Source organism: Pantoea sp. sgz302252 (genome assembly GCF_042610525.1).
Taxonomy (GTDB): domain Bacteria; phylum Pseudomonadota; class Gammaproteobacteria; order Enterobacterales; family Enterobacteriaceae; genus Erwinia.
Genome location: NZ_JBHDVM010000003.1, coordinates 114,530 through 172,200, shown reverse-complemented (window position 1 = coordinate 172,200; position 57,671 = coordinate 114,530). Strand labels below are relative to the sequence as shown.

Annotated in this window: 46 protein-coding genes, 1 tRNA gene and 1 pseudogene (2 of these 48 running past the window's edge); 23 read left to right on the top strand and 25 right to left on the bottom strand. The window is 51.0% G+C overall.

The features are described 5' to 3' along the window. From ACETPC_RS07035 to ACETPC_RS07025, 3 genes are all read right to left on the bottom strand, one after another. Window positions 1-948, bottom strand: the 5' portion of a protein-coding gene (locus ACETPC_RS07035; RefSeq protein WP_380179985.1) for a DUF4153 domain-containing protein. It extends 774 nt beyond the left edge of the window; the window shows 948 of its 1,722 coding nt (coding positions 1-948); it begins with the start codon at window positions 946-948; its stop codon lies beyond the left edge, outside the window. A gap of 80 nt (window positions 949-1,028) precedes the next feature. Continuing rightward, window positions 1,029-1,469 carry a hypothetical protein gene (locus tag ACETPC_RS07030; RefSeq protein ID WP_380179983.1) on the bottom strand — a complete coding sequence of 147 codons (441 nt, stop codon included), beginning with the start codon at window positions 1,467-1,469 and terminating at the stop codon, window positions 1,029-1,031. Between the two features lie 91 nt (window positions 1,470-1,560). Beyond that, window positions 1,561-1,791, bottom strand: a complete 231-nt coding sequence (locus ACETPC_RS07025; RefSeq protein ID WP_380179981.1) for a hypothetical protein — start codon at window positions 1,789-1,791, stop codon at window positions 1,561-1,563. Window positions 1,792-1,915: 124 nt separating this feature from the next. Here ACETPC_RS07025 and ACETPC_RS07020 point away from each other — a divergent pair, with 124 nt between their 5' ends. From ACETPC_RS07020 to symE (ACETPC_RS07010), 3 genes are all read left to right on the top strand, one after another. Further along, on the top strand, window positions 1,916-2,929 hold the full coding sequence (locus tag ACETPC_RS07020; protein ID WP_380179979.1) for an HNH endonuclease: 1,014 nt from the start codon (window positions 1,916-1,918) through the stop codon (window positions 2,927-2,929). Beyond that, on the top strand, window positions 2,929-3,570 hold the full coding sequence (locus ACETPC_RS07015; protein ID WP_380179977.1) for a class I SAM-dependent methyltransferase: 642 nt from the start codon (window positions 2,929-2,931) through the stop codon (window positions 3,568-3,570). The genes ACETPC_RS07020 and ACETPC_RS07015 overlap by 1 nt, the downstream gene beginning before the upstream one ends. A gap of 231 nt (window positions 3,571-3,801) precedes the next feature. Then, window positions 3,802-4,140 carry an endoribonuclease SymE gene (symE, locus tag ACETPC_RS07010; RefSeq protein WP_380179975.1) on the top strand — a complete coding sequence of 113 codons (339 nt, stop codon included), beginning with the start codon at window positions 3,802-3,804 and terminating at the stop codon, window positions 4,138-4,140. A gap of 484 nt (window positions 4,141-4,624) precedes the next feature. Here the strand turns inward: symE (ACETPC_RS07010) and ACETPC_RS07005 are convergent. Continuing rightward, window positions 4,625-5,098: pseudogene (locus ACETPC_RS07005) on the bottom strand (restriction endonuclease); the annotation flags it as partial. 751 nt (window positions 5,099-5,849) lie between these two features. Here ACETPC_RS07005 and ACETPC_RS07000 point away from each other — a divergent pair. Both ACETPC_RS07000 and ACETPC_RS06995 read left to right on the top strand, forming a co-directional pair. Continuing rightward, the gene (locus ACETPC_RS07000) at window positions 5,850-9,137 is read left to right on the top strand and encodes an STY4851/ECs_5259 family protein (RefSeq protein ID WP_380179973.1); all 3,288 of its coding nucleotides are present in this window, start codon (window positions 5,850-5,852) and stop codon (window positions 9,135-9,137) included. Window positions 9,138-9,148: 11 nt separating this feature from the next. Then, on the top strand, window positions 9,149-15,469 hold the full coding sequence (locus ACETPC_RS06995) for a DEAD/DEAH box helicase (protein WP_380179971.1): 6,321 nt from the start codon (window positions 9,149-9,151) through the stop codon (window positions 15,467-15,469). A gap of 72 nt (window positions 15,470-15,541) precedes the next feature. On the opposite strand, the gene symE (ACETPC_RS06990) is transcribed toward ACETPC_RS06995, so the two are convergent. The 8 genes from symE (ACETPC_RS06990) to ACETPC_RS06955 form a co-directional block, all read right to left on the bottom strand. Further along, window positions 15,542-15,841, bottom strand: a complete 300-nt coding sequence (gene symE, locus ACETPC_RS06990; RefSeq protein ID WP_380180395.1) for an endoribonuclease SymE — start codon at window positions 15,839-15,841, stop codon at window positions 15,542-15,544. A 225-nt stretch (window positions 15,842-16,066) separates the two neighbouring features. Continuing rightward, window positions 16,067-17,440, bottom strand: coding sequence for a restriction endonuclease subunit S (locus tag ACETPC_RS06985; RefSeq protein WP_380179969.1), 1,374 nt, complete (start codon window positions 17,438-17,440; stop codon window positions 16,067-16,069). Next, entirely contained in the window at window positions 17,437-19,023 is a 1,587-nt protein-coding gene (locus tag ACETPC_RS06980) for an N-6 DNA methylase (RefSeq protein WP_380179967.1), read from the bottom strand. The genes ACETPC_RS06985 and ACETPC_RS06980 overlap by 4 nt, the downstream gene beginning before the upstream one ends. Before the next feature lie 72 nt (window positions 19,024-19,095). Then, on the bottom strand, window positions 19,096-22,608 hold the full coding sequence (hsdR, locus tag ACETPC_RS06975) for a type I restriction-modification system endonuclease (protein ID WP_380179965.1): 3,513 nt from the start codon (window positions 22,606-22,608) through the stop codon (window positions 19,096-19,098). Between the two features lie 1,213 nt (window positions 22,609-23,821). After that, window positions 23,822-24,742 carry a COG2958 family protein gene (locus tag ACETPC_RS06970; protein ID WP_380179963.1) on the bottom strand — a complete coding sequence of 307 codons (921 nt, stop codon included), beginning with the start codon at window positions 24,740-24,742 and terminating at the stop codon, window positions 23,822-23,824. A 111-nt stretch (window positions 24,743-24,853) separates the two neighbouring features. After that, window positions 24,854-25,177, bottom strand: a complete 324-nt coding sequence (locus ACETPC_RS06965; protein ID WP_380179962.1) for a helix-turn-helix domain-containing protein — start codon at window positions 25,175-25,177, stop codon at window positions 24,854-24,856. Then, window positions 25,161-25,520 carry a type II toxin-antitoxin system RelE/ParE family toxin gene (locus tag ACETPC_RS06960; protein WP_380179961.1) on the bottom strand — a complete coding sequence of 120 codons (360 nt, stop codon included), beginning with the start codon at window positions 25,518-25,520 and terminating at the stop codon, window positions 25,161-25,163. Before ACETPC_RS06960 ends, ACETPC_RS06965 begins: the two co-directional genes overlap by 17 nt. A 626-nt stretch (window positions 25,521-26,146) precedes the next feature. Next, window positions 26,147-26,231: transfer RNA gene (locus ACETPC_RS06955), tRNA-Leu, on the bottom strand. 195 nt (window positions 26,232-26,426) lie between these two features. On the opposite strand from ACETPC_RS06955, the gene ACETPC_RS06950 reads away from it, so the two are divergent. Together ACETPC_RS06950 and ACETPC_RS06945 are read left to right on the top strand one after the other, a co-directional pair. Then, window positions 26,427-26,834 (top strand): hypothetical protein, encoded by a 408-nt coding sequence (locus ACETPC_RS06950; RefSeq protein ID WP_380179960.1) that lies wholly within the window; start codon window positions 26,427-26,429, stop codon window positions 26,832-26,834. Window positions 26,835-27,030: 196 nt separating this feature from the next. Then, the gene (locus tag ACETPC_RS06945; RefSeq protein ID WP_380179958.1) at window positions 27,031-27,537 is read left to right on the top strand and encodes a DUF2501 domain-containing protein; all 507 of its coding nucleotides are present in this window, start codon (window positions 27,031-27,033) and stop codon (window positions 27,535-27,537) included. An 89-nt stretch (window positions 27,538-27,626) separates the two neighbouring features. Here the strand turns inward: ACETPC_RS06945 and ACETPC_RS06940 are convergent, their stop codons facing one another. Next, complete coding sequence (locus ACETPC_RS06940) at window positions 27,627-28,250, bottom strand: LysE family translocator (protein ID WP_380179956.1); 624 nt, start codon at window positions 28,248-28,250, stop codon at window positions 27,627-27,629. 158 nt (window positions 28,251-28,408) lie between these two features. Here ACETPC_RS06940 and ACETPC_RS06935 point away from each other — a divergent pair, with 158 nt between their 5' ends. The 4 genes from ACETPC_RS06935 (at window position 28,409) to ACETPC_RS06920 (ending at window position 32,805) form a co-directional block, all read left to right on the top strand. After that, a complete protein-coding gene (locus ACETPC_RS06935; RefSeq protein WP_380179954.1) occupies window positions 28,409-29,941 on the top strand; it encodes a hypothetical protein in 1,533 nt (510 codons plus the stop codon). 63 nt (window positions 29,942-30,004) lie between these two features. Next, window positions 30,005-31,282 carry a DUF445 domain-containing protein gene (locus ACETPC_RS06930; RefSeq protein ID WP_380179952.1) on the top strand — a complete coding sequence of 426 codons (1,278 nt, stop codon included), beginning with the start codon at window positions 30,005-30,007 and terminating at the stop codon, window positions 31,280-31,282. 220 nt (window positions 31,283-31,502) lie between these two features. Beyond that, window positions 31,503-32,348 (top strand): YPO3983 family protein, encoded by an 846-nt coding sequence (locus ACETPC_RS06925; protein ID WP_380179950.1) that lies wholly within the window; start codon window positions 31,503-31,505, stop codon window positions 32,346-32,348. Beyond that, a complete protein-coding gene (locus ACETPC_RS06920) occupies window positions 32,338-32,805 on the top strand; it encodes a DUF943 family protein (protein ID WP_380179948.1) in 468 nt (155 codons plus the stop codon). The genes ACETPC_RS06925 and ACETPC_RS06920 overlap by 11 nt, the downstream gene beginning before the upstream one ends. 201 nt (window positions 32,806-33,006) lie before the next feature. Here the strand turns inward: ACETPC_RS06920 and ACETPC_RS06915 are convergent, their stop codons facing one another. The 4 genes from ACETPC_RS06915 to lptF all read right to left on the bottom strand — a co-directional run bounded on the left by ACETPC_RS06915 (window position 33,007) and on the right by lptF (window position 37,158). Beyond that, entirely contained in the window at window positions 33,007-34,077 is a 1,071-nt protein-coding gene (locus ACETPC_RS06915; RefSeq protein ID WP_380179946.1) for a YsnF/AvaK domain-containing protein, read from the bottom strand. A gap of 22 nt (window positions 34,078-34,099) precedes the next feature. Beyond that, window positions 34,100-34,507 carry a YsnF/AvaK domain-containing protein gene (locus ACETPC_RS06910; protein WP_380179944.1) on the bottom strand — a complete coding sequence of 136 codons (408 nt, stop codon included), beginning with the start codon at window positions 34,505-34,507 and terminating at the stop codon, window positions 34,100-34,102. Between the two features lie 474 nt (window positions 34,508-34,981). Continuing rightward, window positions 34,982-36,058: an LPS export ABC transporter permease LptG gene (gene lptG, locus ACETPC_RS06905; protein WP_380179942.1), complete on the bottom strand. Its 1,077-nt coding sequence runs from the start codon at window positions 36,056-36,058 to the stop codon at window positions 34,982-34,984. Continuing rightward, window positions 36,058-37,158 carry an LPS export ABC transporter permease LptF gene (gene lptF / locus ACETPC_RS06900; protein WP_380179940.1) on the bottom strand — a complete coding sequence of 367 codons (1,101 nt, stop codon included), beginning with the start codon at window positions 37,156-37,158 and terminating at the stop codon, window positions 36,058-36,060. Before lptF ends, lptG begins: the two co-directional genes overlap by 1 nt. Window positions 37,159-37,448: 290 nt before the next feature. On the opposite strand from lptF, the gene pepA reads away from it, so the two are divergent. Genes pepA through ACETPC_RS06885 form a run of 3 tightly spaced genes read left to right on the top strand, consistent with a single transcriptional unit; the run spans window position 37,449 to window position 42,283 of the window. Next, window positions 37,449-38,960 (top strand): leucyl aminopeptidase, encoded by a 1,512-nt coding sequence (gene pepA / locus ACETPC_RS06895; RefSeq protein ID WP_380179938.1) that lies wholly within the window; start codon window positions 37,449-37,451, stop codon window positions 38,958-38,960. A 3-nt stretch (window positions 38,961-38,963) separates the two neighbouring features. Beyond that, window positions 38,964-39,422: a DNA polymerase III subunit chi gene (locus ACETPC_RS06890; RefSeq protein ID WP_380179936.1), complete on the top strand. Its 459-nt coding sequence runs from the start codon at window positions 38,964-38,966 to the stop codon at window positions 39,420-39,422. 5 nt (window positions 39,423-39,427) lie between these two features. Beyond that, the gene (locus tag ACETPC_RS06885) at window positions 39,428-42,283 is read left to right on the top strand and encodes a valine--tRNA ligase (protein WP_380179934.1); all 2,856 of its coding nucleotides are present in this window, start codon (window positions 39,428-39,430) and stop codon (window positions 42,281-42,283) included. Window positions 42,284-42,394: 111 nt separating this feature from the next. Here ACETPC_RS06885 and ACETPC_RS06880 read toward each other — a convergent pair whose 3' ends face one another. Continuing rightward, the gene (locus ACETPC_RS06880) at window positions 42,395-43,057 is read right to left on the bottom strand and encodes a hypothetical protein (protein WP_380179932.1); all 663 of its coding nucleotides are present in this window, start codon (window positions 43,055-43,057) and stop codon (window positions 42,395-42,397) included. Window positions 43,058-43,691: 634 nt separating this feature from the next. On the opposite strand from ACETPC_RS06880, the gene cybB reads away from it, so the two are divergent. After that, complete coding sequence (gene cybB, locus ACETPC_RS06875) at window positions 43,692-44,231, top strand: cytochrome b561 (RefSeq protein ID WP_380179930.1); 540 nt, start codon at window positions 43,692-43,694, stop codon at window positions 44,229-44,231. Window positions 44,232-44,499: 268 nt separating this feature from the next. Here the strand turns inward: cybB and ACETPC_RS06870 are convergent, their stop codons facing one another. Further along, a complete protein-coding gene (locus ACETPC_RS06870) occupies window positions 44,500-45,666 on the bottom strand; it encodes a YjgN family protein (protein WP_380179928.1) in 1,167 nt (388 codons plus the stop codon). Between the two features lie 200 nt (window positions 45,667-45,866). Here ACETPC_RS06870 and ACETPC_RS06865 point away from each other — a divergent pair, with 200 nt between their 5' ends. Continuing rightward, window positions 45,867-46,370, top strand: coding sequence for a GNAT family N-acetyltransferase (locus ACETPC_RS06865; RefSeq protein WP_380179926.1), 504 nt, complete (start codon window positions 45,867-45,869; stop codon window positions 46,368-46,370). Here the strand turns inward: ACETPC_RS06865 and ACETPC_RS06860 are convergent. The 4 genes from ACETPC_RS06860 to rraB form a co-directional block, all read right to left on the bottom strand. Then, the gene (locus ACETPC_RS06860) at window positions 46,365-47,111 is read right to left on the bottom strand and encodes a histidine phosphatase family protein (protein ID WP_380179924.1); all 747 of its coding nucleotides are present in this window, start codon (window positions 47,109-47,111) and stop codon (window positions 46,365-46,367) included. The two genes, ACETPC_RS06865 and ACETPC_RS06860, sit on opposite strands and share 6 nt — an antisense overlap. Before the next feature lie 12 nt (window positions 47,112-47,123). Beyond that, window positions 47,124-48,431, bottom strand: a complete 1,308-nt coding sequence (locus ACETPC_RS06855) for a hypothetical protein (protein WP_380179922.1) — start codon at window positions 48,429-48,431, stop codon at window positions 47,124-47,126. A gap of 365 nt (window positions 48,432-48,796) precedes the next feature. Then, a complete protein-coding gene (gene miaE, locus ACETPC_RS06850) occupies window positions 48,797-49,561 on the bottom strand; it encodes a tRNA isopentenyl-2-thiomethyl-A-37 hydroxylase MiaE (protein WP_380179920.1) in 765 nt (254 codons plus the stop codon). A gap of 67 nt (window positions 49,562-49,628) precedes the next feature. Beyond that, window positions 49,629-50,051, bottom strand: a complete 423-nt coding sequence (rraB, locus tag ACETPC_RS06845) for a ribonuclease E inhibitor RraB (RefSeq protein WP_380179918.1) — start codon at window positions 50,049-50,051, stop codon at window positions 49,629-49,631. A gap of 157 nt (window positions 50,052-50,208) precedes the next feature. Between rraB and argF the strand changes: the two genes are divergently transcribed. The 7 genes from argF (at window position 50,209) to ACETPC_RS06810 (ending at window position 56,482) form a co-directional block, all read left to right on the top strand. Further along, window positions 50,209-51,219: an ornithine carbamoyltransferase gene (gene argF / locus ACETPC_RS06840; RefSeq protein WP_380179916.1), complete on the top strand. Its 1,011-nt coding sequence runs from the start codon at window positions 50,209-50,211 to the stop codon at window positions 51,217-51,219. 81 nt (window positions 51,220-51,300) lie between these two features. After that, on the top strand, window positions 51,301-51,456 hold the full coding sequence (locus ACETPC_RS06835; RefSeq protein WP_380179914.1) for a hypothetical protein: 156 nt from the start codon (window positions 51,301-51,303) through the stop codon (window positions 51,454-51,456). Between the two features lie 2 nt (window positions 51,457-51,458). Then, window positions 51,459-52,394 carry an aspartate carbamoyltransferase gene (pyrB, locus tag ACETPC_RS06830; protein ID WP_380179912.1) on the top strand — a complete coding sequence of 312 codons (936 nt, stop codon included), beginning with the start codon at window positions 51,459-51,461 and terminating at the stop codon, window positions 52,392-52,394. Between the two features lie 12 nt (window positions 52,395-52,406). After that, window positions 52,407-52,871 (top strand): aspartate carbamoyltransferase regulatory subunit, encoded by a 465-nt coding sequence (gene pyrI / locus ACETPC_RS06825; RefSeq protein WP_380179910.1) that lies wholly within the window; start codon window positions 52,407-52,409, stop codon window positions 52,869-52,871. Window positions 52,872-52,939: 68 nt separating this feature from the next. Beyond that, a complete protein-coding gene (gene ridA / locus ACETPC_RS06820) occupies window positions 52,940-53,326 on the top strand; it encodes a 2-iminobutanoate/2-iminopropanoate deaminase (RefSeq protein ID WP_380179909.1) in 387 nt (128 codons plus the stop codon). A 215-nt stretch (window positions 53,327-53,541) separates the two neighbouring features. After that, window positions 53,542-55,236 carry an alpha,alpha-phosphotrehalase gene (gene treC, locus ACETPC_RS06815; protein WP_380179907.1) on the top strand — a complete coding sequence of 565 codons (1,695 nt, stop codon included), beginning with the start codon at window positions 53,542-53,544 and terminating at the stop codon, window positions 55,234-55,236. A gap of 160 nt (window positions 55,237-55,396) precedes the next feature. Beyond that, the gene (locus ACETPC_RS06810) at window positions 55,397-56,482 is read left to right on the top strand and encodes an alpha/beta hydrolase family protein (RefSeq protein ID WP_380179905.1); all 1,086 of its coding nucleotides are present in this window, start codon (window positions 55,397-55,399) and stop codon (window positions 56,480-56,482) included. On the opposite strand, the gene ACETPC_RS06805 is transcribed toward ACETPC_RS06810, so the two are convergent. Together ACETPC_RS06805 and ACETPC_RS06800 are read right to left on the bottom strand one after the other, a co-directional pair. Further along, window positions 56,388-57,419, bottom strand: a complete 1,032-nt coding sequence (locus tag ACETPC_RS06805; RefSeq protein ID WP_380179903.1) for a helix-turn-helix domain-containing protein — start codon at window positions 57,417-57,419, stop codon at window positions 56,388-56,390. The two genes, ACETPC_RS06810 and ACETPC_RS06805, sit on opposite strands and share 95 nt — an antisense overlap. Before the next feature lie 11 nt (window positions 57,420-57,430). Then, on the bottom strand, window positions 57,431-57,671 hold the final stretch of the coding sequence (locus tag ACETPC_RS06800; protein ID WP_380179901.1) for a DEAD/DEAH box helicase. It continues 2,327 nt past the right edge of the window; 241 of the gene's 2,568 nt are visible here — the last part of the coding sequence; its start codon lies off the right edge, out of view — the gene reads right to left on this strand; it ends in the stop codon at window positions 57,431-57,433.

The following is a 57,671-nucleotide window of genomic DNA, read 5'->3' as shown; positions in this document are numbered from 1 at the left end:
CCGCTCTACCGTCCAGCCATATTCAGCAATACGCAGCCAGAGCGCCCAGCCAGCCAGCGCGGCCAGCAGCGGCGTAAATGCCTGGGCCACCAGCACCAGCCGGGCCGTGCCTCGCGGCCAGGGCGATTCGCCTGGCGCTTTTTCCCCGATGATGGCGCTAAATATCAGCATCAGCCAGGTCATGGTCAGCAGCAGCGTCGCGGCAGAGAGCGATTTCGGGATAATAGCCAGCCCGGTAAAAGGCAAACAGGCCAGAAAAAGCAGCGAAGCGACGGCGTGCAGCGGCAACAGTACGCCAACGGCCAGCGTAATCAGATGGCGATACAGCCCAACAGCGCCTGGCAGACGTCGGCAAAACACAATACCTGCGGCGATAACTGCGCCGGTCGCCATAGCCGGGAAGTAGGCGTTATCGAAAAAGAGCTGCTCAAACAGCAAAATGCCGATGGTGCTGAAGAGTTTGCTCCACAGCAGCAGCACCAGCCAGAACAGTACGGTCATTACGCCGGTAACGGCCAGGGTAAAAGTATTGCGCCACAGCGTTTCGGCGACCTGCCTGCTCCATGAAGTTTCGCCCTGCCGCCGCGATGCCTGGCAGAAAGCGATCAAAAACGGCAGGCTCAGGCTGAGCATAAATATCACGGCGCAGCTATTTTTAAAGTGAAACTCGCCGGGCGGCTGCGAAGGAAAATTCCAGCGCTGCCAGCCGGTCATTAGCGCGATAAAAGGCAGAGCCAGCAAAGCGCAAAGCCAGGGCCTGATGCCGTTAAGAAGATAAAGCGTGAAGGCTAATATACTGGCAGCGCCCAGCGAAAGCGGCGGCAGATAAAGCGAATAGCGATCGTGCAGATTGAGAGCATTCGGTAAAGCCCAGAACAGCCCGGCCAGCAGGCCGATCGCGATAATGGCCCATTTGGTACTGCGGGGGAAAATCTCTTTTTGCAACATAGCGGTTCCTTGCTATTTGAGTAAGTAGAAGCGGTAAAATCTTTAGCTTTCTTTGCCGATATCCTGAGGGCAAACGGCCATTATTTGCCGCGTTTGCGCTTTTTCTCCGCCTTGATTTTGGCCTTTTCCTCACGGGCGCGCACTTTAATAATTTTTCTCATGCGAAAGGCCAGCTTCATCAGGCGCAGCTCCGTGCTCACCGGCAGGTTGCGCTGTTTCGCGTGCCCCCACAGCGAGCCAGCAAAGGCCACTATGATAATAACCAGAGAAATCAAAACGCTAACCGGGTCGCTGCTACAAAGCATAAAGAGCAGCATGACTACGACAAGGATAACAAAGCCTTTCAGGCTGGTGCTGTCCTCCGCCATTTGCGTAACGGCCTCTGGCAGATCGACACCAGCGGTCAGATCGGGATGGTAACGCTTTTTGACAATCTGCATATTGGTTTTAAAGGCGCTGTAATCCCTGCGCGTAAAGTTATTGCTAAGGATAAAGGCGCGAATTTGGTTTTTGGTGGTCATAAATCATATTCCAGGTAACGAATGGCCCAAGGATACCCTGCTGGAATTATTTTTGCGGAAAATTAAGTCCATGTGTTGCTGTATAAGCCATTCAGCCACGCGCCAATATCCGGCACTCTCTCCGTATGCCGTTGAATATCGTTTTCGCCAGCTCTGCCGGTAATGATTCTGGCAGTAAGGTTATTACCTGCTCTGTTACTTTTGGGTTTTTGGAAAAGATATCGTCCAATATATATTCAACCTGCTGCTGTCTCAATCCGGCTAATCTTCCATGATATAACTGCTCCAGGGCGGCAGGCTTAGTGTTGTACTGGTTCGGCATAAACTCTCATTTTTCATTGCTGCTCTGACTGCCCGCAATCTTTTCCGGTTTACAACCCGCCGCTTTTGTTATGTGATCCTGTTACGTTAAGTTTTACGAGCAGCCTCACAAAACAGGATCCTGCATGCGTTTTTATCAGGCCGATCCCAGGCCAGAGCAGTACTGGCGTGGGATCATCCTTTTCGGCAATAACTCTGCTTCTTACAAGTTCGCGTTAGCTCAGGCGCTGTACGAGCTGCGGCAGCCGGATAACGACCTCGTTACGCTTGAAGCGCTGGCCGTTCCCTTTGTGCGCCATCTCTGCGCGCATCTGAAGCTGGCACTGCGCCAGGGAACCAGCCCGAGCAGCAAATTCCTGACGGCGTGCAAAGCGTTCAACGATGGCGAAATTACCGAGACGCAGCTGGTTGCGATAACGGTAAAACTGGGCTTTTCAGCGGTGATTGATGCTTTTCACAAGGTAAATCGGGCTGAGCTGGATACGCGATTTTTTATTGATGAGCGTAAAATCAACGGCGGCATACGGCTTACTGAAACCTTCTATCGACTCACCGAAAACGCCCAGTTTGCGAACCTGATCCAGGAAACCGATGCCCGCTGGCGTCTGGTAGAAGAAGCCTGGGGGCTGAACCTGCCGGCAAAGCTGCTGAACGTGGAATATGATGACGATAACCAGCTACTGTTTACCCGCCAGCGCGACCGCCGTATCAATATTACCAGCTGCCGCAATAGCCTGAACGGCTATCAGAAAGGCTTCTGCTTCTACTGTTTTCGTCCGGTGAGCGTAATCAGCGGCACAGAGGATCTGGCCGATGTCGATCACTTCCTGCCGCTGCGCCTGCATCAGCAGATTAATGACCTGAACGGCGTCTGGAATCTGGTACTGGCCTGCCAGCACTGCAATCGCGGCGTGCTGGGCAAATCTTCGCATATCCCCTCCGCCGATTTGCTGCTGCGTCTGTATAACCGCAACGAGTATTTTATTAAAAGCCATCTGCCACTGTGCGAGACGCTGATCCGCCAGACGGGCAATACGCCTGCGCAGCGCCACAACTTTTTAAAAACCAATTGGGAAACAGCGAGGAATAATCTGTTTCATTTATGGCAGCCAGTGGCGCAGGGAGACAGCCTTTTCTGATGAACGAAGCCTATTACCGCCAGCACGCACAGCGTTTCTATGACGATACGGTAAACGTGGACATGGCCGCGCTGTATCAGCCCTTTATTGGCTGTTTGCCGCCGGGCGCGCGCATTCTGGATGCAGGCTGTGGTTCAGGGCGTGACGTTAAAGCTTTCAGTAAAATGGGGTTTGCGGTAGATGCTTTTGATGCTTCGCCAGAGCTGGTTGCCCTCGCCCGGCGGCTAACAGGGAAGCCCGTGGAGCAGATGCGCTTTGACGAAATAAATGCCGCAGCAAGGTATGACGGCATCTGGTGCTGCGCTTCGCTGCTGCACGTTCCTGAAGCCGGGCTGCCGGACGTAATGGCAAAGCTGGCGAAAGCGTTGAAGCCGGGCGGCGTATGGTATCTGTCGTTTAAATACGGCAGCGGCGAGCGGGAAAAAGAGGGGCGCAGATTTACCGATATGGATGAAGCCGGGCTGCGGCGAATTGTGGATAAGCTTAACGGGTCTTTTAAACAGAACTCTGTTACAGGAGAATCTGGCAACAGGCTGGCAGCGAATATTGAAATAAAAAAAACATGGCAGACCGGCGATTTACGTAGCGGAAGAAGTGATGAGCGTTGGTTAAATGCGATTATTAGCAATAACCCGAACTGATATTAGCTGATAATAAAAATGTGACTGTATCGGTTTAATATAGCGCTAATGAAAACGCGTAACAGGTTACATTATTTATTTGAACCGGGTTCCATTTTTAAATTTAAAAGTAAATCAGAGAAAGACAGAGATCGGTTAAAGGATATAATAGCAGGGTAATTTATAGCGCAGGCTGAATGTGCGGGAACACATCCAGCCTGCTGACCAAAACAACTAACAGGACTAGTTATTATGGCTGGAAAAGATTGTAATGCAGTTGCTGCTGCAAAAGAAGTGACGGAAGCCACGCTGCGCCACTATACGGTAAGTTATGCGAGCACCTTCCCGGATTATGAACGGATCCCGCTGGTAGCCTTTAAAGGTAAATGGCTGGAAGCAGCAGGTTTTGCGACCGGCACGCCGGTAGATGTGCGCGTAATGCCGGGCTGCCTGGTAGTCACGGCCCGCGAACCAGAACCGCAGGAATCACCGCTGATGCAGTCGCTGCGCAAGGTCTGCAAATTCTCTGCGAGTAAGCAGAGGCTGGTGATCGATTTTATTGCGGCGATTTCGGGGAAGCGGGGGCTGTAACGACAGAAGAGCTGCCCTGGCCTTGGTTTGGGCTGGGGCGGGTTTTTGGATGATTAAACACAGTACCTGACGTGTTAATACTATGCGGGGCATTCTTCAGTTTGGTTGATAGCCAAGCCTGGATGCGATGTACAAGCAGAGTGCTGGCGTTGGTCAGAAAAAATGTGGTTATGCTGATTGGGTATATGTCACCGGATAGCGTGGGGGGTTCAGGTTTATTGTAGGGCTTATGGGAAATGAGGAGCTTAAGCGAATTTAAAAAATTATCGGCAGAAATAATAATGGGTGCAGTAAACCTGAAGTAGTGCAGATACCGGATTCTAATTTTACGCTGAATAGAATAACGTTGATATTTTCCTATTACCTCATACAGATAATTACATCCGCATTTTTAACCACAAGTTAGAAGCCACATAAAAATAGACGCTATGCATGGATATAAAACCATATCAATACAACACTAATATGGCCGTCAAAACAAGATTCAAGCAGGCAGGAAAGTTTTCTTCAGGGGGACCAAAAGCTTGGTTTCGATATCGATCTGCTCATAATTTTCGATAAGCGCCCTGACAAGGTCATCCAAAGTCCAGAGCGTCAGAGGTATCGTCGAGCGATCGGCTTCATATCGAGCGTCTTTGGAAAAGCCACCAGTACTGACATAAAGCCCACGGTCATCTTTATGGCGACCGCCAATAAAGCTACAGATACGTTGGCTTCCCATCTGTTCTCTGCGATGTTTAACCTCAACAATAATCCGTGGATTTTCATAACCAAAGCCATCATTCGAAGCAATGATATCTTTACCACGATCGGCCTCCGCAGGTGAGACCAGAGTCTTATACCCCATGCTGCGTAAGACTCCGGCAACGAGATTTTGCATCTCATCCCAATCAAGAGAATTGATTCGATCTTTGATACCTTCAAACGCCAACATTTCCATATCGCGAAGCGCTGCAGACCGCCCAAAATTAGTATGGGTAGCTGAAGAAGCTGCTCGCCGAGGAAATGCCAGCTAAAGAAATACTTCAAGTGGCTCGGAATTGAATGTCCTGGAGGGCAGATTATAAGCGGGAAACTGTAGTATGTATGGGTCATGTGTAAGAGTATTAGTAATTCAACGGCTTCCGCTGTTTCGTCCAGCAGCTTCTGAACTAAAATGGTCAATAAATTTTGACATGGATGCACTTTATTCAGTTCTTAGGGTTAAGTATTTGATCAGGCAGGAACTATCGCATACGGGTATAGAGTGTCTGGCGTATTAAATGTAATGTTTAGAGTGTATGAAAAGAAGACATGCGCATATATCAAGTCTTGAGCCGCGAACAACGCTAATGCACTATTCTGAAAATATCAGGATCGCAAAGAGACTCGTGAAGATTATAAGCTTCTAATTTATCGAAGATTTCCGAGGACGGGCAGTGGGACGATAGTAATCAACCTGTTATCGCTCTCAGTCATTATAATGAGGATTATCCGAACAGTGCGCTGAGCTCCCAGTATCACGGCAGTACTTGTACAGGCAGATAGCTCAAACGTGAGCAACAAAAAGATCTGGATTTATACGTTCAGATCCAAGTAGATTACTTACAGATCTTACCTACTAAAATTAGTGATTGTAGTGAAATTCGTGTAAGGGTTAGGCTGTCCTGCTGTATTTTTCGTATCGAATAACTCTGACATTTTGTTTCGCTGCCTGTAAGGAGTTTGCCTTGAGTCAATCAGAATACATTCCCTGGTTAAAATGTACTTCCTGGCTAAGTAACTTTCTTAATCGTAGAGGATTGAGGCAACCGGATGGCCGGCCGCTATATGAATATCATGCTACCAACGATGAATATGCTAACCTAACGCAACTACTTTGTGCGATCAGTAAATCACAAGATTATGCCGATGATAAAGGTTATGCTGCTTGTTTTGTCCTTTTTTGCTCTGAATGGTATCGCAGAGATTATGAGCGCCATTTTGGGTGGACATGGGACCCTATTTATAAAAAGTTAGGATTATCATTAACAGCAACTGAATTAAGAAATTTTATTCCTAAAGGAATGGAGGCCTACTGGATACGGCCTATACGCTTTTATGAATCGGAGCGACGTAATTTTCTCGGAACATTGTTTAGTGAGGGGGGACTACCCTTTCGCTTGTTGAAGGAATCAGATAGCCATTTTCAGAACGTATTCTCCCGGATTCTAAATCAATATGAACAGGCACAACTGGCGGGATTTTCCACACATTCACTGGTAAGAACAGTTGTAGAAAAGTCAGCCCTGCCTATTGTCTTTAGCGAAGATACCTCTGTCGAGCTCATCAGTCATATAGCAGAAAAACTCAGTTCGCTGGTTCTGATGTACAACCTGAGTAATCATACAGAACCAGTGAAGCAGCTTGATAAGGTTCATCCTAAATGGCGGGATGAATTTCCCATTCCTCTGGATGATGAAACTGGTAACCGCTTTCTTAATGGGTTGCTATGTACTGCCTCTGTAGAGGCTAAATCCCGTTTACAAAAAAATAAAGGTTCCGGTTGCCAATTCTACTGGTCGGAAAATCATCCTGATCAAATACGAGCGATAATTTCCTTACCTGATGAACTCTCTTTTCCGATCCTCAGCGAACCTTCAACAACGCGATTTGAACTTGCTATTTATGAAGATGGTGTGGAAGTTGCCAGTCTCGGTACTGCCTATGCTTCTCTGGAGAACGCCCATGCTAAAGTTCGCCTGCGTAAAAGCGAATCAAAGTTTGTCCGACGCCAACCAGCAGCGAGTTTATCCATTGTTGCGCGTACTGGAGGGATGATTGTTGGTGCCATAAAACTGGAAGATAGTGAAATCGACATTGGCGAGGTACCACTTACTTTTGTTGACGACAAGGATCGCTGGTTATTGCAAGGGCAAGCTTCTTGTAGCCTACGCAACAGCAATGTGCTTATTGCCTTACCTCAAAAAAAAATTACTATTTCAGGATACGAAGGCCCTCCACGTGCGGTTTTGATATTAGGGCTTGAAACACTGTCCGTAAAAGGCCGTCAGGAGGTAACCATTTCCGGAGAGGAAACATACAGGATTCATACCGGGAGAGAACAATCTAATCAGAGCGGATTTGATTTGTATGGCAAACGTGTTACCTGGAATTGCCAACCGAATGAAACATTCCTTGGTGTGCCTAAAGTTTCGGCAAAAGGCCTGGAGATTGAAGAACTAAAATTAAAACGTTACTTGAATGGCATATCGTTAGATGAATGTCAGGTACAGGAGATGATGGGAACACAATATGTTTCTGTCAGAAACTATCAAAATGAAACACTATTTCGACGAAAAATCGGGGTTTTACCGGCAGATTTTAACATTGAAATAAAAGGTGGTGATCAAGCTAATGAAGGATCCCTTGTCATCTCAACGCAGCATGCCTGCATGGCTGTCTTAAAGGATAAAACACTGGAGGTTGCTCGCAAACGCTCAGTAGGACAAACAGAAATTTCATTTAAGGCAGAAGGAATGCCTCCTGCTTTTGTCTCTGTGCAAATTTACGCAAATTTGGGAGCAGATCCTATAGAGATGTTCCTACCTTTCCCAGCAAAAGGTTGTTTGGCCTTTGATGCAAATGGTATTCCTCTGGATAAAAATATTACTCTGCATGACCTACTTGGTTCCAGAGCCTTTTTATTTAGCAAAAACGGCGATCCGACACGTTTTTCTCTGGAATTGCATCTACGCTCAATCAGTGGGCTTCAGGCATGGCATGAATGGCGTTATACAGCGGGTGAGCATCCAGTTGAACTAAATTTATATAGTCTGACAGAGCACATTGAAAACTTACTATCTCTTGAGACAGGTATTGACCAGGTTGTAGAGATGCAAATAAAAGGCGCTGGCATTGTAATGAGCTGGCAGATTCGCCGCTATAAATACAGTTTGCGCTATGATTACGAAAAAGAAATTCTCATCAGCCAGACCGGCAGTTATCGCTCCGAGAAATTACCTTCTCCTGTTATCATGTTACTGAGTGAACCAGAGAGGAAATCGACCCTTTTAACATCAAGAATGAGCGAAGGTGTACCAATTGGTGAATATGAATTGGGTTCTATCGTAAGCAAAAACGGTCCTTGGCTAATTGTTCCCAAACCGAATGAAGAAATGGCGTTTCGGCCGTTCTTCATTCGGGGCGAGCCTTCTTTATTTGTTGAAGAGAGTAGCATCCGTTCATTGCAGAAAGCTACCCAGCTTTTTAATCCCCAAGCGGAAGTTAACACCATCACCCTGGTACTAGATCAGATGGCTATCGATCCAGCTCATTCTGGCTGGCAATTTATGCGTAGCTTATACGATCAGTTTGGCTATCTACCGCTGGCGACTTTTGAAGTATGGCGTGCCCTGGTACAGCATCCGCAAGCACTGGCAATGTCTCTTTTTAAATTTGAAATGTCTCCTGATTATTTAAATCGTATTGAAAATGAGTTCCCTGTTTTGTGGGAGTTTTTCCCTATTTATGAAATCAGAAACGCAGCTGAGAGATTTAAACTTTTCCTGCGCCAAAAAGGCGCGCCGGAAGAAACCCTGGCTGTGCTGGTAAAGAATATGTATCAGCGGTTGGGGCTCGTATTTCCGACGTATGCCGACGAAATTGAGAAATGGCTGAACTATGGAATACTACCCCCACACATTCCAGATTTTTTCGTCCGTGAATGGTATCAAGAGCTTTTACGTGAACATAGTGAGGCTCGCTGGCCAGAATACGGCTGTAAACGCCTACATAACTGGATGATGTCACAAAGGGATTCTGTAATCAGCATTCATCCTGACGCGAATTATCGTTTTTCTGTAGCCTGCTTGCCCATCTTTGCTGCAGCAGTCGCAGCCGGTAAAACCTCTTTTGCTGCTGTATTTGACCATAAACCCGGCGCTGTATTTTTCCTGAGACAAGTCAGAGATTTCGATTCACGCTGGTTTAAAGCTATCTTCCAGTACACTCTACTACGCTACGCCGCTGAAAAATAAAAGGAATGACAATGCCTACACGCTATTTTTCTTCACTTATTGAACAATCTTTATCTCGTTCAACTGAAGCAACGCTAAGTATCATGGGAGTTACAAACCCTAAGCTGCGTGAGCATCTTGCGGAGCAAATGGGTGCCGATTGTGGGAAATCGGGCTCATTCCTGGCTTCACCAGTATTTCAGCAAATGTTTGGTTGGAAAGAATCAAATTACACGATGCGCAGCTTGACGGAAGGCAAAGCATTACTGAGTAAAGCAGTGGTTGATTCACTGGATGATGAGAACAATGGGCGATACCGTTTTGGTGCTGACTGGAAACCCTTTACTCATCAGTTAGCCAGCTGGAGGGCTTTACTGGAGAAAAAACACTCAGTCGTAGTAACCAGCGGTACGGGTTCAGGTAAAACCGAATGTTTTATGGTTCCTGTGCTGGAAGATCTCTACCAGGAACTGCATAAAAACGGCAACAACCCTCTGGTGGGTGTGAGGGCTCTTTTTCTCTACCCCCTCAATGCCTTAATTAATTCCCAACGTGAGCGCCTCGATGCCTGGACACGTAGTTTTGGTAGTGGGATCCGGTACTGCCTCTACAACGGCAATACTGAAAATTTACATGCTGCAGTTAAAACCGAGCAGGCAAAGAGACCGAATGAAGTGCTCTCGCGTGAAAAAATGCGTGCAGAGCCAGCACCTATTCTGGTGACCAATGGCACGATGCTGGAATATATGATGGTTCGCCAGATAGACGCTCCGATTATCCAGCAATCCAAAATACAAAAATCGCTACGCTGGATAGTATTAGATGAAGCGCATACCTATGTCGGTTCACAGGCAGCAGAACTGGCACTCCAGTTACGCCGCGTAATGACAGCTTTTGGTGTAACGCCTGATGATGTGCGTTTTGTAGCAACCTCTGCGACCATTGCCGGAAGCGACGCTGAAAAACAACTGAAAAAATTCCTTTCTGAGTTATCCGGTATACCGCAAGAACGTATTGACGTACTGGACGGAAGCCGGGTAATCCCAGAACTGGAACCGTGTAAAAGCGCTTATCTTCCATTAGAAGAGATTGAGCAATTCCCTGATACGGAAATGAAAGGCGTAAGCCCAAAGCGTTTTGATGCACTCACACATTCACCTGAGGCACGCCACTTGCGTGACATGTTAGTTACTCAGCCGAATCCAATGAAGTTGGAGGAGATGACGCAGCGGCTAAACTCGCTGACTAAACAGAATTACAACCAGCAGGAAGTATTGCGTTGGGTTGACGTCTGCTCAGGTACACAACCAAACGAAAAAGAACCGGCATTTCTTAAGGTCAGGGCTCATATCTTCCAACGCAGTACACAGGGTATCTGGGCTTGCGTAGATAAAGAATGCAGTCATAAGAATGGTACACCATTGGAAATGGATTGGCCTTTTGGCTATGTCTATGTAAATCAAAAGCAAAGCTGCGATTGCGGCAGCCCGGTTTACGAGTTGGCATTCTGTAATGATTGTAACGAGCCACATCTTCTGGCGCGGGACAAAAATAGTAAACTTGTCCAGTGGGAAAATAAAGGCGGCGACGAATTCTCTTTACAGGATGAAGCTTCTGCTGAATACGACGCCAGTGAAGAAAAAGTTGAAAAAGAGAGTCACTTTCAGCCCCCGATCATTATTGCAGCTGAAAAAACTAGCGCAGCGGGTTATATCCTTCAACGCCTTGACCGACAGTCTCGTCATATAGGCGTTGTAAACAATAACAGTATTCAACTGATTATTAACGATATTGAACAGGTATGTAGCGCCAAAGGCTGTGGCTACAGAGGCACGAGCGGTAAACAACCGTTCCGGCGCGCTTTATTAGGTGGGCCATTCTATGTCACTAACATTGTGCCAACCGTTCTTGAATATTGTCAGGACTTTATCAGTGAAGAAGGAAAAGAAGGCGTTGGGCCTGATTCATTGCCCGGAAGGGGCCGCCGTCTCATTACCTTTACCGACAGCCGCCAGGGAACAGCGAGAATGGCTGTTCGCATGCAGCAAGAAGCAGAGCGAAGCCGGTTACGCGGTAGCGTGGTGGAAATTCTAAGCTGGCATCAACGAACGCAAACTTCAACAACACCAAATGCTAATGCAGATTTGGAAAAGTTAGCGGCGAGAGTAAAGCAGGCTCGCGAGCAAGCTGATGAATATCGAAGCTGGGGATTACCTGAACAAGCAAAACTATCAGAGGCACAGGCCGAACAGCTTGAACAGGTCTTTCAGGCCGCGACCGGAGGCAAAGCGGCTACTATTCTGGTTGCACGAACCTGGATAGAGATGGTTAATGAGCTCAAAGAGAAAGCCGACATCCGTGGTCCTGTTCTGCAATATAACCACTACCTTAAGCCTGAAGTATTCAACGAAAACGGCGGCCCCCTGAAACTTTCGGAAATGTTGCTATTCCGGGAATTCATGCGTCGACCTAAACGAACTAACAGCCTGGAAACGCAAGGGCTGGTTCAGGTTGGTTATCAAGGACTGGAGAAAACCCATAAGGTCCCCGTACATTGGCAAGAGCAAGGTCTGACGCTGGATGACTGGCACGACTTTCTTAAAGTTACATTGGATCTATATGTTCGCGAAAGTAACTTCACACAACTGGACGATGAGCTGAAAAACTGGATTGGTAGCCGTTTTTCATCGAAATTCGTCCGCAACCCGGAAACGAAGGACCCCGAAGATAATCAGAACAAACGCTGGCCGCAGATTCGTAATGGCAATATATCTCATCGTCTAGTGAAGTTGTTAATGCTTGGCGCAGGATTCAAAACCGTAAATACGGCAACGATGGATATAATTAATGCATGGCTAAAAGAAGCATGGATACAGCTTACAGGGCCACTTGCGGTACTCAAGCCCGACGGTAACCGTTTCTATTTACCAAAAGAGCATTTAACCTTTTCATTAATCGCAGATGCCTGGATTTGCCCGGTTACCAATAAAATTTTGGATACAACTTTCAAAGGATTAACACCTTATCTGCCCACCCACATTTCTTTTGATCATCTTACTCAAGCGCAATATGACGCTTTTATAGCGCAGAAGGTCACCATGCCGGAAATCTGGCACATGGATCGTTCGCAAGAGGATTACGCTGCAGGTCTGACGAAAGTGCGTGACTGGGTCAGTAAAGAACCGCAGATTGCGCAATTACGTTCGGAAAACGTCTGGACGGATATAAACGATCGTGTTGTTGAAGGTGGCTTTTATTACCGCACTGCTGAGCACTCTGCCCAACAATCTTCAGAGCGCCTGCAAAGCTATGAAAAAATGTTTAAAAACGGACAGCTTAATGTCCTCAATTGCTCTACCACCATGGAAATGGGGGTCGATATCGGCGGCATTAGCGCCGTAGTGATGAACAACGTACCACCTCATCCGGCCAACTATTTACAGCGTGCCGGGCGCGCCGGGCGTAGTAAGGAGTCGCGAGCAATTTCTTACACGCTTTGTAAAGGAAACCCACATGACCAGCAAGTTTTCGCCAACCCACTCTGGCCATTTGAGACGCTGATCCCTGCACCGATGGTAGCGATGAACTCCATCCGCGTGGTTCAACGTCACGTTAACGCTTTATTGCTCTCTGATTTTTTGTGTAACGTCATTGGCGAAACGGATAAAGAGAAAACCAGCCTCGACAGCCTATGGTTTTTCGGTGAAGACAGTGAGCAGTCAAAATGTGAGCGTTTTAAAGTCTGGCTGGAAAGACCGGTACTTGAAATTGATGCAGCACTGGAAAGACTCGTGAAAGGGACGGCGCTGCATGGTGCCAGATCCAACCAGCTTCGGGATAGAACGATCTATGCGATTACTTTCCTGCAAGAGCGATGGCTCTCTGTTTATCGTGACCTTGTAGCCAAAGAGCATGAATCGCAGCCGCAAACGCCATATCGAAAACGCATTGAACTGGAAAAAAAACGTCACTGTGGCGAGTATCTACTACGCGATCTGGCGGCCAGAACCTTCTTGCCGGGATACGGATTCCCAACGGATGTGGTGACATTTGATAACTTCACTATGGAAGACTATATCCGCGAAAAATCGCAGAAAAGTCGTAATAAAAAAGATCGTGAAGATAACGTGTCTCGCTATAAAGGACTTCCCTCGCGTAACTTGGGTGTCGCCATCCGTGAATATGCACCTGGTGCAGAAATTATTCTTGATGGCCGAGTCTTCCGCTCAGCCGGTGTTTCACTGCACTGGCACAATATTAATGCCGATACCAATGAAGCCCAGCGTCTGGATTGTGCCTGGCGCTGTCATAAATGTGGGACTATCGGCTATGAAGAAGGGATGAGCAATGCCGGGACGCTCTGTTGCACCAACAGCGCCTGTGGTGAAAAAATAATCATGAATAATCGCCGTCAGGTGCTGCAACCTACCGGATTTGTGACGGATGCGCATGCGCCGGTGACGAACAATATCGAAACCATGAAATTTATCCCGGTTGTTCCTGCCTGGGTGTTTGTTAAAGCTGAACCCGTGCCGCTGCCTAACCCAATAATGGGATATATGGCCTCTGGTCCAGATGGGCATGTTTTCCAGCAAAGCCTTGGAACTGGAGGACATGGATACGCATTGTGTTTAAGTTGTGGCCGTGCAGAGTCGATGCTGAATGAAACCGATGCGCCGAAAAGTATGGAAGCCCACTACCCGCCTCGCCCGGGAAAAGCGGATCGTGATAGTCAGAATCAACGTCTGGTTTGCTCAGGATCGACGGCACTCATGAAGAACGTTACGCTGGGAGCATTGGCTCGTACGGATGTGTTCGAAATAGTCCTGCGCAAGCCGCAAAACGGTGAATATATCCCGGATAATACCGATGAAGGACGCGTCATCGGCATGACCCTGGCGGTTGCATTACGGCAGGCGCTGGCAGGCAGGTTAGGTATTTCCGCTGCAGAACTGGGCTACGCCGTGCGTCCGGTCAGACTGGAAGACGGACAATCGGTATTAGCCATTCAGCTTTACGATGTGGTCAGCGGTGGTGCTGGTTTTGCTTCCGGTGCACCACTGCACATTGAGACCATTCTGCAGGAAATGGTCAAACAGCTGGGCTGCCGCCATTGTAGTACTGCATGCAGTGAATGCCTGCTCGACTCCCAGACTCGCCACGATCACGACTTACTGGATCGTAAAGCAGCGCTAACCTGGCTTGGAGATGACTTCACGTATTACATCGGTTTGCCGGCTGAAGAGACATTCTCATTACCGGATGCCCGCTACTGTCCTGGAACCATTGGCGATACGATTCGTCGGGCGATCAACGAAGGGGCTGAAAAGCTCACGCTGTGGATGAACGGTGCGCTCAATGAATGGGATTTATATGCCCGCCAGTTTCGTGCGGCTATCCAGAGCTATCGGGTAAAAGACAACATCGCGGTTGATCTGGTCATTCCCAATGGCGTGGATGATAAAGAGCTGCTGCATGAACTTACACAGTTTACTGCGCTGGGTGTGCGGCTGTGTCATATTGAACAGAAACCAGAATTTCCGATTGTTGCTCAAGTCACCTTTGCCGAGCGGGTAATGACGCTGGCCTCACGCAGTCAACAGGCAACCATTCCAGGGCCCGGCTGGCACCTGAATAATGAGCTGGTCGTTCGTAGCCTCGGTTATAAAAAAGTAGAACTGACCGAGTGTTTTCTACCGGGGAAAGCAGCGAACTTTATTGAGCGGGTTAAAGACATACAGATCCATAAAGAGTTGAATGGCCCGCTTTCGCAGTTCGGGCAACGTTTCTGGGACACGCTATCTAACGGCCATGACGAAGTGCAGTTGCTGATGAAAAACACGCGAATTAGCCGTGTTCACTATACGGACCGCTATCTGCAAAACCCGGTTGCGCTGGCGCTACTAGCGGCCATACTGAAACCGTTACAATCGAAGTTGTCCGCTGAGGCCGAACTGACTCTGGATACGTTATTTAAACCCAAAGATCGTCCCGGTAATCGTCCTTACCATGACTGGATGAGCGAAGCGGATTTTCAGGATTTTGCTGACCAGTGGTTTGCAGCAGCAATGGGCAGAGCATTAGATCTAACGGTGTTCGATTCGCCGCGCGATATCCCCCATCATCGTAAACTGACATTGACTTTTGAAAATGGTCAGGTATTGAAGATCCGTTTTGATCAGGGAATGGGTTACTGGCGCGTTAACTTTGCATCGAAGTGGTATCACTTTGACTTCAACGATAACGTTTCTTTCCAGTTGGCCAATATGGCGCTGGCCTGTAAGGAAGGAAATGTGGCCAACAGTGAAGAGAGCTGGGCAACGGATGTGCTGGTGGAAGTAATCGTTTCCTGATATTTAAACGCTCCCGATGCTGTGTCGGGAGCGGTTTTTCATTCAGGCGGCTTTCTGTTTACCAGCAATAACCTAAATAAACTCCTGCACTTGCTTTTGTTTCCGCGCCGACAGCTTGCATACCTGGCGCAGCGACTGCATCAGCTCGCTCTCCTGTCGGGCGGTGAGCAAAATACAGCCTTCTATTACCTTTACGTCTACTGCTGTGCCCGTAGCAAAACCGGCTGCTTCCAGCCATTGTCCTTTCATGGTAATGGCGGGAGTTCGGCGATAATCCGGATAGCGACTCGCATAGCTAACAGTTAATTGCAGATTATTCGCTGGCGGAACTTCTGGTTCAGACAGTTGTGCAATAGAATGGGCGCCAGTTATGATTACTATTCCTTTTAAATAGTAGTTGTGATTAGCGGCGCGGGTGTGTTGCAGCACATCCGCACCGCGCCAAATACCTGTATATATCATCAGAAAAGGGAGCTAAATTCCAGCTTAAAAAACCTTGGGATAAGCTACCTATAAAATAATTTCAATATAAATATTAAGGTTTATCTGGCAGGAAATAATAAGAAGCGCACCAGCAAGGTGCGCAATAAATAAGAATCAGGATTTTTTACGCGACGCTTTTTTACCTGTGCTGGCTGCACGTTCGGCTTTGATTTTTTCCAGTAATGCGGCAGCGCTGTTTTCTCCGCTGATCAATTCAGGGTTTTCTGCCCGCCACTGCGCAGTAAGTTCACCCCGGAATGCTTTCGCCAGGATCGATTGCGTCAGGTTATTGACGCGTGAAAGCGCGTTGTTGACCTGTTTTTCTATGGTGTCGGCATAGGCGAAGAGTTGTTCGACACGGCGGGCGATTTCCACTTGTTCTTCAATAGATGGCTTAGGTATAGGAATTTCAAGCAATGCTTTCTGCCCTATATTTCTCATTGATAGCTGATTTCCCGTGGAACGAAACTCAATTTCCTTCCTACCATAACAAGAGCGTAGAAAAATATTTATCCACGGCTTATCGCTATCTATCATGACTAAACGCAAAACTTTGTCACTTAGCATAAGGTTCTTGGTTACCTGCTTTACAATTACAGGGTTCCCTAAGAGTTCGAGAGTATTCGCCCTGGATATCAGAAAATCACCAACAGCTATTCTTCTTGACTCAATAAATAAAGAGTCATCAGGGAGAGTTTTACTTTCTTCCTCATTATATTCTCCCCAAGTGACTGCACTAATCTTTACAATCCCATATTGTTGCTCATGAGGTGGCGTTTCAATACATTTAAGGCTTTTCCCGGCCTCAATTTTTTTTACTATATGGCTTAAAGCTACCCTCTCCCATTTATCATGAGAAAATTTGTTTTTACTGCGCCATGATTCTGTCAAACTTCCATTAACTGCTGCCCCGAGAACCGCCTGACGAAAACGTTTCAGGATTTTTGGGATTTGCTCAAGACGTGCTTTGGTGCTGTCTACCTGCGCCAGTAGCGTATCGAGTTTTTCAGCGATAATTTTTTGTTCGGCGAGTGGGGCTAAACGCAGCGGTGCTTTAAGGCCATCAGATGTTCCCAGACGGGGCATATTTACGCCATAACTAACGTCACTCACATATCCTAGAAATGTTGAACTTTTTAACCAAAAAAATAGATATTTGTTGCAGCAAGCTGGTTCTGCATTCATTGGAATAATTTCAGTGGTACATACGCCATCATCGCTTGCAATGATAATTTTATTAAGATAGGGACGAAGCTTACCGTAAAGAACATCGCCTTTCTTAAAGCTATTTTTAGTACTTTTGAAAGGTCGATTGCTGGCGACTACTTTATTAAGTAATTTTGATGAGTCCTTTTCGATATCTTCTAGTTCCAGCACCCATGTTTCGCCATTAACATCAGATAAGTCTTTTTTAGAGGTTTTACCATACTCGATGACATTACCTAATTGAGTGTCAACCCACCCCTCTGGCAAATTCCCCGTACTCATCCCTTCACCTCACCAAATGCTTCTTCCAGCAATTGACGCTGCGCATCGGCTTCATCGCTAGCACCCAGCTCACGCATCAGCGCATCCAGTTCGCCCATCGCCTGTACCAGTTCGCCCATCGCTTCTGCCGCTAAAATATCCGGCTCCGGCAGGTTGTCGGCAACAATACTGTCTTTATCTTTCAGCCAGGAGATATCCAGCGAATCGGACTTCGCCGTGCGGATCCACTCGCGGCTGAACTTGCGCCAGCGGCTGGTAGCCAGATGTTGATCGGTGTTTTTGTTCTCTTCACTGTCGGCAATTTCAGTCTCTTCAGCGTGAAAACTCCACTCACCTTCACTACGCTGGCTTAAGCCGTGCGGGTCTTCGCCATATACGCGCTCAAACGGCTGTAAATGGTCGTCGGTAAACGGCGTGCGCTTGCCGAAGCTCGGCATATTGGTACGCAGGTCGTACACCCACACGTCATCGGTGCAGTTTTTATCCTGAGTTGGCTTCGCCACAGTGCCTTTGGTAAAGAACAGTACGTTGGTCTTCACGCCCTGAGCGTAAAAAATACCGGTTGGCAGGCGCAGAATGGTATGCAGATGGCACTTATCCATTAAGTCTCGCCTGATTTCTAAACCCACCCGATCAAACAACACGTTATCCGGCACCACTACCGCTGCACGCCCGCCGGGGAGCAGGGTTTCAACGATATGCTGCATAAAGCAGAGCTGTTTGTTGCTGGTCGGGTGAACGAAGGTGCGGGTAATATTGGTGCCCGCCGCGCTGCCAAACGGTGGGTTGGTAGCGACCACATGCGCCATCGGCAACGTTTCACCATCGCTACCCAGCGTGTTACCCAGACGGATCGCGCCACCGTGGTCGAGGTTCCCTTCAATATCGTGCAGCAGGCAGTTCATCAGCGCCAGTCGGCGAGTGCCGGGCACCAGTTCCAGGCCAACAAAGGCACGGTGAATCTGGAAATCCTGCGTATCGTTATCAAGGTCATCGAGATCGTTAGTCTGCGATTTAACGTAGCGGTCGGCTTCAATCAGAAAACCCGCCGTGCCCGCTGCCGGATCCTGTACTACCTCACGCGGCTGCGGTTTCAGCAGGTGGATGATGGTTTTGATCAGCGGACGCGGGGTGAAGTACTGGCCGGCACCAGACTTGGTTTCGTTCGCGTTCCTCTGCAACAACCCTTCGTACATATCACCGAAGTCATCGCGGGATTTGCCGTGCGTGCCGTTGTACCAGTCCAGTGCGTCCATATAGCTGACCAGTTCAGTCAGCTGTTTGGGGTGCTCAATGGTGGTGCTGACATTATGGAATACCGCCTGCACCAGTTTTTGACTGTCTGCCCCCAGATGCACCAGCAGGTTACGGTAAAACTGCATCTGCTCTTGGCCGATACGGGATTTCAGATCATCCCAGCGATAGCCTTCCGGCAGGTAGTCCGCTTCCTGGCCGGTCTCTTTACACATTTTCAGAAACAGCAGCGAGGCGAGTTCGTTAACGTAGTTTTGATAGGAAACGCCGCCATCGCGCAGGTTATCGCACAGCTTCCACAGCTTCGCGACCAGATCGTTATTATTCATTGAGAGTTCCGTAAATAAACAGCGGCCCTTATTGGGGCCGCAGAAGAAGACATTGTCGGGAATGATAACGCGTTAAGCTGGCTCGTCCCAGATGTAATCGCTGAACTTATCGAGCAGGTTGTCGAGATTATCATCGAACGTTTTTTGCAGCATCGCCTTGCCGCCACGCCGATGAAAATTGCCCGTTTTAAAGACATCGTCGTCAAGCACCACCTTCTCTTTCAGCGCGGTGGCTAAACGATCGAGCCAGGTCAGTTGTTCACTGCTCCAGTCGTTTTCGCCTTTGATGCGCTCCAGCGCATAATCGACACGCTCATCAAACGGCTTCAGCGCATCACCCACCGCTGCACGACGGATATGGCCAATTAGGCGGGCAGCGATATCCTGATTGCGCGTCTCTTTCCAGGCTTTGCGCAGGGAAGATTCCTCAAAGTGCTGCCGATCAAACCACTCCTGCAGTTCGACAAGCCCTTTGCGAGTAAGGTCACGCGGGCGATTGATTACTGCCTGCAAGGCTGGCTGCGCATTTGGGGAACGTTGCACCAGCGAATCAAAAGCTTCAAGGAAATCCTGCGGCGTGTCGTAATCACCATAGAGCGATTTAACGCTTACCACTTCATCGTCAATATCGAGGAAGATTGGCGCATCATTTAAATTATTGATGTCGATTTTCAGCTTCTCAAGACGGGCAATAAAGCCGGGCAGTTTGTTGAAGACTTCGGCACTCCAGTGCGCTCCTTTTTTCCGCAGACACGAGGCGAAACCGTTAAAATTAACGCCCGCAGCGTCCTGGCATAGCTCATCCAAACGACGCACCTGCTTATCTACTGTTTCGCTGCGGTCACGGTTAAACGTGGCCAGGCCGATAATACGCTGGAGCTTGGCGACCAGCTGTTCATGGCTGTGCTCAGCAAAGCTGCGACCATCCGCCTCGATGGTTTTGTAGGTCTCGGAATCGGTGATTTCATTGACCAGCGTTTGCAGTTCAACCTGAGGACGGACAACCACCGGGCGCATGGTATCGACACTTTCCAGCGAGCTATAGATATCGACACAGTCGAAAATCTTAAAGCTGGTTTTCGCCACTGCCGGACACAGACGCGTCGCTCGGCCTTTCATTTGCTCGTACAGAATGCGGCTGCGTACCTTACGCAGGAAAACAATATTACAGATTGATGGAATATCAACGCCGGTGGTCAGCAGATCGACAGTGACGACGATATTGGGCAGCCGCTCTTTGTTAAAGCGGGTGATCATAGTCTGCACTTTACGCGAGTCTTTATCGGCATCACCGGTAATCTTGATAATCGCGTCGTGTTCCAGCTGCGGATACTTTTTCTTAAATGCGGCACGTAGCTCTTCCACCACCATATCGGCATGGGCATTGGTGACACAGAATACCAGTGTTTTTTGCAGTCCGGTCGGATCAAGATAGTCAGTCAGTTCGTTACAGACGGCGCGGTTAAACGCGGGAATAATCAGCTTACGGTTAAAGTCGGCGACCTCAAAATCCTGCTCGTCTTCCAGGGTGTCGTTAATCACTTCACCCTGCGAGCTGATGCGTTCTACCTGCTCACCCTGAGCAAGATAAACGCCATCCTGTGCATTACGGGTCGTGATCTGAATTGGCGGATCCTGGTCGATCAGATAACCGTCGATGACCGCAGTACGATAGGTATAGCGATAAACCGGATCGCCGAAGATCTGCACCGTATGCAGAGCTGGCGTTGCGGTCAGCGCGACCTTTACGGCATCAAAATGATCGAGGATACGACGATAGGCAGAAACGTAATCAAGCTGGCTACGGAATTGCAGTTCACCCTCAGTCTGCTCTTTATCAAGAATGTAGCCGCGATGTGCTTCGTCCACGACGATACAGTCGTAGCGGCCAACCGGCATTGGTTCGTCCGATTGCAGGGTGCGTTTGACGAGCGACTGAACCGTGGCAACGTGAATCTTAGTGCTGTCTTCCGGAAATTTATCCGTTAGCCCTTTGATATCAAAGATGCTGTTAAAGGTATCGCCGTTAATACGCGTATCTTCAAACGCGCTAAGCGCCTGCTCACCGAGTGAACGTCGATCCACCAGGAAAAGAATACGTTTAAAACGCTGGGACTGGATCAAGCGGAACATCAGGGCGATCGCGGTACGAGTTTTACCGGTACCGGTCGCCATCGCCAGCAGGATCTCTTGCTGCCCATTGATGATGGCGTTTTCGACAGCTCGAACGGCATCTTCCTGATAATAGCGCAGGCCCAGCTCGTTCATCCCCGGATTATTAGCAAACCACTGATTTTGTCTCTGCGGATCGCTGCCGAGCATATCCAACAGTTCTTCCGGGCGATGCCACTCCGGCAGCGCTTTTGACATATTGGTGGTGTAACGGACGTCGCGATACCAGATGCCACTTTTGGTTTTCATTGCCGCACGGTATTCACGCCCGTTGGTGGAGTAGCAGAAAGGAATTTTAAAGCGCTGTTTGTCGCTGGTATCCTGCCAGCTGACTTCATATACCGGTATCGCTTCGTGCACTTCGTCGGCAGCATAGTGCTTCAGCAGCGTATCGCGTAAGAAAGCATTATCGAAGTATTTACTGTAGCGATAAGATTCATTAAGTTTGCTGGGGACATCGATATTTTTACGTTTCGCTTCAACTACCGCGATGGGTCTAAGGCCAACAAACAGAACATAATCCGCAAAGCCTTGCTTACCCGTTTCATCTTTGCCGGTAGGCCATTCAGCAATGGCTTTATTAATACCCAGCTCCGGCAGCGCCCCTTTGGCGAAGCGCAGATTTTTGCTATCGGCTTTCCAGCCCGCTTTACGCAATTGTGCATCAATCAGGAAACGGCTCTCTTCTTCACTGAGGTCAAGTGTACGCTTGATGGCCTGATCGGTAATTTCTTTTTGGTATGCCTTACGTTCCTGTTCAGTCTGTTTCGCCAGCTCCGCATTTTTCTCGGCTAATTGGGCTTCAAGTGCCGCAAGTCGTGCCCGGGTTTGTGCTTCGGTTTCCTGCTGTTTACCTTCCAAAATAGCGATATAGCCATTCAGACTAACCAGCTTCTGCTGCTGTACATCCAGTTCTGACTGACTCTGCGCTTTTTCACGTGATTGCTGTTCAAGCTGCTGTTTTAGCGTTAGCACTTCCTGGTGATAAAGGTTTTCGCCACGTTCCGGCAAAGCAAAAACAGGCACGGGAAAGTCATAATTTTTGGTTACCAAACGGTAGTACCAAACCCCCAAACGGAAGCCAAGCCGCAAGCACATCTGAGCATCATCGAGATCATTATGGTATTCATGCACCGCCTGGTTACCGATTCGGCGCAATTTGTGGAATACAGAAAGGATGTTGTCATCAACGAAGGAAATTTTGCCTAGTTCGCGCAGGAGGTCGTGTTGATTCTCGCAAGGCGGAATGCCTAACAGCAGGCCAAGATGTTTAGCCGTCGCTTCGCCAAACATACGCATTTTAACCAATGTAGTGTTGGGATCATCCGGATAATTGTTTTCCGCCGCACAGGCGATGGCATAGGTGAAGTCGTTTACACCCTTAAGGAAGTCAAAATTGGATTTGTTCATCATTGTTATTAATCCATTGCTGTATCAGCTTTTCCATACATTTCAGGTTTATAAATTTTTATCTTAGCTTCCCACCCTTTTCAGAGCAATACGAAAAGTTGTATCAGATAACTAAAGCTAAAGAACGAGTCTACTTTTTTGATGTTGTAGCCGCTTAAACAGTACCAAGATTTTACAGAAACACTCACTCTTGGTGAGCGTATCACTTGGTTTTATAGCATTACGTAATCATTGTTATTGTTTAGATATGTTATTAATCTTTAAAATCGAGCAGGTTTCCTGTTCGCATTCAGATTACTAGCCATCCACTACGACATCAACCTACGCTTTTACAGATTTACGGCCTTGCAGATTTAAGCCGTACAAATTTTCACGCTACTTATAGGTACGTTAAATACCTTTTCAAAAACTCCGTATACATACAATCAATACCAAAAGGGAATATAACCGTCTTCGTCCTCGCATTAGTAAATTGATGTAGATTGAACAGGATAAGTTTAGAATAAAAGATAATTCGAGGAATATTTTCCAGGGACCGAAGCTCAGGCATAAAAAGATCAGCTCGTAACCGGCTTTGATTTCTACACCTCTATTATTGGTGAGAAGGAATGACTCGAATCCCATACCTAACAGTATAATATCAAGGTAATTTATAAACGGAAATAAAACCCCACCCGCACTTGTCCCCACAAGTTAAAATCCGTACAACATAGGCACAGTTAGCGGGTATAAAGCCATATCAGCAGAACACAGATATGGCTTTAAAAGCAATATGCAAGCGGGGAGGAAAGCTTTTTTAGAGAGACACGTTGCCAACAGTACTAAGCGAAACCGGTGATGAACGCGAAACAAACGTTAGCATCAAATCAACTAGTATTACGCTAATTCCCATGGCAAGTCCTTACGTCTATTTACTGGTTTCATAGTGCCCGCGTTTCTCAACTGTTGAGCGGCCCAGCGAATGTCATATTGCCACGTATACAACATATCCCCTGAATCCCTGAGCTCAGCCTCGTAGCTGTCCCATACGTACTTTGAAACTTCACGCGGCCAGGCACTGCCACCCCGCTCTTGTAGACACTCAATGATCCATTGTTTCATGCTTTCCCTGGTTACCATCAAAATCTCCTAAGCGCCTACCGATGATTAAAAGAAAGTAATAATGACATTAACTGCTTCCAACTGTGAGCTCAAGCAATGAAATTAAAAAATAATATTATCTATTCCATAGCGCTTTGTGTATTTTCCCAGTCTGATGATAATCAGTAACCAGTCCAATAAAGTATTTAAAATCCCTGTTCTCTATTACCAATCGGTTTACCGACTGCCAATCCACACTGGTGCGTTCGCGTGCCGGGATCAACGTCTGGCTATTAGTAAAATCTTGTGGATCCAGAAGAATGACGCCGATACCATGCAATGCACACAGCATCTGCAATTCACGTTCTACGCTACGCTGTTTATCTTCATTAATTTCAGTGGCAACCAGATAGCCAAAATGCGCCCAGCTGGAATTGCTGACCGCCTGGAAAAAGCATTCTCGTACGTTGCTGCGGTTCAACTGTTTTTTCACTTCAAAAGACCACAGGCGCGTTAAACGTCCTTCACTATGGCGAACGCAGTTTTGCACAACCGCATCCCACTCCTTTCCCAACGGCTCCAGCGCAACAATATCAGGGTAAAGCCAATGGTTACCACCCAATCCTTTATTATTACTGGAACGCTTTTCGTCAATGCGGCGACAGAACAGCCCTTCTTCTTGTGAAAGATACTCGATTAATATCGGATATAAAGAATGTTCGCTAAAGCTGATTGTTTCCACCGTCGGCTCAGGCGTGATATCAATATTTTCCTGTTCAACGGCAGGCTCGCTCCAATAAAACAGGCGTGGTCTCGGTTTGTCCCGCGTCATAACCTGAGGGCAAAGCATTTTTGCCTGAATAGTTCGACTACCGCCTATTTCAGCCGCGATTTGACTTAAAAAATCTTCATCACTGGTAAATCGAGGATTTTGACGTTTTTCGGCCAGTTCGGCACTATAATGATCAATTATTTTTTGCGCAAGCTGACGGGCCGTAAACTGCTCTTCGGGGTTCGCCTGTAATACATTAATAATCATTTGAGGACGACTGGTCATATTTCTCCTACATGTACGTATATGTTGTTATCTCATAACCATACTATGATACACAGGAATTATTGTGGAAAATTCCTTTAAAATCATAGGCTATGACATTTTACTGTTTGGTCAAACCAGTACCTTCAACCCATGCTTCTGCACCACGCTAAGCAGTTTCAGCGATAATCCACTTGGACGTTTTACACCGCTTTCCCATTTCTGCACCGTTGACACACTGGTGTTCAGGTAACTGGCAAAAACGGGTTGGCTAACGTTCAGCTTCTCGCGCAGCGCTTTAATCTCAATGGGTTGAAGCTCATCAACGTTATTAAGGCACGCTTTATCAAAATTGCGCATCGTTTCCTGTGGGATAGCATCAACGCTGAACAATCCAGAAGCCGCGCTGTGGATGGCCTCAAATGCAGGACTTTTGAATTTACTTTTTGCGGTCATGGCAAATCTCCACCAGTTCTTTACTCTTAATCAGTGCCGCAATCTTTTCATCAGCAAGGGCAGCGTAGTGCTTTGCTAACTCGCGGAATCCGGCCAGTTCGCGATTATCAATGTTTGCCATATCCTGTTTGGCATAAAGGAACGTGTAAAACCAGTGCTCCCCGCCTTTCGCCAGGATAATGGCGCGATCGCGATTCTGGTTCAGCCGTTTTTTGTAAACGCCCCCACCAAGATCGTCAGCCTTACCTTGCACTACCGCCTCAATAGCCTGGCATAACTCACTATCTTTAATCGCATGAGATTTAGCTGCCTTGTTGAACCATTTAGTTTTGAATACGCGCATCAGGCTGACATCCTGTTACCTTAACTATAGCACCTGGTGCTAAATTACTCCGTTTGCTCGCTGATGCAAAGTGCATAAAGTCAACAAATTTGGCCGTATTTTTAACCGCGCATATTCGCTGTCAACGGACATTCACAATGTTGCCAGTATCAGGACGATACCAGTGGCCTTTAAGAAACGCCTTTGGGTGGTCACGAGCCAAAGTCATATGAAATGTTTGCGTGTCACGCATGAAAGTGATACCACAGTACAAAGCTGCCCCAACCGTCGAGGCAAGCAATCTCACTTAACGACTCATGAATCTGTCACACCAGTTCGGGTGCCGAACTGTTCACTTTTACAGAAGATTTGAACCGATACCTGGGCAGGCCAATGGCCTGAGGGGATAATCTGCAATCGCAGGAAGCTGCAAAGAGTGCATTATCGGCGCCCCGCAATACCTCAACAACTGCCCGCTTTGGCGCTCGGGTATCCGTTCAAGGCAGGTCAATATGATTATTTCTGTTATTAAGCTTCAGAGAAATGCAGCTCGTTGAAATTGTGAGAGGTTTGCTATGAGTAAATTAAGTCAATGGGAGGTTATGGACACAAAAAAAGCCACCCTAAGGTAGCTTCTGTTGCATACGTGGTGCCGAAGGCCGGAATCGAACCGGCACGCCTTGCGGCGGTTGATTTTGAATCAACTGCGTCTACCGATTTCGCCACTTCGGCACTGAAGGGTATGCGGAAAACGTTGTGGATTATACCTTTACCCCTTGTTTCCGCAACCCCTATCGGCAGGCTTAAGCGCAACTGCTGAAAAAAACGCCTGCTTGCTCACAGACACAGCGTTGTCGCTGGTAACTGCTGATGGCCTGGCGGTACACTCCTCCTCAGGATTCGGGCTGCCATGGAAAGGAGCAAAGGATGCAAAAATCCCGCAATTTCAAGAAACGCTATCTGCTGGCTTTTGTGCTGGTTGTTCTGTCCGCCTGTGCTTTCTGGCAGATCATCCACTTTTCGCCTTTTGAAGAAGATTTAATTCGTAAAATAAAGATTAATAGCGCCACTGAGCTTTATGTAACGGAAAGCAGCGCAGGTGCGACCACAGGTTTTGTCTATAAATACTATTTAGTCCCTGCCGGAGTTACGGATAGCGATTTTCAGCAAGGGATCGAAAAGCGCTATTTTTCGTTTCTTTCCACTTCTGATAAGAACGCGCAAACTTCGATACAGGGCAACGCTGTTTATCTGACCGTAAAAGGTGATATCTGGCACTTCAGTAACCTGACCAACTTCGCTACCACAATCCACCTGACCTTATCGCCATACTGAACACAAAGCCAGCACCTGGCTGGTTTTGCTTAAATCTGGCCGACGCGCCTGCTTTTCCAGGACTACTCTTAAAGCCGGGCCTGCCGGGCCGGTACGGCGTGCGGCGGGGAACTCCACATCAATCCCGCAGTCCGACTGTGGAGATCGGCGCGCGTTGGGGTTGGGCGGCGCCGGACAATTCAGAAAGGGTATAAAAATGAAAGCAGCAACTAAGATAGCTTTGGCATTGACGGTTTCTTCTTCCTTGTTCGCCGGCGTGGCTTCTGCCGCCAGCTGGCAGGATCAGCTGAACAGCGCGGCGAATTCGCTGACGCAGGGCAATGCTAATAACACCACTTCTACTGGCCAGGCCAGCAACACTTCTATTGGCGCGCTTACCGGCCTGCTGGACGGCGGCAATCAGCAGCTCAGCTCTAACAGCATGACTAACGCCGCTGGCGTTCTGCAATATTGCGTGAAGAATAACGTGGTGGATAACAACGTTAGTTCGGTGAAGGATCAGCTGCTGAGCAAGCTGGGCCTGACGGATACCACTAAAGCGCAGGAGACCACCGACTATAAACAGGGCCTGATGGGCCTGTTGAATACCGGTAGCGATCGCCAGGTGAACCTGAAAAGCCTGGGCAACACCGAGCTGGGTAAAAAGGTGAAAACCAAAGCCTGTGACCTGGTGCTGAAACAGAGCAAACAGTTTATCTCTTAAAGTCAGACGAGGCTGTCCCCTCGCCTGCCTTCCCGCGCCACGGATGGCGCACCTGCCCACTACTCCAGCACCGAAAGCTCGCCCTTCTTCTACTTCACAATCAGCTTAATCCCCAGCGCGGCCATCACGCTACCGCCGATCCTGTCGAACGTCGCCTTATAGCGCAGATAGGTGTTGCGCGGGCCGCTGGACGATAGCGCATAGGCCACAAAGGCGTACCACAGGCCGTCCACCAGCATCGACACTATCGGCAGCGCCACATACATCGCTGGCGTGATGACTTTCGGCAGCAGCGCGGCAAAGATACCAGCAAACACCACTGCCGTTTTCGGGTTACTGATTTGTGTGACAAACGCGCTCAGAAAGGCGCGGCGGAAGCTTTTCCCCATATTGGCGTTAGCGGCTACGTGCAGCGGCTCTTTCGCGTGGCGGAACATTTTAAACGCCATCCACAGCAGATAAAGGCCGCCGCCGGTTTTCAGCACCAGCCATAGCCACGGCACCGCCGCCAGCAGCGTATGCAGGCCCATCAGCGCTATCAGTGAAATAACAATGGAGCCAATCCCCATACCCAGCGCCGCGCCCATGCCCGCGCGCCGCGAAGAGGCTACCGCCGTACGAGCTACCAGGATAAAGCTCGGGCCAGGGCTCATCGCACCCAGCGCCAGCGCGCCGCCAATCGTTGCTACTGCAATAATGTTCGCGTCCATCATTTCCTCGCCGCAAAAATAAATAAACTACAGGATTTTGCGGCGGGCGCCATCTTTGATCCTGTCTGTGGCTTTCGCCCCGGCTCTGCGGTTTGCATCTTCTCCGGCCAGCCTGCATTATCGTTAGCCGCCGATCCTTCACTTTTTCTTAAGAGAACATCATGCAAATGGATTTAACAACGCTGTTGGCCGAACGTGATGCGCAAAAGCATAAAGCGGAGCTGGAGAAGCTGCGCGAGGAGAATCAACGTTTACTGCAGCAGGTCAGCGACCGTATCGATCTGGCGAAGGCCGAGATTACCGAAAGCGCCATTAATAAAACGATGTCGGTGCTGGATAACACCCGTAAATGGGTTCTGGGCATTATTGTGGTGTTTGCTTCTGTTCTTACGCTGGCGGGCGTTATTGGCATTAGCGGCATGAGCAGCAAGATGACCGAAATCGTTACCGATAAGGTTAACAGCTGGCTGCGTTTTGACGATGGCAACAGCGGCAGCCATCAGATTATGGATGAGCTGCGCACAAACGCGCTGCTGGATTCGCTTACTCTGCGCTACGCCAGAGACAATGCCAGAGGCGGCGGCAACCAGCCGCATCTTAATACGGCCGAAAAGCAGCGTCTGATGGCGATCATCCTCAATCCGTCTTCCGATAATTTTCAGTTCAGAGATGCGTTGAGTTTGTTAATCGCCAGCCGGGGCATTTTTGGCCTGGTTTATGAAGACGATACCGGCAAGAAAATCGCCGGGGTTCTGAGCCGCAACGATTTCAATAACGAGAAGAAAGTCGCCGTGCTGGAATTAATGAAAAAAGAACGTGCGCTTTATCCGTTCTCTTTGCAGATGCTGAACGATCGCAGCAAAGGCTATGACGAAAATATCCTGATGGACGCCTTCGCTAACGTGCGGCAGTTCGATGAGAATCGGGCGCGCCAGTTCGCTCAAGCGAATCTTAATACCTTTAAATCCGCACATAATCGCGTCGAGCTGGCGAAGTTTCTGATTGATATTGGTGCCGATGGTGCTGATATCGATGCGTTGATGACAGAACTCTATCGGCAGCAGCAGCTACAGCAGCAGAAAAGCTTTGTCTGGGATGGCTACTATCAGGCGCTGATTTTTGCCCGAATAGAACATGGATTAGCAGCGGCTTCGCCAGATATTCCTGCTTTAACGCAGCTGATCGCTACCCAAATGGATAAGGGTCTACAGCTGACGATTTCCAATTTTGGTATCGGCAAGCCCTGGCTCTATTTCTCTCTGGAGAAGAGCAGCGATGCCCTCTCTCTGCCGGAAAAGCTGTTCGGCAATGCCGCTTTAGTTGATGCCATAGTGAAGGCACAGCCGCTAACTGCCGATCGTCTGCGAAAAGTCAGCGACTTCTTCCAGACCACCGATCGAGGGGCCTGGATTACTACGCTGATGATGACGCCAGCCGCCGCAACCCGGCTGACTTTAACCGATGGACGAAAAGCGCTGGGCGATGAGATCCTTGATTCGGTCTGGCTGCGCGTAGAGGAAAAAGCAGGCCAGCCGACGCTGATTGCAAGCTGGCGCGACAAAACCGGTAAAGTGCGCGAGGGGATTGTTGCCGATATCGCTAATGGTCAACAGGCCCGCTTCCACGTCGATTTTGACAGCTGGCAGCTGGATACCTGGCGCTGGAAACCCGATCTTACTAATCCACTATACTGAAGCCCCGGCGGAGCGAAGCCGTGCGCTATTTAGCTGAAATTGACTGGAAGTGGGCAAGCTTTTATGAACAAAGAAACCGAACTGGCGAGAGCCAAACGTCTGCCGCTGCTGCTGCTGTGCGGCGCGGCGCTGCTGTTTATCGCCACCGTGCTTTATCCCATCTGGCGTCCAATGAACCTTTGGGTCGGCGCGCTCAAGGCGGTTTCGGAAGCCGCGATGGTTGGCGCTTTGGCGGACTGGTTTGCGGTTAGCGCGCTGTTTCGCCGCGTGCCGATCCCGTTGGTTGGCCGCCATACCGCTATCGTGCCGCGTAATAAGGATCGCATTGCCGATAACCTGGCGCTGTTCGTGCAGGATAAATTCCTTAACACCGATTCACTGCTGGCGCTAATCCGCCGTCACGATCCGGCGCAGATTATCGCCCGCTGGCTAAGCGAGCCCGTTAATGCCGCCCGCATCAGCGGTTATCTGCTGAAAGTGGTGCGCGGCTTTCTCGATCTGGCCGATGATGCGCGCATTCAGGCGTTTATGCGCCGCGCTATTCATAAGGCGATTGATAAAGTCGATCTGACACAGTCGGCGGCGCTGATTCTGGAAAGCCTGACCAAAAACAACCGCCATCAGGCGCTGCTGGATGATGCTATCGCTCAGTTGCTGCACCTGATCAACAAGCCGACCACGCACGATTTTATTGCCCAACAGGTAATGCGCTGGCTGAAGCGCGAACATCCGGTGAAAGAGAAGATCCTGCCGACGGAATGGGTTGGCGAGAAGAGCGCCGAGCTGGCGGCCAACGCGGTGAAATCGATTCTTAACGATATTGAACAGGATGGCACGCACGAGCTGCGCCAGGGCTTTAACCGCGCGGTGCAGAGGCTGATTGAGCGGCTGCGCAAGGATCCGGAAATGCAGCTGAAAGCGGAAGAGATCAAAAACTATCTCAAGCAGGATGAAGCGCTGAACAGCTATATCGCGCAGCTGTGGGGCGATCTGCGCGGCTGGCTGAAGCAGGATCTGGATAAAGAGGACTCCGTGCTGCACGCTAAGGTCAGCGCTTCCGCGTTATGGCTGGGCGAGACGCTGACTCAGGATGCACAGCTGCGCGCGTCGCTTAACCAGCATATGGAAGAAGCGGCCACCAGCGTGGCGCCGGAGTTCTCAGATTTTTTAAGCCGCCATATCAGCGATACGGTGAAAAGCTGGGATGCCAAAGATATGTCGCATCAGGTAGAGCTGAATATCGGCAAGGATTTGCAGCGCATCCGCATCAACGGCACCGTGGTCGGCGGCGTAATTGGCCTGATACTTTGGGCGCTTTCACAGCTGCCTGCGCTGATATAACTTTGAGGGATATCTGGTAAGCACCTGCCGATGCGAGTGCAAAATTTATGATGTTTTTAGCGAGCCCGTTATACCTGCGTATACGGGCGGAGCAATAATAAAAAGCGGCCAAATATCCGAATTTAAGTGAGAGAGCCACGCCTTGTTTACTCTCTGGCTTTTCGCGGCGTATGATTCCCTGTGAAGCGCGAAAGGACGATAACACAAGGAGTGTATCAACATGGCCGCATTACAATTTCCCTGCACTATATTTAAAACCCGGAACCGGATGGACGACCATAGCGCCAGCGATATGTGCTGTGGCGATCTGACCGAGGCACAGCTGAAAACTCATTACGGACTGAGCTATATCTCTGACCGGGCCGATCCCTGGACACTAACCCGGCGTACAGCCTTTGATAGCCCACGATCCCGGTTCTGCTGCAATACACGTCCCAACGGTGAGAAAATTACCCGCCAGCAATGCGCCGCTATCTTGTTTGATGAGTTCCGGTACTTATCCCGCCAGTTCTCACGATATGGGCCGTACCAGTATATGATCGAAAAGATGATTACTCATATGCAATACGGTAATGGTGCATCTTTTCGGGATGGGGTGTTGGATCGGGCACTAAAGGAGCAAATTCTTAAAGACTATACTGATAATAGTTCAAGGTTAAGAGTGAAAAATGTTCTCAAAGCCAATATTGACTGGGAAAAAAAATGTTATCCGGCAGAGAAAAAATACAGGATAAGGAACGCTATTTCGAAAGGTAAATTACCAAAGTTTAACCGATTACAGGATAATTTTAACGGTATGGGTATTACTGTCCACGATACTTGGGCAACACATATCACCCTAAAATCGCTACAGATTGCTAATGACCGTTATCAGGCAGTGGTACATTACAAAGTTCAGGATCACTTCGGCCTTGATGTAGAGGATATTTCAAAGTTCAGGTTCAACCACTTTCTTTTTTTTCGTATTTGGTTTGTACTGCAGCGGTTTGATCAATTTAGATTCAAGCCGTTTATGACCAATATGGAAACTACTATTGAAATCAGTGGGGGCCGATATGACGTTTAAAAATAAAAAAACAATAAGTATGCTTTTACTCATGGTGGCTATTATTACAGGATACATAACCTGGCTACTGCTACGTCCGGTAAATATTATCGCCGTTCATGGCAGAGGAGAATTCAGCGATATTTTAGTTAAGAACTTCCCCATTACCGCTCGCGGGAAAATAAAATGGTGGCTGGAAAACACCCCTGTCTTACAAGATAAGTATAAAGTACCTAATCCGGCAAAAGATGGTTTTTTCTCTGTTACCTTCTGGTCATTTGGAGAAGGATACAAGGAAACCGATGGCTATGACAGGCTCTGTTTTGACGACAAGGAACCGCCTTTAAACTGTATTGAAAAAGATGCCCTTTTCTCTGTTGATAAAAGCCCGAATCTGGGCACCGTTTTCACAGTCTATGAGGGTGGAGTCTATCGTTTAGACGATAACCGCAACATCGTTGAAATTAAGCGTAAATAACAGGGTTTCCCTTGTACAGAGACAGCAGCAGAATCATGTTTTCTGACTTATGCCCCATGCACCGAGCAGGAAATGAAGCGCTGTTCCTGTTGCCGAAATAGTCCTTCAGGCAGTTTGTTATTTACAGCCATAAAACAAAACCCGCGCCTTGCGGCACGGGTCTGCATGTCTTCCATTAATACGTTGTCAGTGAGTAATGGATTACCATTTTTTATCGACATCGGTCAGCTTGTTTGGCGCTACCTTGTCGTCGGTCAGCTCGTTCTCACGAAGATTGTTCTCGGTACGAGTCACATCGTTCTTCAGAGAGTTATTGCCGGTCAGGTTATTCTGCACACGGTTTTCATTGGTGTGCTCAACTTCCACTTCCTGACGGCGCACGCTGTCTTTCACTGTTTCGACACGGGCGGTCTCTTCACCACGCAGGCCGACTTCTTCTTTAATGCGCGCGGTTTTCGCTACGGTTGGGATCTCATGAGATTCCTCAACCTCAATGGTTTTTTCTGACCAGTCCACGTCGTTCAGATAGGCCGGCTCATCTACCGCGTGACGGAAGACTTCCGCGTGCTGGTCGTACAGGGAAATATCTTCCGATACTTCATCTTCTACGGTAAAGCGGCGCAGACGTACGGAACCATCATTAATCTGGCGCTTACCGATATCTACCTGCTCTTCCGCCAGTTTCAGCGCATCACGGTCGGTTTCTGACACTGCCAGATCGGTGCGGTCGCGGTTGAGCAGTGAATCTTGCTCGTTGCGCAGGGAATCGCGCTCGTTAATCAGCGGGTCGCTACCGTTGGTCACGGTGCCGGCTCCCAGGCTGTTAACGCCTGCGTTTGTCACTGGCGCTTCAGTTGAATCCAGCGCGCCGGTTTGCGTACCGCTCAGCAGGCCGCGATCGTTGGTTTCCCCGGCGTAGTTGCGATTAATCGGATCGCGATCCGTGTGGCTCAGCGAAGAGTAGTCAGCAGCAAAGGCGCTTAACTCCTGTTCGATGTGGTCAGCTTCATCTTTCGGTGCGCGAACCGTCAGCAGCACGCCGCCTGAACGGATGGCTTTGCTGTATTCGCTTGCGTAATCGTCGTCAACGTCATCGCCAAACAGGCGCTGCCAGAAGCTTGGATGACGGATCTCTTTATCTTCTACGCGTAATCTTTCACCGGAGATGATATCAATGTTTTTTTCTGCAATACCTTCGACGATCAATTTCTGTTTTGCCGCTTCCGCCTGGGTGACTTCGTTGAATGCGGTGACGATTTTTTCATGTGACATAAATAGATCCTCGTTAATAGGTTTAAAGTTTCTGCTTCGTAATTTTAACTTCCTGATTACGCAGAGTGACTTTCTGCTGAAACTCTTCTTTACTGGCATGCTTATGAATATGTATTTCTTCCTTAAGCACCCGCTTAGTGATTATTTCTACCTGCTCTTCAATCACGGGGATAATAAGCACATCCCCTTCCTGACGAATTTCAGCGGAATAATCATCGGCAACCTGATAATTCTTAGCAACGTGTTCGATATCAACATGCTCATGCGTCAGCTCGGTTTCCAGTAACTTCTCTACTTCTTGCGTAGAGCGGGTCAGACTAATCCGACTGTGAACCTTGCGCTGCTTAGCGATGCTGGCCTGCTCTTCAGCGAGCGGCATCGACTCCGTCTCTTTGAATTTTTCAGCAAGCGGCGCATTTTTATTTCCCATAAAGTTTACCTCTGAGATTTAAAGCCCCACAGACTAAAAAATCTTTTTATCCGGCGCCTCGTTTTGTTGCACACGCCATTAATAGTAGTAGACTGTTTCGAGACTGCCTCCCCAATTAAGCCGCAAAATGTAACAGATGTTGTAACCGCTTTAATTATATATACATTAATCTTTTTTTCTGTTTACGGAACTTTCTTACTTAAATATTGCAGATTTATGCATATAGCCGGATATAAATAAGAACTCAGGGAAATAACGCGTACGCAATTCTTTCATAATAAAGAGAATAATCGTGCAGCGAGGCGGCTAAACTCGGGCTTTGCGCAGGCTACAGCGCGGCTGTGCTGACACAGGAAAAACTCAGAGGGGCTATCAGGTTAACAAGCGCAGCCGCAGCAGCATTAAAGCTGGATAGGGCTCACAAAAAGCAAAAAAGGCGGGAAGCAGCCGCAGGCGAACCCGCGGCTGGTAAGCTTAACGGCGCTTCAACAGCATATAAACGCTGATGGCCATAAACGCAGCGCTTGGCAGCAGCGCGCCAAGTACCGGCGGAATATGGTAGACCAGGCTGAGCGGCCCAAAAATCTGGTCCAGCACGTAGAACAGGAAGCCGAAGCTGATGCCCGTAACCACTCGCATACCCATCGAGACGCTGCGCAGCGGCCCGAAGATAAACGACAGCGCCATCAACATCATTACCGCAACCGACAGCGGCTGGAAGATTTTACTCCACATATTCAGCTGGTAGCGGCCGGAGACCTGCCCGCTCTGCTTGAGGTATTTGGTGTAGTTATAGAGGCCGCTGATGGAAAGCGCATCCGGATCCAGCGCCACTACGCCCAGCTTGTCCGGCGTCAGCGAGGTTTTCCATTCGCCGGTCAGCGTCTGGCTGCCGGTAACCTGCTGCGGATTGGTCAGCACGGATTCGTCCACCTCTGACAGATCCCACAGCTTTTTATCCTTGTTGTATTTAGCGGAAGCGGCATAGCGCACCGTTTGCAGACGCCGCTCTTTATTGAAGTTGTAGATGCTGATGCCGCCCAGCTCGCTGTTGTCCTTCAGGCGCTCAATAAAGATAAAGCTGTCGCCATCCTTCGCCCACAGGCCGTTTTGCGTAGAGAGCAGCGAACCGCCCACCAGCTGCTGCGCACGATAGTTGCGCGCCATCTGCTCGCCCTGCGGTGCCACGAACTCGCCGATAGCCATAGTAAGCAGCACCAGCGGGATAGCCGTTTTCATTACCGAGGCTGCAATCTGCATGCGGGTAAAGCCGGAAGCCTGCATCACCACCAGCTCGCTGCGCTGAGCCAGCGCACCGAGGCCCAGCAGCGCGCCCAGCAGCGCCGCCATCGGGAAGAAGATTTCAACATCCTTCGGCACGCTAAGGATGGTGTAGAGCCCGGCGCCCAGCACGGTGTAGTCGCCCTGGCCGGTTTTACGCAGCTGGTCGACAAATTTGATGATGCCGGAGAGCGACACCAGCATAAATAGCGTCGCCATAATGGTGTTGAAAATCGTTTTACCGATATATCTGTCGAGAACGCCAAACATCAGACCGATCCTCCCCGGGTAAAGCGGGCGCGCAGTCGGCGCATCGGCACCGTATCCCACAGGTTAAGGACAATCGCCAGCGCAAGGTACGAGAGGTTCACCACCCACATCCAAATTGCAGGATCGAGCCGCCCTTTCGCGCCGCCGGAGCGCAGCGAGCTTTGCAGCAGGAAGAAGATCAGATAAAGCAGCATCGCGGGCAGCATAGAGAGCACCCGGCCCTGACGTGGGTTCACCACGCTAAGCGGCACCACCATCAGCGCCATCACCAGCACCGAGAAAACCAGCGTCAGGCGCCAGTGCAGCTCGCTGCGGAACTCTGGCCGGTCGGAATGGCGCAGCGCTTTGAAGTTCATCTGCTCGGCATCGTTGGGATCCAGCAGCACTTCCTGATGGCCGACGATAGCCTGATAGTTACGGAAATCCGTGATACGGAAGTCGCGCAGCAGGGCCGTGCCTTCAAAACGCGTGCCTTTATCCAGCGTGACCACCTGCGAGCCATCCGCACGCTGCGTCATATGGCCTTTATCTGCCAGCACCACGGACGGGCGAGCGTTGCCTTTAGGCCGCAGTTGCGCCAGGAAGACGTTGCCGAAGTTGTTGCCCTTCACGTTTTCGATAAACAGCACCGACTGGCCGTCTGCCGCCTGCTGGAACTGGCCCGCCGCCAGCGCCGCCGCGCCAGGGTTGGCCTTGGCGTTTTTCGTTACCTCGTTCTGGTAACGCGCCGACCAGGGGCCGAGCCAGGCGACGTTAGCCGCCGCCACTACGGCGGTAAACAGCATCAGCACCATCGCCGCTTTCACCAGTACGGCCTTGCTCAGGCCGCAGGCGTGCATCACGGTGATTTCACTCTCGGTGTACAGACGGCCGAGCGTCATCAAAATGGCTAAAAAGAGACTTAACGGCAGAATGAGCTGCGCCATCTCTGAAACGCCAAGGCCTAATAGAGTCAGAACTAAATTTGTGGGGATTTCGCCATCCGCCGCGGCTCCCAGGATCCTGACTAACTTCTGACAGAAGAAGATCAGTAGCAGAATAAAGAGGATAGCCAGCTGGCTTTTGAGCGTCTCTCTTACCAGATATCTAATGATAATCACGCTGAATACGCCTGTGAAAACTTGTCTTTTTGCAGGAAAATCGATAGTTTCATCGCTTATACGCCATTTTTTCTCATCAATGGCCTCGGTCGTAGCTAAACTAGTATGACAATAATCGCGTTCCGGTGGTGCAAAAAAAAACGTTTACCCGATTATTCCTAAGGGTCATCACCCGAACACAACCCGACGCCCGTAACGCTTTACGGCGCGTTGTCCCGGCCTGATGCGGTGAATAAGCGCTACATTCTAGCCGCAGCAAGCGCCGTTGTCTTTAAGATTCAGGAGAGTGCATGGAGTTCAGTGTAAAAAGCGGTAGCCCGGAAAAGCAACGCAGTGCCTGCATTGTGGTGGGCGTGTTTGAGCCGCGCAGGCTCTCACCCATTGCTGAACAGCTGGATAAAATCAGCGAAGGCTATATCAGCGCCCTGCTGCGCCGCGGCGAGCTGGAAGGAAAAGTTGGGCAAACGCTGCTGCTGCATCATGTGCCGAATATTCTCTCCGAGCGCATTTTACTGATCGGCTGCGGCAAAGAGCGCGAGCTGGACGAACGTCAGTATAAGCAGGTGATTCAGAAAACCATCAATACCCTGAACGATACCGGCTCGATGGAAGCGGTCTGCTTTTTGACCGAACTGCACGTTAAAGGCCGTAATACCTACTGGAAAGTGCGCCAGGCAGTAGAAACCTCCAAAGAGACGCTCTACAGCTTCGATCAGCTAAAAAGCAATAAAGTCGAGCCGCGTCGCCCGCTGCGTAAAATGGTGTTTAACGTGCCGACCCGCCGCGAGCTGACCAGCGGCGAGCGCGCTATCCAGCACGGCCTGGCCGTAGCTGCTGGCGTCAAGGCCGCGAAAGATCTTGGCAATATGCCGCCAAATATCTGTAACGCTGCCTATCTGGCTTCCCAGGCTCGCCAACTGGCGGATGCCTATAGCAAGAACATCACTACGCGCGTAATCGGCGAGCAGCAGATGAAAGAGCTGGGCATGAACGCCTATCTCGCCGTCGGCCAGGGTTCGCAAAACGAATCGCTGATGTCGGTAATCGAATATAAAGGCAGCCCGGATAAAGATACCCGTCCGATTGTGCTGGTAGGTAAAGGCGTGACCTTTGACTCCGGCGGCATCTCCATCAAGCCTGGCGAAGCCATGGATGAGATGAAATACGATATGTGCGGCGCGGCTTCCGTTTATGGCGTGATGCGCATGGTGGCCGAGCTGAATCTGCCGCTGAACGTGGTTGGCGTGCTGGCGGGCTGCGAAAATATGCCTGGCGGCCGCGCCTATCGTCCTGGCGATGTGCTGACCACCATGTCCGGCCAGACCGTCGAGGTGCTGAATACGGATGCGGAAGGTCGTCTGGTGCTGTGCGATGCGCTGACCTACGTCGAGCGTTTCGATCCGGAAGTGGTCATAGACGTGGCAACGCTGACCGGTGCCTGCGTGATCGCGCTGGGCCACCATATCAGCGGGCTGCTGTCGAACCACAATCCGCTGGCGCACGAGCTGATTGGCGCTTCCGAACAGGCGGGCGACCGCGCCTGGCGTCTGCCGATGGCGGATGAGTATCAGGAGCAGCTGGATTCCAACTTCGCGGATATGGCCAATATCGGCGGCCGTCCTGGCGGCGCAATTACTGCGGCCTGCTTCCTGGCCCGCTTTACGCGCAAATATAACTGGGCGCATCTGGATATCGCCGGCACCGCATGGCGCTCCGGCAAGGCCAAAGGCGCTACCGGTCGTCCGGTTGCCCTGCTGTCGCAGTTCCTGCTGAACCGCGCCGGTCTGAACGGCGACGATTAATCGATGAAAAACGCCACCTTCTATCTGCTGGAAAGCGATACGCCGGTCAACGGGCTCAGCGCGCAGGAAGCACTGGTCTGCGAGCTGGCGGAGACGCGCTGGCGCGAGGGAAAGCGAGTGCTGGTGGCCTGCGTGGATGAAGCGCAGGCGATCCGTCTGGACGAGGCGCTGTGGCAGCGTCCGGCCAGCGCCTTTGTGCCGCATAATCTGGCGGGCGAAGGGCCAAAATATGGCGCGCCGGTCGAGCTGGCCTGGCCGCAGCGCCGCGGCAACGCGCCAAGAGATCTGCTGATCAGCCTGCTGCCGCAGTTTGCAGATTTTGCCACTGCTTTCCAGGAAGTGATAGACTTCGTGCCTTACGAAGAAGAACAGAAACAGCTGGCGCGCGATCGCTATAAAGCCTATCGCAGCGTCGGCTTCCACTTGAATACGGCCACGCCGCCCGTGCCCCCAACGACATAGCAGAAATGGAAAAGACATATAACCCGCAAGATATCGAACAGCCGCTTTACGAGCACTGGGAACAGCAGGGCTACTTCAAGCCGAACGGCGATACCAGCCAGGAAAGCTTCTGCATCATGATCCCGCCGCCGAACGTCACCGGTAGCTTGCATATGGGCCATGCGTTCCAGCAAACCATCATGGATACCATGATCCGCTACCAGCGCATGCAGGGCAAAAACACCCTGTGGCAGGCGGGCACGGACCACGCGGGCATCGCCACGCAGATGGTGGTAGAGCGCAAAATCGCCGCCGAAGAAGGCAAAACGCGCAAAGACTACGGCCGCGACGCCTTTATCGAAAAAATCTGGCAGTGGAAAGCGGAATCCGGCGGCACCATTACCCGCCAGATGCGCCGCCTGGGCAACTCCGTGGACTGGGAGCGCGAGCGCTTCACCATGGATGAAGGCCTGTCTAATGCAGTAAAAGAAGTCTTTGTCCGCCTGTATAAAGAGAACCTGATCTACCGCGGCAAGCGCCTGGTAAACTGGGATCCGAAGCTGCGCACCGCTATCTCCGATCTGGAAGTAGAAAACCGCGAGTCTAAAGGCTCCATGTGGCATATCCGCTATCCGCTGGCGGATGGCGCGAAAACCGCAGACGGCAAAGATTATCTGGTGGTCGCTACCACTCGTCCGGAGACAGTACTGGGCGATACCGGTGTAGCGGTAAACCCGGAAGATCCTCGTTATAAAGATCTGATCGGCAAATTTATCGTGCTGCCGCTGGTGAACCGCCGTATTCCAATCGTCGGCGACGAGCACGCGGATATGGAAAAAGGCACCGGCTGCGTGAAAATTACGCCGGCGCACGACTTCAACGACTATGAAGTTGGCCGTCGCCACAAGCTGCCGATGATCAACATCCTGACCTTTGACGGCGATATCCGCGAGTCGGCGCAGGTTTACGATACCAACGGCGAAGAGTCTGACGTTTACGCCAGCGATATCCCGGCAGAGTTCCAGAAGCTGGAGCGCTTTGCCGCGCGTAAAGCTATCGTGGCCGCTGTCGACGCGCTGGGCCTGCTGGATGAAATCAAGCCTCACGATCTGACTGTACCTTACGGCGATCGCGGCGGCGTGGTTATCGAGCCAATGCTGACCGATCAGTGGTATGTGCGTACCGCGCCGCTGGCAAAAGTAGCGGTAGAAGCCGTTGAGCAAGGCGATATCCAGTTTGTACCGAAGCAGTACGAGAACATGTACTTCTCCTGGATGCGCGATATCCAGGACTGGTGTATTTCGCGCCAGCTGTGGTGGGGACACCGTATTCCGGCCTGGTACGATGCCGAAGGCAACGTCTACGTTGGCCGCACCGAAGAAGAAGTGCGTACCGAAAACAACCTGGGTGCGGACGTAGCGCTGAACCAGGACGAAGACGTGCTGGATACCTGGTTCTCTTCCGGCCTGTGGACTTTCTCCACGCTGGGTTGGCCAGAGAAAACGCCGGATCTAAGCACCTTCCATCCGACCAGCGTGCTGGTGAGCGGTTTCGATATCATCTTCTTCTGGATCGCCCGCATGATCATGCTGACCATGCATTTCATCAAAGATGAAGACGGCAAGCCGCAGGTGCCGTTCAAGACCGTTTATATGACCGGTCTGATCCGCGATGAAGAAGGCCAGAAGATGTCGAAGTCGAAAGGCAACGTGATCGATCCGCTGGATATGGTCGATGGCATTTCGCTGGAAGATCTGCTGGAGAAGCGCACCGGCAATATGATGCAGCCGCAGCTGGCGGAAAAAATCCGCAAGCGCACCGAGAAGCAGTTCCCGAACGGTATCGAGCCGCATGGCACCGACGCCCTGCGCTTTACCCTGGCGGCGCTGGCCTCGACCGGCCGCGATATCAACTGGGATATGAAGCGCCTGGAAGGCTACCGTAACTTCTGCAACAAGCTGTGGAACGCCAGCCGCTTTGTGCTGATGAATACTCAGGATCAGGATTGCGGCTTTAACGGCGGCGAGCTGGAGCTGTCGCTGGCGGATCGCTGGATCCTTGCCGAGTTTAACCAGACGGTGAAAGAGTATCGCGGCGCGCTGGACAGCTACCGTTTCGATATCGCGGCGAATATTCTTTATGAGTTCACCTGGAACCAGTTCTGCGACTGGTATCTGGAGCTGACCAAGCCGGTAATGAACGGCGGAACGGAAGCCCAGCTGCGCGGCACCCGCAATACGCTGGTCAACGTGCTGGAAGCGCTGCTGCGTCTGGCGCACCCGATCATTCCATTTATTACCGAAACCATCTGGCAGCAGGTGAAAGTGCTGAAGAACATCAGCGACGACACCATCATGCTGCAGCCGATGCCAGAGTTTGCAGAAGCCAAGGTAGACGAAGCCGCGCTGAGCGATACAGAGTGGCTGAAGCAGGCGATTGTCGCGGTACGTAATATCCGTGCCGAGATGAACCTGTCACCTTCTAAGCCGCTGGAAGTGATGCTGCGCGGCGCGAGCGCGGATGTAGTGCGCCGCGTGACCGACAACCATAACTTCCTGAAGACGCTGGCACGTCTGGATAGCCTGACCTGCCTGGCCGCTAACGAGAAAGGCCCGGTTTCCGTGACCAAGATTATCGACGGCGCGGAGCTGCTGATCCCGATGGCTGGCCTGGTGGATAAAACTGCCGAGCTGGAGCGTCTGGCGAAGGAAGTGAGCAAGCTGGAAATCGAGATCGGCAAGATTGAAGGCAAGCTCTCTAACGAAGGTTTTGTTTCCCGCGCGCCGGAAGCGGTAGTGGCGAAAGAGCGCGAGCGCATGGCCGAGTTCGAGCAGGCGAAAGCTAAGCTGATTGAGCAGCAGGCCGTTATCGCCGCGCTGTAATCAGTAAAAATTCCCGGATGCGCTTTTTGCCATCCGGGATTTTTTTATCTTTAAAATAAGACGCCGTCCTGAGAATTTTTATCTGCCGGCATCGCACAAGACGGCCATCAATCATTTCGCTTCGTTTTCGGGTAACCTTTTAAAGAAAAGATCCGCGTACATCCCGCTTCTGGCTATCAGAAAGTCTTTATTTTTCGACGCTTCTAACTGAAAAACATCGGGTTTATCTTTTGTCTCCATAACGGCCCAGACTTCCAGCACCTCGCCCTGTTGTAGTTCGCCGTGGCGCTTAACACAGTAAGCGTAGTCGCCCGCGTGCCTTTTTGTTCCGGCAATATAGATGCCTTCACCGTAAACGTTATTTTTGAGCTGTTCATGACTGTATTCGTAATCGTCACGTGCGCCTTTTTCAACGAGGTCTTTTGCACCAGACTTAGTGGTGCCGTGCCAACCGAGCAGCTGTATTTTTAATGCAGGTTGCTGACTATTGTGGGTGGCATTTTTTGCTGAGCCGCAGCGGATCAGTTTTCTTAGCCTTGCCGTAATGCCGCTAAGACAGCCGCGGTTTTTTCCTTTGCGATCGCTTTCTAAAGCTTCTTCGCATGTCATAACGTCCTTATAATTCAACCGTTTGTTTACAACCAAAACCTCCGAAGTATTCCTGACGGTTTTTAAATAGTTTGCGATACGCTTATCCGGAAAATTTTCGCTTTCAACGTTAACAGGTCTTGCTACCGTGCTAAGCCTTAATGAATTTCTAACCCTGGCAAACATAATTTTAACCGCCATATTAGTAAGAAAGTAAAAATTATATTTTTATTCATCTGTGGCGCTATCATAAAACACTCAGGTTCCATTGGTATTTTTATTGAAGGAAATTCCAACCTGTTGCATTCAGGCAGTGATAACAGAGGAACTGACAGGCAGAGCCGGCAAAGTCTGTTGTAGTGAACTGAGCAACACATTTATTAATGTTTTCTGGGTAGCATTTCAAAATTCTTTTATTTACTTTACTGGCTGTCCTTTGAGACCTGTTGGCTTAAGGAAATAGCTCAGGTTTTTTACTGGTAACCTTTTTTGTAAAAGAGCTGAATTTTTATATTTAAACATGTCAAAGAACCGTTAAAATCAAGTACTGGGATATAATAGTTACTTGCGAAAGCAACCAGGCAATCATTTTTGCCAGCGCTCTTCTTTAAGACTTTTTCGCTGCACTTAAAAATTATTTTAGCATTGTCCGCTTATTGAAAGACAACAGGCCAGCGTCATTCTGTCGCATGGCGCTTTCTGATTGAGCCGCCCATCAGTAGATCCTGCACGCGTTTTATCTTAAAAACTACCGCTAAACATAACTTTAAAAAAGCGGTGGTACATTAACGTACTGTTAATTTTTTACGGATAAAAAAACATGTCTGTTAAATACGCCGGGCCGCAGATCGCCTTTCACTGGCTGACCGTAGTTTTGCTTACCCTCGCCTATGCCACCATAGAACTGCGAGGCTTTGCCCAGCGCGGTTCCTGGCAGGGATTTGCCATGATTATTACCCATTTCAGCGCCGGTTTTTGCGTACTGCTGGTGATGCTGGCGCGTATTTTTTTGCGCTTCCGCCACCGCAGCCCGGCGATTAAACCGCCGATAGCCGGCTGGCAAAAAGGCCTTTCGCATCTGGTTCATGCCGCACTCTATGCGCTTTTTATTGTGCTGCCGATATTGGGCCTTACTTCGCGCTATCTTTCTGGCCGTCAGTGGTGGCTGTTTGGCGCGCAGATGCCGGTTTCCGCCACGCCCAATCCCGAGCTGGCAAGGACGCTGATCCAACTGCATGAAACCCTGGCGCCGCTCGGCTACTGGCTGATTGGCCTGCACGCGCTGGCCGCCCTTTTCCATCACTATTTTATCAAGGACGATACGCTGCTGCGTATGATGCCCGCTCGCCGCACGCGGTAACCCTTAAGAGATAAAAAAGCCGCCTTTAACGACGGCTTGAGACTGCTGACAAAGCTAAAAAAGCTTGAGTGAACATCTGTTTTTTACAGCAACTCCGCAGCTTGATAGCGGCAGAGGCTGAGCGGATAGGCGGGGCGCATGGACGCGCCAACCGAGCCTCCACGGACGGATTAACGGCGTGTCCGTGTTCCGATCTGCCTCTGCTGCTCTGTCACTAATTTAAACGCAACATGGGGTTTGTCATCAACCTCCTTGAGGTTATCCGGGTTCAGAAGCCGAGTTCGACGCCTTCGACCGGCACAAACTCCTCCGCGAACGCGCCCGCTACTTCTTCGGTTGCTTCGTTGGCTGCTGCTTGCGGCAGCTCGCCTTCCAGCCAGCAGTGCTCCGCCAGATAACGCGCGGAACGGATTTCCGCCAGAGGCGTCGCCAGGCCTAGTGAGAAGACAATAAGCAGCAGATTACCAAGCTGTAATTTCATCCACGGAAGATAGCTTAGCGCAGCTTTCAGGTAGAGTTTTTCACCCAGCTTTGTCCGACAGAAAACATAGTTACGTACAGCGACAAAGATATAGTTAATGCTAAACCAGCATCCCATCAGCAAGGGAATATAAAGCATCAGCCAGTTCACCATCAGACTCCCGACGGCCATGTCGGCGGCTATCCTGCCGGAAAAGAGCTGGCTGATAAAATGCCAGGCAAACCAGACGCCAGTCGCGATAAAGGGCAGCATGATAAGCAGGCTTACCAACATAATTTTGATAAAAGCTTTGGTGCTCAATGTCGCGTTAAAAAAATGGCCGCCATAAGAGTGGTTGTTGATATAGAGCGACCAGGCCATCTGCTGGCAAATGCCCTGGATAACCATCATACCAACCAGGCCAACAATGATTAACGCCGGTAGCGCACTAACCAGCTTTGTCAGCCCGCCACCATCAGCAATAAAGTAAAGAGTCAGCGAGATAAGCCCCATCAGGCCCATAATCAGCAGCACTGGCAGCACTAAAAGCTGCCAGTATGCTCGCCCTGAATCGCAGGCGTAATCAAAACGCGTGCCGCGATAGCTGCTCATTCGCGCCTGAAAACGCCAGCTGCGTATTATCAGCCAGGGAACCAACAGTAACAGAAGCAGGCTTAAAATATTCCCGACCATTGGCAAGACACCGCAGATAGCGGAATAAAGAAAGATAAAAACCACCAGCAAGATACGGCCAATAAGGATCTGTACCGGGCTGGCATGGTAATCAAAACATCCAGCGGCGATTTCCGTATTTTGGTAAAAATAGCGGCGGCGGCGAACCGTGGCCCATGCCGAATAAATGCCAAAGGTGACGATGGTTAGCAGCAGATTGACCAGCCAAATCTTAAAATATTCACCTGCTTTTCCGGAAAATATAATCTTATGCTGTGGTAATAATGATTGTTTAAGGTTCATTGTTTTCTCCCTGAACCAGAAAAATAACAGGATAAGCTCCGCTTATCGGTGGAAATAAAGCAGCGAAATTTAATCACGTTATTATTAAAGCGCCAACTCTTTTTCGTGGCCGTCAGGGCGCTGTTATCGCCAGGAGGATTGCATCCGCTTGCAACGAATGTTATTAAACTGCCAGACACTTTAAACAATGGCCTCGTTTTATGCATAACACCGCTTCGTCCGACCTGCTGGTTCGGCTTATTGAACCCGCCGACAATCCCGCTATCGCCAGCGTTATCCGTCAGGTTTCCGCCGAGTTCGGCCTGACCGCCGATAAAGGCTTTACCGTTGCCGATCCTGACCTCGATCGGCTCTACGAGCTATATAACCGGCCCAACAGCGCCTATTGGGTGATTGAGCTGAACGGTGAAATCCTCGGCGGCGGCGGCGTGGCGCCTTTACAGGGCGGCGAGGCGGACGTCTGCGAGCTGCAAAAAATGTATTTTATGCCAGCGCTGCGCGGGCTGGGCATGGCGAAAGCGCTGGCGCTGCGGGCGATGGGGCATGCGCGGGGCCTGGGCTTTAAGCGCTGCTATCTGGAAACTACCGCTTCGCTGACCCGCGCCGTGCGGCTCTACGAGCATCTTGGGTTTCAGCATATTGACGGGCCGATGGGCAACACCGGCCACGTAGATTGCGAGGTCACTATGCTGCGTTCGCTATAGGCCACGCTGCATATAGCTCAGATCGTTAACCGCCTCAATAACGAATTTTCCACTGTCGGTATAGCGGATTTTGGTTACGCTGGCGTTATCCAGCGAATGAGTGTTGGTTTTATCGCCCAGCTCGTGCAGCAGCGTCATGATAGCCATGCCGTGCGTGACCACCAGCACGCTGCCCCCGCCCTGCCGCTGCGCCTGGCTGGCTATTTCTTCAGCCGCTGCCGTCACCCGCTGCGCTACCTGCGCATAGCTCTCCGCCTGGCCTGCAGGATCGGCAGCATGGATCATGTTTACCACGTCGACGATAGTTAGCCTGCCGCTGTCGAACGCCGCCAGCATCTGCGCTGCCGAGTCGTAGCCGCCCTTGAGGGCCGCTGCCGTCTGCATCGCCTTGTTGGTATCGCCTTCGAAAGAGCCAAAGAAAACTTCCCTTAATCCCTTACGCTCCTGTACAGGCGGCTTTTTCTCCTGCGCCGCCAGAATCAAGGCTGCCGTTTCTCTGGCCCGGCCTGAATCGCTGCTCCAGGCGGCGATAAACCTGACCGGTTGCAGCGCTCGCCCGGCTTTTTCGGCTACCTCTACGCCTGCCTGCGTGAGCGGCGTATCGCTCCAGCCCTGGGCACGGTGTACACTATTAAATAAGGTTTCGCCATGACGCAGGATGTAGAGCTCCACATCCGCAGCGAATGCCGGGCTGCAGCCGGTCAGGCACAGCAGCAAAAGCAGCACATATTTTATGTTCATATTCCCTCCTGATTACAGCAAGCCAAACTTCCAGGTTACGCCAACCTCTGCGGAGAGACTTGGCGCGCGCATATAGTCGCCGTGGGCGTTCAGCACCGGCGTGCTGTTGTTGTTTTTATACGACCAGCCGTAGCCTAGCTGCGCAAATACCGACAGGTGCTCCAGCGCTTTATCTGCTGGCTGCCAGCGGTTAATCCAGGTCACCTCCCCGGTTCGCACGGTATTGTTTTTCCAGGCAAACTGGCCGTAATTCAGCTGAACGGCGCTGGCGTAACTTTTGCTGAACTGGTATTCCGCAAAGGTTGTCAGCGCCAGCTCGCCATCACGCATATAGTCTTTGCCCGCTGAAGTTAAGGCGTTAAAACGCCCGCGGCTGTTTTTCCCCAAATGGCGGTCGTAATACCCTACGGCGTTCTTTTTCTCCGCATGGGTCCAGGCGACGCCCAGCTTGACTATCCAGGGATCTTCCTGCCATCTCAGCTCTCCGGCATAGTGCCAGGCGCTGTCGTCGAACTGTTTTTTCGCGGTGGGCATCGCTTTGTAATTGGCCAGCGCCTGGCTGCCGTAGATTTGCGAGGCCAGCGCCCACTGCGGCGCCAGCGGCCAGACAAGCTCGGCGACATAGCGCCGCAGGTAATCTTTTGCCTCGCCGTAGTTCCAGGAGAGATAGCGGCCATCCGCTTTGTAGCTCAGGCCTGCGGTAAAGATGCTGTCAATGGGTTTACCGTCCAGCGTCAGGAAATGCACGCTGTTGGGTGAATCAAACATCAGCGAGCGCTCGACCCATGCCGCATCCAGCTTGAGATCTTGCCAGCCGAGCGTACCGCTGTAGCCCTGGTAGCTGTTGCGCGCCAGGCGGTAGCTGTTGGTCAACACACCGTAATCCTTTAGCTGCTGCCAGCCGCCTTTTGCGGTCAGCCCAAAGGTTTTATCGCCCAGCTTTAGTTTGAGATAGCGCTGGCCAAAACGGCCAAAACCGCCAGCGTTGCTTTTATCGAAGCCGCTGCCGTGGCTATAGAGCATCCCGCGCGTGGCGAAGTAATCGCTGGCACCGAGCTTAACGGCGCGGGTATAGGTGGCGTCAAAACCCAGCGCATCCCACAGCCAGCCCGAGCGGAAATCCAGCGCGGCGGCCTGTCCCCAGGCGTTGTGGACTTCTTTCGACTGCGCTTCGCTTTCCTTAAGGTATTTCCAGTGGTTGCGCAGCGTGAGATCTAACTGCGTGTCGTTGAGGAAACGGGCAAATTCGCTGCCGCTTTGCTGCGCGCGGGCGCTGACCGCGGCCAGCAGCGCAATTAAAAAAATCGCCTTTTTTTTCATGTTTTCTTCCCTGTCTGGCAAAATAACGCCTGCCGCTACCTCTCCTGAACGGCAGTCATTTCCTGATTTAATTCTGTTGAAACAGTGGGCCAAAATAAATCGGCTTTTTGGCCCGAGGCCACGCAGCCGATCGGCGAAGAAAAATATACGCCTGAAAAATTCCGCCACCACAGCAGAAAGCGGAATATGTGAATTCCCCCGCAAAATAGCGCATGAAGATTAAGATGAGTTAATTTCGTAAGAAAGCAGGCTTTATGAATTAAGCTTAGGGTTTATTTTTAGTCGTTCTATTCATCGCCTTTGCTCTTTTAATAAAAGCAATTAGCCTTAACAGAATTAATAGCGCCAGTTACGGCGCCTGAATATTATCGCCAGTCAGGCGTGCCGCTGTGGAAGCGTAACTCACTGTCGGGTTCGCTAATTAGCTTCGCTTCCGCCTCGCCGATTTTACGCACGCGATGAGTGATATCCGTTGCCGAGATTTCTGCCGCCAGCGCCAGATAATCCTGGTAATGGCGCGCCTCGGAACGCAGCAGGGAAAGATAGAAAGCGGCCAGCTCTTCATCAAGATAAGGCGCCAGGCTGGCAAAGCGTTCGCAGGATCGCGCTTCGATATAAGCGCCGCATATCAGCTTGTCCACCAGCGTTTGCGGCTCGTGCGTGGTGACCTCGCGCAGTAAGCCTTTGGCATAACGGCTGGCGGTAATTTTGACGTACGGGATGTTACGCGCCTGCATAATTTCCAGTACCTGATAAAAGTGATGCAGCTCTTCTTTAATCAGTAACACCATTTTATCCACCAGCGCGTCGCCGTAAGGCACTTCTTCGCGGCTGATAATGGTTTTTGACAAGGCCTTATGCTGCTCCAGAAAGGCCAGATCGGCATTTTCGCTGTGGACAAACTGTTCCCACGGCTTTAACCAGGCCAGCAGTGCATCGCCGCTCTCTTTGTCCGCCACATATTTACGGATCAGCCACATCGCGGTTTGGGCGGCCTTCAGCTCGCAGACCAGGTGATCGGTCAGCAGCAGCGGCAGGTTTTCCGGCTGGCGGGCTTCGTCGATCCACTTTTGCGGCGTGCGGCAGTGCAGAAAGGCGTGAACGGGGGCAAGAAGTTGCTCGGTAGTCATGCGGGGGATAAATCCGTCGAAATCGGGTTAAGGGCAGAACGGGCGGAATGATTTCCGCCCGCCGCTGTCAGTGACGCGTACCTGTGTCGTCTTCGTCGATGTAGTCGCCGTCTTCGTCGTCTTCATCTTCGGCATCCGGATCTTCGAAGTAGGTGCCCCAGCCGTCGTAGTCTACGTTGTACTTCGCGGCCAGATCGATCAGCTGTTCGACCTGCGCATCGATCAGCTCGGCGTTAAGCGCGCCCTCGCTGAGGATGTCGCAGCACATGACCTTGCTGCCGTCTTCCAGCTCCAGCTCTTCCGGCTCGGTGACTTCGTAACCCAGCTTGAACGCGTCTACCGCCGCCTTTTCCAGCGCGTCGAAGCTGTCGCAGGAAAGATGGTGTTCAATGGTGTAGAGCGCATCCGGGTCGCTGCCGTCATCCAGCAGCTCTTCAATAATCAGCCGCGTCTCTTCACGCTGCTCTTCCAGCAAAGCTTCATTCGCCATGATCCGTTCCTCTGTATGTGGCCATTGCTAAGTATTTTCCCACAGTGTCCTTCGCGCCACTACCTTTATACAAAAGTTTCTGCATGCCGGGGTTGAAAATGCATATTAATACAGTTAACTTGAATTTTAATTCACAAAATCCCATCAGGAGTGCTTTATGAGTCAGTTATATCAACGTCACTTTCTCAGGCTGCTTGATTTTAGCCAGGCTGAAATTACCGCGCTGCTGGCGCTGGCCGCTACCTTAAAAACCGCGAAGAAAAACGGCGAGGAAGTGCAGCATCTGAAAGGCAAAAACATCGCGCTCATCTTCGAAAAAGACTCGACCCGTACCCGATGCTCTTTCGAAGTTGCCGCTTACGACCAGGGCGCTAACGTGACCTATCTTGGCCCGAGCGGCAGCCAGATCGGCCATAAAGAGTCGATGAAGGATACCGCGCGCGTACTGGGCCGCATGTATGACGGCATCCAGTATCGCGGCCACGGCCAAAAGTTAGTGGAGTCGCTGGCGGAACACGCGGGCGTGCCGGTGTGGAACGGCCTGACCAACGAGTTTCATCCAACGCAGCTGCTGGCGGATCTGCTGACCATGCAGGAACATCTGCCGGAAAAACCTTTTAGCGAGATGGTGTTTACCTATGTGGGCGACGCGCACAACAACATGGGTAACACCATGATGGAGGCCGCCGCGCTGGTAGGTCTGGATCTGCGGCTGGTCGCGCCGAAAGGCTGCTGGCCGGACGAGGCGCTGGTCAACGAATGCCGCCAGGCCGCGCAGGCCAGCGGCGGTAAAATCACCCTGACCGAAGATATCGCCGAGGGCGTTAAGGGTGCAGACTTTATCTATACTGATGTTTGGGTCTCAATGGGCGAGCCGAAGGAAGTCTGGCAGGAGCGTATCGCGCTGCTGCGGGATTATCAGGTTAACAGCGCGATGCTGGCGCTGACCGGCAATCCAAAAGTTAAATTCCTGCATTGCCTGCCTGCATTTCATGACGATCAGACCACGCTGGGCCAGCAGATGGCCGAGCAGTACGGCCTGCATAACGGCATGGAAGTCACTGACGAGGTGTTTGAATCTGAGCACAGCGTGGTGTTCGATCAGGCGGAAAACCGTTTGCATACTATCAAAGCGGTGATGGTAGCGACGCTGGCGCAGCTGGGCTGATTTAACGCCAGGCAAACGATTACTTTTGCTTGCCGCCACAGGATGAATGCGTATAATGCCCCCCGTTTGCCTGGAGGATGCATGAAACCGATCACTGCCGACATTGTTGCCATGACGCGCCTGAATGCAGGCGGGCAGTGCCGTTTTTCCTCCTTTCCGATCTCTGAAGAAAGCCCCTCATTGAGGGGCTTTTTTTTGTCCATTTATCCGCTTGCCGGCACGCGTAGAGGAGAGTGAACATGGCTAATCCGCTGTATCACAAACATATTATCTCGATTAACGATCTCAGCCGTGAAGAGCTGGAGCTGGTGCTGCGCACCGCCGCCAGCCTGAAAGCCACGCCGCAGCCGGAGCTGCTGAATCATAAGGTGATCGCCAGCTGCTTCTTTGAGGCTTCGACCCGCACGCGCCTGTCGTTCGAAAGCGCTATGCATCGCCTTGGCGCTTCCGTGGTGGGCTTTGCCGACGGCAGCAATACTTCTCTGGGCAAAAAAGGCGAGACGCTGGCGGATACGATTTCCGTTATCGGCACCTATGTCGATGCCATAGTGATGCGTCATCCACAGGAAGGCGCGGCGCGGCTGGCGACAGAGTTTTCCGGCGGCGTACCGATCCTCAACGCCGGTGACGGCGCTAACCAGCATCCGACGCAGACGCTGTTGGATCTCTTTACCATTCAGGAAACCCAGGGCCGTCTGAGCAACCTGAATATCGCTATGGTCGGCGATTTGAAATATGGCCGCACCGTGCACTCGCTGACGCAGGCGCTGGCAAAGTTTGAAGGTAACCGCTTCCTGTTTATCGCGCCGGACGCGTTGGCAATGCCCGCCTACATCACAGATATGCTGGATGAGAAAGGCATCGCCTGGAGCCGTCACGATAGCATTGAGGAAGTGGTGCCACAGGTCGATATTCTTTATATGACACGCGTGCAGAAAGAGCGTCTGGATCCTTCAGAGTACGCCAATGTTAAGGCGCAATTCGTGCTGCGCGCTGCGGATTTAGCTGGCGCGCGTGAAAGCATGAAAGTGCTGCATCCGCTGCCGCGCATTGACGAAATCACCACGGATGTCGATGCCACGCCGCACGCCTGGTACTTCCAGCAGGCGGGCAACGGTATTTTCGCCCGCCAGGCGCTACTGGCGCTGGTGCTGAACAGTGAACTGGATCTGTAAAAGGAACTGACGATGACGCAAGATAATAAATTACAGGTTGAAGCGATCAAGCGCGGCACGGTGATCGATCATATCCCGGCCCATATCGGCTTTAAGCTGCTGTCGCTGTTTCGCCTGACCGAAACCGACCAGCGCATCACCATCGGCCTGAATCTGCCTTCCGGCGAGCTGGGCCGCAAAGATCTGATTAAGATCGAAAATACTTTTCTTACCGACGATCAGATCAACCAGCTGGCGGTCTATGCGCCGCACGCTACGGTAAACCGCATCGATAACTACGATGTGGTCGGGAAAATTTCCCCTACCCTGCCAGATACCATCGAGCGCGTGCTGACCTGCCCCAACAGCAACTGCATCAGCCGCAGCGAGCCGGTTAATTCCAGCTTTGCGGTGAAAAAGCGCAACGATAACGTGCAGCTAAAATGCAAATACTGCGAGAAAGAGTTTGCGCGCCATGTGGTGCTGGCAAGCTGGTAATCGCCTTAGCCCGGCTTATAATGGGGCGGCTCCGGGCTTACACCGGCGTCATTTAAAATGGAGGAGTTATGTCTCGCGAAATCAGCACTGAAAAAGCACCAGCGGCTATCGGCCCTTACGTGCAGGGCGTCGATCTGGGCAGCATGATCTTTACTTCCGGCCAGATCCCGGTCGATCCGAAAACCGGCAGCGTGGCCGAAGACGTTACCGCCCAGGCACGCCAGTCGCTGGAAAACGTTAAGGCGATTGTGGAAGCCGCAGGCCTGAAGGTCGGCGATATCGTCAAAACCACGGTATTTGTGAAAGACCTGAACGACTTCGCCACTGTAAACGCGGCCTATGAGGCTTTCTTTACCGAGCACCAGGCCAGCTTCCCGGCTCGTTCCTGCGTGGAAGTGGCGCGCCTGCCAAAAGATGTCAAAATCGAGATAGAAGCGATCGCCGTTCGTCGCTAAGCCCGACTCCTCTCCCGCCAGGGAGAGGAAAGCCTGCCGGATAAGCCTTTTTCCAGCCCGCCACGCGCGTTTTCTTCCCTGCCGCTCAACCCTTTGTCCCCAGCCTGAAAATTTTTCGCTGCGCCTGCATCTACAGCCCGCCAGTTAATAGCTAACCTTATGGGAGAACAACAAGGCGACAACAGCGCGAACGGACCTTATAGCGGGATTGAGCAATGACTAAAAATCCACTCTGGTGGCAAAACGGCGTTATCTATCAAATTTATCCCAAGAGTTTTCAGGACACCACCGGCAACGGCACGGGCGACCTGGCCGGCGTGATTGAGCATCTGGATTATCTGCAAAAGCTGGGCGTTGACGCTATCTGGCTAACGCCGTTTTATATTTCGCCGCAGGTGGATAACGGCTATGACGTGGCGAACTATATCGCCATCGATCCGCTGTTTGGCACCATGAATGATTTCGACAATCTGGTGGCGGAGACGCACCGGCGCGGCATGCGGCTGATTCTGGATATGGTGTTTAACCACAGTTCGACCCAGCATCACTGGTTTCACGAGGCGCTGGATCGCAACAGTCCCTATCGTTCTTACTATATCTGGCGCGACGGCGAGCCGGGCGTGCCGCCAAATAACTGGCTGTCAAAGTTCGGCGGCCACGCCTGGCGCTGGCATCCGGAGAGCAACCAGTACTATATGCATCTTTGGGCGCCCGAGCAGGCTGATCTCAACTGGGAGAACGATAATCTACGCGCAGAGCTGAAGCAGATCGTTAACTTCTGGGCAGATCGCGGCATCGACGGGCTGCGGCTGGACGTGGTGAACCTGGTTTCCAAACACCAGGACTTTCCCAACGATCCCAACGGCGACGGGCTGCGCCTCTATACTGACGGGCCGCGCATTCACGAGTATATGCGTGAGATGAGCCGCGATGTTTTTCGTCCGCGCGAGCTGATGACGGTCGGCGAGATGTCTTCCGCTACGCTGGAGCACTGCCAGCAGTACGGCGCGCTGGATGGCGAAGAACTGTCGATGGTGTTCAGCTTCGATCACGTTGAGGTCGATTTCTTCAACGGTCAGAAATGGACGCTGACGCCGCTGGATCTGGTGGCGCAGAAAGCTATTTTTACTCACTGGCAGCATGGCATGCATAACAAGGCGTGGAACGCGCTGTTCTGGTGTAATCACGATCAGCCGCGCGTGGTGTCACGCTGGGGCGACGAAGGCCAGTATCGCGTGCAGTCGGCGAAGATGCTGGCGCTGGTGCTGCACGGCATGCAGGGCACGCCCTATATTTTCCAGGGCGAAGAGCTGGGCATGACTAATCCGCACTTTACCCGCATCCTCGACTACCGCGATATCGAAAGCCATAACATGTATGCCGAACTGCGCTCACAGGGCCGCGACAGCGACAACCTGCTGGAGATCCTCGCCAGCAAGTCTCGCGACAATGGCCGCACGCCGATCCCATGGCATGCCGGAGAGAACGGCGGCTTCACCACCGGCACGCCGTGGATCGGCATGTGTGACAATATGGCTACCATCAATGCGGAAGCCGCGCTGGCCGATGAGAACTCGGTGTTCTATACCTATCAAAAGCTGATCCGCCTGAGAAAAGAGTATCCGATCCTGACCTGGGGCGATTATCTGGATTTACTGCCGGAGCACGCTTACCTGTGGTGCTATTGCCGCCGCTACGGCAAAGAGGTGCTGGTGGTGGCTACTAATTTCAGCAGCGAAACTCAGGTCTGGCATCCGCCAGCCTATAGCGGCCATTGGGAGGTGCTAATCAGCAACTATCCCGATACGCACGTAACGCCGGGCGAAGTGATGCTGCGCCCGTGGGAAGCGGTCTGGTGGTACCAGAAAGAGTGGGATAACTCAGGGCAAAGCAGCCAGCGTGCCGATTGAAAAGGCTTTTATGCTGTCAGGAGAGTAACCGGCGGCCGCTTTAAGCGGCCGCACCCTGTCACTGAAGCGCTATTGGCAGGTACTCGATCGCGTTTGAGGTCGCCGTTTATGCAACCCTTTGCTATTCATAGGTTTTTATTTCCTGTGGAGCTTGTTGCATATGTTGAGATGTTTTGCAGTTTTACTGACTGGATTCCTGTTTTGTAGTCAATGTTTCGCCACTGTCGGCTTTCGGCAGCTTACTCTTAACAGCAGCGGATCGCGCCCCCTAGAGGTTGCCATCTGGTATCCCACGCAGCAAACCGGCGTAAATGAAACTATTGGGGAAAACGCAGCATTCGAAGGCAGCACCGTGCTGCGCAATGCCGTTCCTGTGCCTGGCGCTCATCCGCTTTTATTACTGTCGCATGGCTACGGCGGCAGCTGGCGTAATCTCGCCTGGCTGGCGGAAGAGATGGTTTCTCAGGGCTATATCGTAGTCGCGCCTAATCATCCGGGAACCACCTCGCAAAACACCGATTCAAATCAGGCACGGCAGCTCTGGCTAAGGCCGGAGGATTTAAGGCTGGCTATGCGTGAAATCATCAAGGATCCCACCATCGCGGGAAAAGCAGACAGCGAGCGGATTGCCGCAGCCGGACACTCGTTAGGCGGCTGGACGGTGATGGAACTTGCTGGCGCAAGATTCGATACGCGAAAATTTAGCGCCGACTGCGCGAAGCACATTGAATATTCCAGCTGTCGGGTTGCTGCTAAGCTGGGGATCGGTAATAACGCCAGCCATGCGCCACTTTCAGTCGATCGTAGCGAGAAACGCATCAAAGCGGTTATTCTGCTTGATACCGGATTAGCCCGAGGCTTTACCAGCCAGAGCCTGGCGACAATAGAGCGCCCCGTTTTTATTTTAGCGGCCGGAGCTGATTCGCCAGAACTGCCTGCGGAAGCCGAATCAGGCTATCTGGCCAGGGCGCTTCCGCCACAATGGATGAGGTATTCCCGAGTGGACGGCGCAACGCATTTTAGTTTTATGCAGGTATGTAAACCGCAGGGAGAAAAGCTGATTGAAGAAAGCGCGCCGGGAGAAGGTATAATTTGCCATGATGGCGGCAAAATGAGCAGGAAAGAATTACACCGCCTGCTGGCAGAAAAAATCAGTGAGTTTCTGAATGCGGCTTTACATTATCAGCCGCAGCCTGGCGAAAAGCCCCAGGTGCCATTCCGCTCAGACGCAGAAACTCACGGTTAAAATTTGATTTGGTCAGAAAACCGGCTTCCAGCATGATTTCCGTTATCGGCTTGTTAGTAGTTAATAATAGATTTTGCGCTCTTTTAATTCTGAAGCCGTTAATCCATTGAGAAACATTGCATCCGCGCGCTGTATTCACAGCGTTAGAAATCTGGCGCGCGGGCACACCGGATTTGCGCGCCAGCAAATTCAGCGTCAAATTCGCATCAAGGTAATACTCTTTATTTATTAAAATTTCCTCCAGCTGCGCGCATATTTTTTCCTGTTCTTCATTTCTTGTGACAGGTTCCGGCTCGCTCTGCGGCAAGTTTTTTTCTTCAGCAGGAAGCGTCCTGCCTGCCAGTAAAATAGCCAGGCAGATAAAGGGCAATACGCAGGCCTGCGCAAGAGTAATAACTAACGGCACCTGTAAACCCTGGTTAAAAACAAAGTTCAGGCTGACCGTCAGATCGACCAGCGCGGAAAAGCAGAGAAAGCTGCCGGCAAACAGCGTCAGGCGAGCAGCCAGCGGTGCCTTGTCGAGGCGTGCCAGCACAAAAGCATTTTCCCCCTTAGCGGCAACTTTTATCAGGGCAAAACCGTAGCCAACGTAAAGGATAAACAATGCTATATCAGTAAATTGCGGCCAACCCAAAATCGCCATTACCCCGGTCAGGGTTAGCAACAGCGAATAAGAACGACGAGTTTTTTTGTCTGTCGTCAGCCCGGTAAAACAGCGCCACGTACAGTGCGGCAGGCAGGCTGCAAGCAGAGGCTGTAATTGCCGAACCGCTTCATTGTGCCATTCCCAGCGGAGCGTGCCCGCGATCAGCAGAATAATCCAGGCTGCGATAAAACGGCCAGAGCGCCTGTATTCGCTTTTGCCGGAGAGCAAGAGTACACCCAGCAGCATAAACAGCGCCAAAAGGATCAGCGACGAAAAAGGGATTTTCAGCATTGTTATCCCTTTTACAGCGGCGCAAACAGCGCGGTAAGGTCGTCGCTGGTAAAACTCGTCGGTTCGCTCAGCTCGTTTTCCAGGATACCTTCGGCCAGCTCCGCTTTCTGCTGCTGTAGGGCGACGATTTTCTCTTCGATACTGCCTGCGGCGATAAGCTTATAAACAAATACCGGTTTATCCTGGCCCAGGCGATAGGCGCGATCCGTCGCCTGATTTTCCGCCGCCGGGTTCCACCAGGGATCGTAGTGG

What these genes read in the sequence shown, in the direction of transcription:
- ACETPC_RS07030 (WP_380179983.1), bottom strand. Translation starts at nt 1,469, where the DNA reads ATGACCACCAAAAACCAAATTCGCGCCTTTATCCTTAGCAATAACTTT.
- ACETPC_RS07025 (WP_380179981.1), bottom strand. Translation starts at nt 1,791, where the DNA reads ATGCCGAACCAGTACAACACTAAGCCTGCCGCCCTGGAGCAGTTATAT.
- ACETPC_RS07020 (WP_380179979.1), top strand. Translation starts at nt 1,916, where the DNA reads ATGCGTTTTTATCAGGCCGATCCCAGGCCAGAGCAGTACTGGCGTGGG.
- ACETPC_RS07015 (WP_380179977.1), top strand. Translation starts at nt 2,929, where the DNA reads ATGAACGAAGCCTATTACCGCCAGCACGCACAGCGTTTCTATGACGAT.
- symE (WP_380179975.1), top strand. Translation starts at nt 3,802, where the DNA reads ATGGCTGGAAAAGATTGTAATGCAGTTGCTGCTGCAAAAGAAGTGACG.
- ACETPC_RS06995 (WP_380179971.1), top strand. Translation starts at nt 9,149, where the DNA reads ATGCCTACACGCTATTTTTCTTCACTTATTGAACAATCTTTATCTCGT.
- ACETPC_RS06985 (WP_380179969.1), bottom strand. Translation starts at nt 17,440, where the DNA reads ATGAGTACGGGGAATTTGCCAGAGGGGTGGGTTGACACTCAATTAGGT.
- ACETPC_RS06980 (WP_380179967.1), bottom strand. Translation starts at nt 19,023, where the DNA reads ATGAATAATAACGATCTGGTCGCGAAGCTGTGGAAGCTGTGCGATAAC.
- hsdR (WP_380179965.1), bottom strand. Translation starts at nt 22,608, where the DNA reads ATGATGAACAAATCCAATTTTGACTTCCTTAAGGGTGTAAACGACTTC.
- ACETPC_RS06970 (WP_380179963.1), bottom strand. Translation starts at nt 24,742, where the DNA reads ATGACCAGTCGTCCTCAAATGATTATTAATGTATTACAGGCGAACCCC.
- ACETPC_RS06965 (WP_380179962.1), bottom strand. Translation starts at nt 25,177, where the DNA reads ATGACCGCAAAAAGTAAATTCAAAAGTCCTGCATTTGAGGCCATCCAC.
- ACETPC_RS06960 (WP_380179961.1), bottom strand. Translation starts at nt 25,520, where the DNA reads ATGCGCGTATTCAAAACTAAATGGTTCAACAAGGCAGCTAAATCTCAT.
- ACETPC_RS06950 (WP_380179960.1), top strand. Translation starts at nt 26,427, where the DNA reads ATGCAAAAATCCCGCAATTTCAAGAAACGCTATCTGCTGGCTTTTGTG.
- ACETPC_RS06945 (WP_380179958.1), top strand. Translation starts at nt 27,031, where the DNA reads ATGAAAGCAGCAACTAAGATAGCTTTGGCATTGACGGTTTCTTCTTCC.
- ACETPC_RS06940 (WP_380179956.1), bottom strand. Translation starts at nt 28,250, where the DNA reads ATGATGGACGCGAACATTATTGCAGTAGCAACGATTGGCGGCGCGCTG.
- ACETPC_RS06935 (WP_380179954.1), top strand. Translation starts at nt 28,409, where the DNA reads ATGCAAATGGATTTAACAACGCTGTTGGCCGAACGTGATGCGCAAAAG.
- ACETPC_RS06930 (WP_380179952.1), top strand. Translation starts at nt 30,005, where the DNA reads ATGAACAAAGAAACCGAACTGGCGAGAGCCAAACGTCTGCCGCTGCTG.
- ACETPC_RS06925 (WP_380179950.1), top strand. Translation starts at nt 31,503, where the DNA reads ATGGCCGCATTACAATTTCCCTGCACTATATTTAAAACCCGGAACCGG.
- ACETPC_RS06920 (WP_380179948.1), top strand. Translation starts at nt 32,338, where the DNA reads ATGACGTTTAAAAATAAAAAAACAATAAGTATGCTTTTACTCATGGTG.
- ACETPC_RS06915 (WP_380179946.1), bottom strand. Translation starts at nt 34,077, where the DNA reads ATGTCACATGAAAAAATCGTCACCGCATTCAACGAAGTCACCCAGGCG.
- ACETPC_RS06910 (WP_380179944.1), bottom strand. Translation starts at nt 34,507, where the DNA reads ATGGGAAATAAAAATGCGCCGCTTGCTGAAAAATTCAAAGAGACGGAG.
- lptG (WP_380179942.1), bottom strand. Translation starts at nt 36,058, where the DNA reads ATGTTTGGCGTTCTCGACAGATATATCGGTAAAACGATTTTCAACACC.
- pepA (WP_380179938.1), top strand. Translation starts at nt 37,449, where the DNA reads ATGGAGTTCAGTGTAAAAAGCGGTAGCCCGGAAAAGCAACGCAGTGCC.
- ACETPC_RS06890 (WP_380179936.1), top strand. Translation starts at nt 38,964, where the DNA reads ATGAAAAACGCCACCTTCTATCTGCTGGAAAGCGATACGCCGGTCAAC.
- ACETPC_RS06885 (WP_380179934.1), top strand. Translation starts at nt 39,428, where the DNA reads ATGGAAAAGACATATAACCCGCAAGATATCGAACAGCCGCTTTACGAG.
- ACETPC_RS06880 (WP_380179932.1), bottom strand. Translation starts at nt 43,057, where the DNA reads ATGTTTGCCAGGGTTAGAAATTCATTAAGGCTTAGCACGGTAGCAAGA.
- cybB (WP_380179930.1), top strand. Translation starts at nt 43,692, where the DNA reads ATGTCTGTTAAATACGCCGGGCCGCAGATCGCCTTTCACTGGCTGACC.
- ACETPC_RS06870 (WP_380179928.1), bottom strand. Translation starts at nt 45,666, where the DNA reads ATGAACCTTAAACAATCATTATTACCACAGCATAAGATTATATTTTCC.
- ACETPC_RS06865 (WP_380179926.1), top strand. Translation starts at nt 45,867, where the DNA reads ATGCATAACACCGCTTCGTCCGACCTGCTGGTTCGGCTTATTGAACCC.
- ACETPC_RS06860 (WP_380179924.1), bottom strand. Translation starts at nt 47,111, where the DNA reads ATGAACATAAAATATGTGCTGCTTTTGCTGCTGTGCCTGACCGGCTGC.
- ACETPC_RS06855 (WP_380179922.1), bottom strand. Translation starts at nt 48,431, where the DNA reads ATGAAAAAAAAGGCGATTTTTTTAATTGCGCTGCTGGCCGCGGTCAGC.
- miaE (WP_380179920.1), bottom strand. Translation starts at nt 49,561, where the DNA reads ATGACTACCGAGCAACTTCTTGCCCCCGTTCACGCCTTTCTGCACTGC.
- rraB (WP_380179918.1), bottom strand. Translation starts at nt 50,051, where the DNA reads ATGGCGAATGAAGCTTTGCTGGAAGAGCAGCGTGAAGAGACGCGGCTG.
- argF (WP_380179916.1), top strand. Translation starts at nt 50,209, where the DNA reads ATGAGTCAGTTATATCAACGTCACTTTCTCAGGCTGCTTGATTTTAGC.
- ACETPC_RS06835 (WP_380179914.1), top strand. Translation starts at nt 51,301, where the DNA reads ATGAAACCGATCACTGCCGACATTGTTGCCATGACGCGCCTGAATGCA.
- pyrB (WP_380179912.1), top strand. Translation starts at nt 51,459, where the DNA reads ATGGCTAATCCGCTGTATCACAAACATATTATCTCGATTAACGATCTC.
- pyrI (WP_380179910.1), top strand. Translation starts at nt 52,407, where the DNA reads ATGACGCAAGATAATAAATTACAGGTTGAAGCGATCAAGCGCGGCACG.
- ridA (WP_380179909.1), top strand. Translation starts at nt 52,940, where the DNA reads ATGTCTCGCGAAATCAGCACTGAAAAAGCACCAGCGGCTATCGGCCCT.
- treC (WP_380179907.1), top strand. Translation starts at nt 53,542, where the DNA reads ATGACTAAAAATCCACTCTGGTGGCAAAACGGCGTTATCTATCAAATT.
- ACETPC_RS06810 (WP_380179905.1), top strand. Translation starts at nt 55,397, where the DNA reads ATGTTGAGATGTTTTGCAGTTTTACTGACTGGATTCCTGTTTTGTAGT.
- ACETPC_RS06805 (WP_380179903.1), bottom strand. Translation starts at nt 57,419, where the DNA reads ATGCTGAAAATCCCTTTTTCGTCGCTGATCCTTTTGGCGCTGTTTATG.